Here is a 56,626-nt window from a genome sequence, read left to right as displayed (position 1 = left end):
ACCGACTCGGACAACGACGGCCTGCCGGATGGCATCGAGGACAAGAACCACAACGGCGTCGTGGACCCGGGTGAGACCGACCCGCGGAATCCCGACACCGATGGCGGCGGCGTGCCCGATGGTGTCGAGGACAAGAACCACAACGGCGTCGTGGACCCGGGCGAGACCAATCCGCTCGACCCCGCGGACGATCTGCCCGACACCGACGGCGACGGCATCCCCGACGTCCGCGAGGTGGAGCTGGGCCTCGACCCGAACGACAACGACACCGACAACGACGGCGTGCCCGATGGCCAGGACGGCATCACCGACACGGATGGTGACGGCCTCATCGACGCGCTCGATCCGGACAGCGACAACGACGGCATCAAGGACGGCACCGAGCTCGGAGTGACGCGGGCCAACGCTCCCGCGGGCACCAACCTCGACTCGCCCGACTTCGTGCCGGACGAGGACCCGAGCACCACCACCGACCCGAAGAAGGCCGACTCCGATGGCGACGGTCTGAATGACGGCGCCGAGGACAAGAACGCCAATGGCCGCATGGACTCGGGCGAGACCAATCCGAGCGACACGGACACCGACGACGGTGGCCTGTCCGACGGCGACGAGGTGAAGTTCAACACCAACCCGCTGGACGACACGGACGACTTCATCATCGCCGGCCGTGGCTGCAGCACCTCGGGCAGCGGCTCTCCGCTGGTGTGGCTGGCGGCGCTGGTGCTGCTCGCCATGCCCGCTCTGCGGCGCACCTCGCGCCGTGGCACGGCGCTGGCTGGTGGACTGCTGGGCCTCGTGGGCGTGCTGGCCGCTCCGGCGGCGGACGCCCAGGGTCCCACGCCGTCCCCGCTGTCCCAGTCCATCGACGTGCAGCGCTACAAGCCCGGCCCGGGCGCCACCGACATCCTCGGCGTCCACGGCGCCAGGGTGGACGGCCACCTGGGCTGGCACCTGGCGGCCTCGGTCAACTACGCGAGCAACCCGCTGGGCTTCCTGGATCCGCGTCAGGACGACTTCATCTACTCCATCGTCGCCAACCAGGTGACGGCGGACCTGATGGGCTCCATCTCGCTGTGGGACCGGTTCGAGCTGGGCGTGGCCCTGCCCATCACGTACCAGTCCTCGGAGAGCGGCGCCTCCGTCACGCCGGCCTTCCAGAACGGCGTGAGCGGCGCGGGCCTGGGTGACCTGCGGCTGGTGCCCAAGGCCCACCTGCTCAACGCCGGTGGGTTCGACCTGGGCGTGGTGGTGCCCGTCCTGCTGCCCAGCGCGGGCGGCAATGGCTTCCGCGGCGGCGCGGGTGTGAGCGCGCGTCCGCAGCTGGTGGGCGAGTGGGGCAACGGCGAGGGCTTGCGACTGGTGGCCAACCTCGGCGCCAACCTCCAGCCCGAGCAGCAGGTGCGCAACCTGCGCACGGGCACCGAGCTGATGTTCGCGGTGGGTGCCCAGGTGCCCCTGACGGAGAAGCTCGCGGTGCGCGCCAACCTGGCGGGGGCCTTCGGGTTGAACGACCAGGACATGGAGGGGCGTCCGCTGGAGCTCCTCGCGGCGGTGCAGTACCGCTTCAGCCCCGGGCTGGCGGCCCACGTGGGCGGTGGCCCGGGCCTCACCCGTGGCTACGGCACCCCCGGCTTCCGCCTCTTCGCCGGGTTGGATTGGACGCAGCCCGGTGAGCGCGCTCCGGCCCCGCCGCCCGCTCCGCCCGCCCCCGTCGACACGGACGCGGATGGCGTCACGGACGACAAGGATCAGTGCGCCCAGGGCCCCGAGGACATGGACGGCTTCCAGGACGACGATGGCTGCGCGGACCCGGACAACGACGGGGACGGCATCCCGGACACGAACGACAAGTGCCCCAACGAGCCCGAGACCATGAACGGCTTCCAGGACGAGGACGGCTGCCCGGACAAGGAGCCGGTGGACTCGGACAAGGACGGGCTGATGGACGACCAGGACAAGTGCCCGACCCAGCCCGAGGACAAGGACGGCTTCCAGGACGAGGACGGCTGCCCGGATCCGGACAACGACAAGGACGGCGTGCCGGACTGGGAGGACCAGTGCCCCATGCAGCCCGAGGTCATCAACGGGGTGAAGGACGAGGATGGCTGCCCCGACGAGGGCAAGTCCAAGGTGCGCCTGGAGGCCAAGCGCATCGTCATCCTGGACAAGGTGTACTTCGCCACCAACAAGGACGTCATCCTGCCCAAGTCGTTCGACCTGCTGAATCAGGTGGCGGCCATCCTGCGCGCCAACCCGCAGATCGAGCTGCTGCGCGTGGAGGGTCACACGGACAACCAGGGCAAGCCGGCCAAGAACCAGAACCTGTCGGAGCGCCGCGCGGCCAACGTGCGTGCCTTCCTCATCAAGGAGGGTGTGGCGGCGGAGCGCCTCGAGTCGGTGGGCTACGGCCAGACGAAGCCGGTGGACACGAACAAGACGGCGGCGGGCCGTGAGAACAACCGCCGCGTCGAGTTCAACATCCTGAAGGTCGCTGGCGAGGAAGCCGAGCAGCCGAAGTAACGGAGCACCCGGCCCCGGCCGGACACACGCGGCGCGAGCAGGCGAACGCCCTGCTCGCGCCGTTTCCGTTTCGAGTCCCCTCTCCCTCTGGGAGAGGGTTAGGGTGAGGGTCTTCACGAGGGTCTTCCCCGAGGAGCGCACCGTGCCCCCCACCCTTCGCCCGCTCGTCCTGCCCCTGCTCGTCCCCCTGTTGCTGGCGGCGGCGCCCCCCGCGGCCGCACCGGCCCCGCCCCGCCTGGAGGATGCCGTGCCCGATACCTTCACCGGCGTGGAGCGAGTGGTGGCGGTGGGGGACGTGCACGGGGACGTGGAGGCCCTGAAGGAAGTGCTGCGGCTGGCGAAGCTCATCGACAAGAAGGGCCGGTGGAGCGGCGGCAAGGCCCACCTGGTGCAGACGGGGGACATCCCCGACCGCGGCGAGCACACGCGGGAAGCCTTCGAGCTGCTGATGCGGCTGGAGGGCGAGGCGCGCGCGGCGGGAGGCCGGGTGCACGCGCTGCTGGGCAACCACGAGACGATGAACATGCTCGGGGATCTGCGCTACGTGGCCCCGGGCGAGATGGCGTCATTCGCGGACCAGAGCCCCGAACCGGATGCCTCCGGCTCGCCGCGAGGGCTCAACGGGCACCGCGCGGCGTACGGGCCGCAGGGGCGCTATGGCCGGTGGCTGCGCACGCATCCCGCGGTGGTGCGCATCAATGACACGCTCTTCGTGCATGGCGGAGTGGCCCCGGAGGTACCGGCGAAGACGCTGCCCGAGCTCAACCGTTGGGTACGGCAGGACCTGTTCCCAGGCAACCCTCCGGGAGGAGCCAGGGACCCGCAGGGGCCGTTGTGGTTCCGCGGCTACGCACTGGGGCAAGAGGAAGAAGCGGCTCCCGCGCTCGAGGCGGTGCTGCAACGCTTTGGCGCGAAGCGGATGGTGATGGGGCACACCACGGACCGCGATGGGAAGATCCGGACGCGGCTCGACGGGAAGGCGGTGTTCATCGACACCGGACTGAGCACCGGCTACGGCCGCCACCTCTCGGCGCTGGAGCTTCGAGGCGGCAAGGTGACCGCCCTCTATGCCGACGGCCGCGTGGAGCTGGTGGCGCCCGAGGCGGTCAAGGCGGGCAAGGTCAGCCCCTGACGCCTCGCAGGTCGCCGTGCACCGCGAGCCAGATGCAGGGCGGCTCGCGAGAGGTCCACTCCACGCTCGGGAGGCACCCTACAGAAGCCGCGCACTGATGGCGCTGTGCACGTCCGCGCCCGCCTCGGTGAGCACGAGCCTCGGGCCGTCGAGCCTCGCCAGGCCATGCTGCACCAGCCGGGCGATCTCCTTGCGGCGCGGCTCTGGATCCTGCCCGTAGCGCGTGCACACCGCCGCCCAGTCCACTCCGGAGCGCAGCCGCAGCCCCATGGCCAGTCGCTCCTCGAAGAGCTCCAGGGGGCTCAGCTCCTCGCGGCTGGACTCCGGAAGCGTCCCCTCCTCCGCGGCCCGCATGTACGCGTCCGAGCCGCGCAGGTTCACGTAGCGGTAGCCCGAGGGCCGCTCGCCGGGTGCGGACGTGAGCAGCATGCCCGTGGCGCCCACGCCCAGCGCGAGGTACTCGCCCCCCGTCCAGTAGAGCGCGTTGTGCCGCGAGCCGTACCCGGGCCGGGCGTGGTTGGAGATTTCATACCGCAGCAACCCGTGCTCGCCGTAGGCGTCGCGGATGGCCTTCGTCATCTCCACCACCTCCTCGTCCGGAGGCAGCACCACCTCGCCCTTGTCGAGTTGCCGGGACAGCGGCGTGGCCACCGCCAGCGACTCGCGGTCCACCGTCAGCGCGTAGGTGGACAGGTGCTCGGGCCCGAGCGCCGCCGCCCGGCGCGCATCCGACTCCGCCTGCGCCCGCGTCTGCCCGTGCACCCCATAGATGAAGTCCATGGACACCACGTCGAAGCCCGCGCGCCGTGCCATCTCGTACGCCGCCACCGCCTCCGGACCGGTGTGCTCGCGCCCCAGCGCCTTCAGCAGCGAATCCTCGAAGGACTGCACGCCCAGCGAGACGCGGTTGACGCCCGCCGCCCGGTAGCCCGCGAAGCGCTCGGCGTCCGCGACACTCGGGTTGGCCTCCAGGGAGATCTCCGCCCCCGGGGCCACCTTCAGCCGCGCCGCCACGCCCTCCAGCACGAGCGCTACCCAACGCGGGTGCCAGAGGGACGGCGTGCCGCCACCGAGGAAGATGGACTCCAGCGAGCGCTCGCGCAGCGAGGGCTCCGCCGCCAGCCGTGTGTCCAGTTCCGCCAGCACCGCGCGCGCATAGCGCTCCTCGGGCACCTGGCGCACCACGGCCACGGCGAAGTCGCAGTAGGGGCACTTGGAGAGACAGTACGGGAAGTGCACGTACAGCCCGAATCGCGCCGCTGCCGTCCCCGTGAGGGGGTCGATGGGGCCCGCGAAGTCCATTCCGCGCTACTTCGCCCCCCGGAGTTGCGCGAGCTGCGCCTCCAGCTTCGCCACCTTCATCTTGTAGCTGGCCGCCGACTCCAGCGCCGTCTCCGCCGCCATCAGCTTGCGCTTCATCGCCGCCACGTCTTCCTTGAGCTGGTCGCGCTCGGAGATCACCTCGTCCGCGGCCGGGCCTCCCTGGGCACGCGAGGACTCCAGCGCCCCCTCCAGCATCCGCACCCGCTGCCGCAGCCGCTCCGCCTGCTCCTCGGCCTCGCGGGCCTGGCTCTCGGCGTCCAGCTCCTCCACCTCGAGCTCCGCCTCCGCCGCGCGCACGTCCTGCTGCTCCTCCACCTGCATCCGCACCCGCTCCAACTCCGACTCCGACTCCACGTCCGCCAACGCGCGTGCCATGTCCTGGCGGTCCGCCTCCAGCGCCTTCAGCTCGCCCTCCAGCTCCGCGTTCCGCGCATCGGCCGCCGCCGCGCGCTCGGAGTCCTGTTGGGCCCGCGCCTGGACGCGTCCCAGCTCCGCCTCCACGTCGGCGAGCGCGCGCGCCATGTCCTTGCGGTCCTCCTCCACCGTCCCCAGCTCGGCCCGCAGCGCCGCCACCTGTGTCTCGGCCTGCTCCGCCGCCTCCGTCAGCGCCGCCGCGTCCGCCTCCATCCGGTCGCGCAGCTGCACCGCCTCCGTCTCGCTCAGCGCCAGCGACTCGCGCAGCGCCGTCAGCTCCGCCTCCGCCACCTCCAACCGGGGCGACAGCTCCGCCAGCTCCGTCCGCGCCGCGTCACGCTCGGACTCCAGCTCGCGGGTGCGCGCCTGCACCTCCTCCAGTGAGCTGTTCGACCACTCGGACTCCGAGAGCGCCGCCTCCAACTGCGCCACCCGCGCCTTCAGCCCCACCTTCTCCGCGACGACGAGCTCCTGCTCCCGCAGGACCGCCTGCAACTGCTCGTGGGTGTTCTCCAGCTCGACCAGGTTGGCCTGGTACTGCTCGCGCACCGCCTCCAGCGCCCCCTGCATCTCGGCGCGCTCCGCCGCCAGCTCCCCTACCCGGTCCTGCGCCAGCGACAGGGCTTCCTTCGCGCCGACGAGCTCCTCGGCCAGCGCCGCCCGCGAGTCCCGCTCGTGCTTCAGCTCCCCGGTGAGGCGCGACAACTCCGCCTCCACCTCGGCCAGCGCCCGGGAGAGGTCCCTGCGCTCCTCCTCCACCGTCTGCAGCTCGCCCTCCAGCTGCGCCACCCGCGCCTCGGCCACCGCCGTGCGCGCCGCCTCGCGCGACACCGCCGCGGAGGCCTGCTCCAGCTTCGCGGGCGCGTCCTTCAGCGCGGCGAGCTGCTCACGTGCCTCCTCTACCTGCGACCGCAGCGAGGCCTCGGACACCCGCAGCGTCTGCAGCTCCGACTCGCGCTCGGCGAACAACGTCCGCGCACGGGCCAGCGTCTCCGTCTTCTGCTTCAGCACCGAGCGGAAGTGCTCGACCTTCTCCTCCGGGGAGCCCCCGAGGGCAAGGCGCGGCTCGGGGGGCTCGGCGAAGGGGTCCGCCGCTCCCACCGGACGGGGGGGAATGGGCGGAGGCTCCGAGGGCCGGGCCGAGGACTGCACCGAGGGCAGCGACATGGCGGGCCGGAAGGCGGCCGGCGCCGCGGGCCCTCCCTTCCGGGGAGGCAACGGCGGCGGGGCCGCGGGACGCACGGATACCGACGACGCCGGCGCCACGGACGCCGCTTCCTCTCCCAGGCTCTCCCGCAGATCCGCGAGCGGATCCAGCTCCTCTGACGACGACCCCATGCGTGCCGAGGTTAACCCTCGGACCTCCTCTTCTCCACAGCACTCCACACGCCTCGTGCAACACGCCCTCCCGTCTGGTCTCCAGGCTCACAACAGGGTCGCGGCCCACCTGTCCAGGCGTTAGGGACTGGTCGGAAGGGTCTCCGGCTTGCCTTGCCTCCCCACACTGCCGGTGTCAGGTTCGAACGTTCCATGGCTCAGCGCTACACACTTTCCAACGGACTCACCGTCGTCTTCGAGGAGCAGCACGCCGCCCGGGTGGCCGCCTTCCAGGTGTGGGTGAAGGCCGGCAGCGCCGACGAGCGCCCCGACCAGGCCGGCCTGGCGCACCTGCACGAGCACATGCTCTTCAAGGGCACGGCCCGCCGCGGCCCCGGAGAGGTCGCCCGCGACGTGGAGGCCCATGGCGGGGAGATCAACGCCTGGACGTCCTTCGACCAGACGGTCTACCACATCGTCATCGCCAGCCAGTTCGCCCGCATGGGCCTGGACATCCTCGGTGACGCCATCCGCTCCTCCGCCTTCGACACGGACGAGCTGGCCCGGGAAATCGAGGTGGTGTGCGAGGAGATCAAACGCAGCCAGGACACCCCGGCCCGGCGCGCCTCGAGGGATCTCTTCTCCACCGCCTACCAGGAGCACCCCTACCGCTTCCCCGTCATCGGCACGGCGGAGAGCGTGCGCGGCTTCTCCCGGGACAAGGTGCTCGAGTTCTACCGGCGGCACTACACGCCGAAGAACCTGGTGCTGTCGGCCGCGGGGGACTTCACCGAGGCGGAGCTGCGCCAGTGGGTGGAGGAGCTCTTCGGCGGTGACTGGGGGCGGCCCTACGAGGGAGGCGTGGCCCGCGCACGCGAGCCCGAGGTGGCCCGCCGCCGCGTGCTGCTGCGGCCGGACGAGGTGAAGGAGGTCTACTTCAACCTCGCCTTCCCCATCCCCCAGGCGGACCACCCGGACGTGCCCGCGCTGGATGCGCTGGCGATGATCGCCGGCCAGGGCGAGGCCTCGCGGCTGGTGCTGGAGGTCAAGCGCAAGCGCAGCCTCGTCAACGACATCCACGCGTATGCCTACACCCCGAGAGACCCGGGCCTCTTCTCCGCCAGCTTCACGCTGCCGCCGGCGAAGCTGCCGCAGGCGCTCGAGGAGACGGTGCGGGTGCTGAGCGCGCTGCGCACGGGCCTGGTGCCCGCGGACGAGCTGGCCACGGTGAAGGCCCTCATCGAGGCCGAGGCCGTCTACCAGCGCGAGACGGTGCAGGGACTGGCGCGCAAGATGGGCCACTACCAGTCCTCCATGGGGGACCTGGGGGCGGAGGCGCGCTACTACGAGGCCATCGCGAAGCTCACCCCCGAGCACATCCGCGAGGTGGCCGAGCGCTACCTGCGCTTCGACCGGGCCGTCATCACCGGGCTGCTGCCCCCGGGCACGCCCTTCGGGGCGGAGCAGGCCGAGGAGATTCTCGACCGGGTGTCTCGCGAGACGCCCGCCGCACCGGCCGAGCGCCGCGCCCCCAAGGCCGCACCCGGAGGGCCCGCGCTGCAGGTGGGCCGCACCGCGCCCGCCTCGCCCGGAAGGATAGTGGAGGAGCGGCTGCCGTCCGGGGCGCGCGTCCTCGTGCGCGAGGAGCGGGCCGTGCCCCTCTTCGCCATGCGCGCCGCCTTCCCCGGCGGCCTGCGTTACGAGACGCAGGAGAACAACGGCCTCACCACGCTGCTGGGCCGCAGCCTCACCCGGGGCACGCCCTCGCACGACGCGGAGGAGATCTCCCACCTCATCGACAGCTTCGCCGGCTCGCTCTCGGGCCAGGGCGGGCGCAACTCGGTGGGCCTGCGCGGCGAGTTCCTCTCGCGCCACTTCCAGGCCGCCTTCCGGCTCTTCGCCGACTGCCTCCTGAACCCCAGCTTCCCCGAGGCCGAGGTGGCCCGCGAGCGCGCCCTGCTGTTGCAGGACATCCTCACGCGCGAGGACAAGCCCAGTGGCGTGGCGTTCGATCTCTTCAGCCGCACCCTCTTCCACACGCACCCGTACCGGCTGTCCTCGCTGGGCGAGCAGTCCTCGGTGGAGAAGCTGGGTCCGGACGCGCTGCGCGCCTACCACGCGGCGTACATGGATCCGTCGCAGCTCACCCTGACGGTGGTGGGTGACGTGAGGACGGACGAGGTGCTCGCCCTGGCGCACGAGGCCTTCGGTGCCTCCCGAGGCCGCGCCGCGCCTCCGCCCGAGGTGAAGCCCGAGCCGCCGCCCGAGTCCCCGCGCTCGGCCAAGAAGCAGCTGGCGCGCGCGCAGTCCCACCTGGTGCTGGGCTTCCAGGGGGTGCGGGTGAACGACCCGCGGCGGCACGCGCTGGAGGTGCTCTCCACACTGCTCAGTGGCCAGGGCGGGCGCCTCTTCGTGGAGCTGCGCGACAAGCGCTCCATGGCCTACAGCGTGAGCAGCTTCTCCATCGAGGGCGTGGATCCGGGCTACTTCGCCGTCTACATGGGCACCAGCCCCGAGAAGGTGGAGGCCGCGCTCGCCGGCATCCGCGAGGAGCTGGCCCGCGTGCGCGACGAGCCCATCCCCGAGGCCGAGCTCGCCCGCGCGAAGCAGCACCTCATCGGCACCCATGAGATTGGCCTGCAGCGCAACGGCGCACGCGCCGCGCTGCTCGCGCTGGATGCCTGCTACGGCCTGGGCCAGGAGAACTTCCTGCACTACGCCGAGCGCGTGGCGGCGGTGACGGCCGAGGACGTGCGCGCGGTGGCCCGCCAGCTCATCGACTTCGAGCGCGGCGTGCTGACCCACGTCGGCCCCTGAGCCGGGCCCCGCTTCCCCGCAAAACAAAATCCCCTCCCCCCGCGTACTGGGGAGAGGGGATGAAGTCACCGGAAGTCACCGGGCCCTCGAGGGGGCCCGGCCCACCGGAGGCTACGGCTGGGCGCAGGCCTCGGCGTTCTCGTGGCGGCACGCGTGCAGGTTGCGCGGCACCTCCATCCAGTAGATGTCCGGGGTGACGTTGGCCTTGTCGCGCAGCTTCTCCGTCTTGGGGGCGTCACCCGGGCTCGTCACCGCCACTTCGAAGCGGATGCCGCCCGTCTTCGACAGCGAGACGATGGGCACGCCCTCGCTCGGAGGAGCGGTCGTCGGGCGGCCCTTGCTGTCGATGAAGCCCAGGCCCGTGCGGAAGCCCTCGGCCATGTCCGGCAGACCGGTGATGGCATCCGCCTGCCACGAGTAGGACATGTCACCCGCTCCGGACAGCGAGCAGGCCGAGCCACTCTTGCCCGCGGCCGGAGAGAACGAGGGCCAGAAGACGACGCCCGCGAGCACCGTCGAGCCCGCCGCCGTGCGCTCCAGCATCGAGTTGTTGTAGCGCATGAACCAACCCGCATCCTCCGAGGTGGCGCGCTTGAGGCCCAACATCCTGGCCGTCGGGACGTAGCGCTGCCTGAAGCCCGAGTCGTCCGGCGCCATGTACTCGTAGGCGGAGTCCGGAATGGTCACGTCCACCAGCGAGCACTTGACGCCCGTGGGGCAGGTGTAGCCGCTGGTCCTGTCCGACACACGCATCGTGTCGAACGTGACCGCCCCGGCCTCGTCGGTGAACTTGCGCTTCCAGCCACCGTACGCGTGGAAGCCGAAGAAGCGGTTGTTGCCCACGGCCACCTTCTCCGCGTCGCTCAGCTTCAGGTCCGGGTGCTCGCTCGTGTTGAGGTTGAGGTGATCTCCCGTCCACTTCGTGCCAGACGACTTGGCGAACGACTCCGTCTTGAACGTCTTCTCGGCGCCCGTCCAGGGCGTCGGGTACGTGGTGGCGCCGAGCGCCGCGGCGGGGCAGCTGATGGAGAGATCCGTCAGCTCCATGCGCGAGTTGGAGCACGCGTCACCCAGGCCGCCGACCCAGGCCTCCTTGTTCTCCGTGAGCACACCCAGCTCGTACTTGAGCGTGCTGGTGCGCTTCTGGCCGTTGACCTCGGAGATCAGCGTGGCCGACACGTTGCACTTGAGCCGGATGCACGCCAGCAGATCGTCCGGACCGCAGTCCGAGCCCGCCGTGGTGCGCATGTGCTGCCGGTCACCGGTGCCCATGAAGCTGCGCAGCCAGCCCGTCTCCGGCTGCAGGACGTTGGAGGCCACGTTGAAGAAGGGCGCCTTCTCATGGGCGTTCCGCGGCCCGAAGGTAGACCCGTCCTCACGCTGCATTTCCAGCGAGCGCGCGCCGAACCAGTTGGTCACCACGCCCGTGCCGTCCACCGTGCCCGGGTTCTTGAAGCGGAACGTCCACACCTGGCCGCCCATGTCGCCAATGACCATGGTGTCGAAGAAACCGTCCAGGTCCCGCTCCACCGTCTCCGCCTTGCCGATGTCCACCAGCGCCGCGGAGGCCGCCATGGGCATCATCTGGTTGAGCACGTCGTTGTAGGGAGTGGACGCCTTGGTGCCCGGCTGGGCCTCCGCGGACCACAGCATCTTGCCCGTCCACGCGTCCACCATGTAGACGCCGCGGCCGCGCGACAGGTCCGAGCTGTAGCCGCCGTTGAGCACGGCCACCCAGCGCTCCTCCCACCCACGCTTGCCATCCTCGCCAGCGGTGGCCGCGAGGCGCACCGGTCCGATGGGAGGCGGCTTGGGAGCGAAGTTGGACCAGGACTGGCCCATGCTGGCCGACTGCGGCTCACACGCGTTGGGGAACATCCAGCGGAACGGCTTGTTGGCCACCGGATCCTCCAGGCTCTTGAGCATCTGGTACGGGTCCGTCATGTCCAGCGCCACGTAGCGCTGGCCACCGCCACGCTCGGTGATGATGGCGATGCTGCGGAACTCGCTGGCCTGCTTGATGCCGTCCTTGGCGGACGCATCCTCCGCGGTCGTATTGAGTCCGCCGTCCGCCCAGATGTCACGCACCATGGGCGTGCCATCCACGTAGTACTCGTGCTTGGCGCCCACCATCAGGCTCAGCTTGGGCAGCAGATCCGGCGGGATGAAGGCCCAGAGCTCCTCGCCCGTGCCCACGGTGTACGTGGTGCCGAAGCTCTTCTTGCCCGAGGCCACGTCGCTCTCGGTCGCCACGGAGTCACCCACGTGGATGGCGTGGAGCATGCCGCCGTTGGAGCCCACCAGCGCCACGCGGGCACGGTTGTACATGCTCTTCTGGTAGTCGCCGTAGGCCGCGTTGCGCGCGCCCTTGGTGCTCGCCGCCAGGGGAGTGGGCTGGTAGCAGGGCTTGGCGCCGCCACTCACCGCGCACCGCGGCTCGGAGGACACCGAGGCGGAGAAGTCCTCGTAGAGCGTGGACACGCACTGGCCATTGAGGCCCAGCGAGCAGAGGAACGGCTCACCCGGCGCCTCCACCGTCACCGGCGTGGAGTGGAAGATGTCCGCGAGCTTGCAGGACGTCTTGTCGCCCGGCTTGTTGTCCGCGCACGGCCGCTCCTCGTTCTTGTTGGAGTCACCGTCGTAGTCGAACACGTCCACGCCGCGCACGAAGCGGATGAGCGTCTCGGCACACGTCTTCTGCTGCGCGGAAGTACCATCCCACGGCCCCAGGCCCGCCTTGGCGTAGAGCGTGCTGCAGAAGGTGTCACCGCCCGCCATCACGTACTTCTGCAGCTCGGTGATGTTGTCCGGGTGGAACTCGATGGGCGGGTTGTCCGCCACGTCGAACTTCCCGTTGTTGTCCCGGTCGATCATCGTGAAGATGCAGCGGCCCACCGTGTGATCCGGCTTCGGCGTTCCGCCGGGCCGCCAGGTGGGATCGCACTTCTCGACGGCCGAGCGCTTGCCGATCGTCTCACCCAGGTTCCAGAAGGGCTTGGCCTTCACGCCGCCCTCGATCTTGCCATCGCCCACGGGGGTGGCCGTGGACAGCTTCACCCACTCGCCCTCGGTGTTCTCCTGGACGATGTTGGTGACGTTGAAGCTCTTCGGATCCGGCACACCGGGCGACAGGTAGGCGATGCCCTCGCTGTCCACGAAGAAGGTGTCGTCGCAGTCCTTGTCCTTGTTCAGGTCGTAGTCGTCCCCGGTCGTGGTCTTGGCGCGGGCGGCGTCGCAACCCTGGGCGAACTCGCTGAAGTAGAAGAAGCGGTAGAGGTGACCCTCGTACGGCCGGTTGCGGCGCGGGATGAAGCGCGGCACGAACACGGAGGACTGCGCACCGGAGGCCTGCACGCCGGAGATGTTGGCGGCGGCGAACGAGGTGGACAGCTGACGGATGTCGCCGAGGGCGTCCAGGATGGCGGTGCGCAGCTGCACGGCATCGTTGGCCTGGTAGAAGTTGCCCTTGCCGGCCCGCGCGATGCTCTGGAGCATGGCGCTGTTGTCGCCGTAACCGATGGTGTACGTGCGCACCGACTGCACGCCGGCCATGTCATCGCGCAGGTCCATGTTGGCCAGGAAGAACGACACGTCATCCATGAAGTTCTTGTTGCCCACTCCGTGGCCCACCGGCCAGTTGTAGTCGGTGTAGTCGCAGTCCGCCTTGGTGAAGTACACGTCCGGGGTGGGATCCGTGTTGTCCACCTTCACGAACTGGTCGCAGTAGTTGATGCCACCCACGTCCGGGTTGAGCTCGGGGTCCATCGGCTCGAACTTCACCGGCGTGCCCTCCAGCAGGCCCGTACGGGCGCCGTGCTTGACGCCCTTCTCGACGAGCAGCTGCATCATCTTCGTGATGGGCACCGAGTTGTCGTACTTGGGCGCGCCGTCCGTCAGCACGATGACGGAGCTGACCTGGCAGCCGAAGCACACGGAGCGGCGGCCACTGAGCTGATCCTCCCAGGGCTGGCCCGGCAGGTACTTGCCCGTGACGGGATCCGTATAGGGCGGCTTGACCCACTCCTTGGCATCCACGCCCCAGAAGGCGCCCGGCTTGCCGGTGTACGGGTCATCGGTGGTGCCGCCGTTGCAGCAGCCCGGCCAGCCGAAGTCGCCGGGGTTGAGGGGCTGCTTGAACCAGCTCTCCCACTTGTTGTCCGACTTCTGCGAGGAGAAGTAGCCACCGAGCGCGAACAGCGCCTCGCCGATGGAGCGCTCGTTGTTGCGGAAGACCACCTTGTTCACGGCATTGGTCAGCAGGGGCCGGTTGAGGCCCGTCGACGAGACCGAGTCCTTGATCTCCGGGAAGGAATCGTCGCAGCTCGGACGCAGCGGCTCGATGATGTTCGCGGGGTCGAACCAGCCGTGGTCATCGCCGAAGGTGGCCACGCCCATGCGCACGTTGGGGGCGATGCGGATGACGTCCTTGAGCACCTTGCGCGCCACCACGAACTTGGGCGGACGCACGTTGAGCACGCGGCCGCTGAGGATCCACTTGCGGAACGCCTCGGGACGCAGCGGCGGCTCGTCCAGCTCCTTGACGGGGCCGGCCTGGCCCGGATTCGTCGCCTGGGTCTTGGGGGTCACGATCGGACCACGCCACCAGCCCTTTTCCGTCAGACACTTCCGGCACTCCGTCATGAGGGGCGAGTCGACGGAGCCATAGGGGTAGTCCGTCAGATCCCAACCCACGCCGCCGTAGCAGACCGACAGGGCGTCCGCGGTGCTGTTCACGGGGCCATTGAAGTCATTGCCGTTGATGGTCCACGGGCCTTCCTTCACGTTCCAGGACAGGCGCCGACCACGCGAGTAGTAGAAGCGGTTCGGGTCGAAGAACGGCGACGGCATGGCGCCGTCGGAGTCGTAGACGATGGAGCCGTTCTTCTCCGGCTCGGGGCTGTTCTTGTCGAACCAGCTCATCGCGGCGACGAGCGCCGGATCCTCGCAGCCCGTGTCCATGGCGAGACCGGCCGAGCCCTCGCTGCCTTGGTCTCCCTTGGGGGTGATGGGAACCGGGGGTATCTTGTTCGCCGCGTACCAGCCCGGCGTGAAGGCCTCGGGCAGGTCCTGGGGGTAGTCCTGCATGGACTCGTTGTTCCCCAGCAGGAACATGGCGCTCGGAGGGCTGGAAGGCACCTCGAAGAAGTCCTTGTCGCCTCCCTGCGAGGGGTTGATCATCGCGTCACCGATGGCCAGCGCGCTCGTGCAGCACGCGGCCTTCGGAGGCACGTCCACCTCTCCGGAACGGCTCTCCCGGGCCAACAGTCCCACGGCCCCCGCAACCACCACGCCCGCGGCCATGCCTACCCCGCGGACCGATGGCTTCCGCAGGGCTCGTCGCATGGTGTCGAAGTCGATGCGCATCATGAAAGGCTCCTAGAGACCGAACCGCACAACGAATTCCACTTCGGTCCCACGACCGTTTTCGTCCACACAGTGGACCGTAATCTTATGCGGAACGCCACCCAAGGTGGTTTTTCCGACAGTATTGGACAGATCTCTCACCGACTTCCGGTCACCACCCGCCCTTCCCTCGACGGCCGTGATGCCCGCCACTGACACCGTCTGGCCGATGTGGCCGCTACGCGCACATCGGGAGTCCTCGGGGACGGCGCCGGGGGGGCAGTCGGTGGCACCCGCCGCGTTGAGGTCCACGTTGACGGGGGAGAGCTCCACGGGCGCGCCATCCAGGAGGCTGAAGCGCGAGAGCATGTACTGACGGCCCGCGTCGGCGCACGCGAGCAGCTCATCGCCGGAGCGCTCGTTGCGGGCCGCGCCCAGCTCACTGTGAGAGAAGGAAACGGCGGCCGCGGCCAGCAGGCTGATGACCGCCAGCAACACCACCACGAGCAACAACACGGAACCGCGTCTGCCGAGGCGTTTCTTCATGGCAAGTCCTCCTAGCCTCCAGCGCAATTGAAGTCATCCTTGGGAAGGGCGCCCTTGCAGGCGTCCGGAGTCGTAGCGTCCAGCGTATAGACGGGCACGGGCATCTCCGAGGAGCGCATGTTACGCACGTGCACCGACATCTCGGAGACGATGCGGCGGAAGCCGTAGTCCGTGGGCTTGGGGATGGGGTCCTCGGAGACGGGGACGAGCGTGCTGCCCGAGAGGACCAGCCTGCTGCCGAAGGAGGGAATCTGGTTCATCGCCTGGGGAGAGGCGGCCGAGTCGCGGGTGCTGCTGCGAGCCACCAGACCGACCACCACGGCGCGGATGTTGGCCGGGTTGTCGTTGTTGCGCTTGTCGTCGTTCAGGGGCGTCTCGTAATCGGGCGCCGGGTGGGCCGGGTCGTCGTACTTCGAGGGGATGAAGTAGGTGCCGTTGCCACGCAGGAAGGAGACGCGCAGCGCCTCGATGTCCTCGGCCACCGGCTCGCCGAACGAGTTCGGATCCGCCTCGGCCAGCCCGTGACGGCGGAACAGATAGGGCCGCGCCGGGGTGTCGGGCCTGCCATCCTCGTCGATGAGCTGGATGGAGTAGTCGTAGACGTCGATCTTGAAGACGGACACGCTCATGCCGCCAGCGCCGGAACCGAAGCAGCTCGCGGTGAACTCGTTGAGCCGGGGGAACTTGCTGGTGGCCGCCTCCAGCGCCAGCTCCGTGGTGCCCTTGGCGGCATCCGCGCTCAGCTGCGCGTAGCTCCAGGAGAGCGCGCCCGGGCACACCACCTGGATGATCTGCCCCCTGCGAAGGGTCTCGGGCAGACCCTTGGACAGGGAGATGGACGAGGCCGACAGCGTGGAGGCGAAGGCGTTGAAGGCCGGGTTGCGCATCCGGAAGACGAGCCGGTCCGAGCGGTTGACGGCGCCGAGCGAGTCACGCGACCAGTCGTCCGGGAAGTCGAAGGCGAGGGGAGGCTCGATGCCATAGCCGGCCATGCGCAGGTTGCGCACCACCATCATGTGCGTCTGGCGCAACGAGGCCTGCCCGCCCCGGATGCCCGCCTGCGTGTAGAAGGACTGGGTGTAGCCGAGGAAGGCCGCGGAGACCGCGAGCACCGTGAGGAACGTCACGGCCGAGCCCACCATGAGCTCGATGAGGGTGAATCCACGCTGGCGCCGCATCACACGCCTCCCATCTGGATGCGCATCGTCTGGGTCGTCACGACGCGCGGCTCTCCCGCATCCATGTAGAGCACCTTGACCCAGACCTGCATGCGCTGCACCCCTTCGCGCACGGGCTCCGTGCGGACGATGTAGAAGCGCTGGTAGACGGTCTCGCCGCGGCTCTCGACCTTGTCCTCGTCCCTGAAGGCGGGCCGCTGCAGGCCGCCAAACGCGACGCCCCCCAGGCGCAACATCAGCTCGCCGTGCATGCACGCGACATAGGCGTTGTAATCACCCGTGCCCGGCTTGAGCAGCTTGTGATCCTTGTCCAACGGATCATCCGCGCACAGGGCGGCGCTGGCGGCCAGCCGGGGATCATCGAAGTTCCACAGTTGGATCTGCTCGGCCAGGTCGTTGGCGACATCGGTGGCCTGCATGAGCCTGCGGGCCTGGCCGGTGGCACCACGCGCCTGCACGAGCGCACCGAGCAGACCCGCGAGCCCCACCAGGAACACCACCGCGGCGATGAGGGACTCGATCGTCGTGAAGCCGTGGCGTGGGCGGAAGGAAGCACGTCGCAGCATGGCAATCACCTCGCGGCCGAGAAGGTCCGCACGAGACCGGTGTTGGTGATGACGATGGCCTGCGCGCTCTGCAGGCCGCCGCCGCCCACCGGGAGGAAAGCAATGGAGGCCGCGCCATCCGTGGACGGATTGCCCTCGGCATCGGCGAACATCACCGAGCCATCCGGCTCGAAGAAGATGACCCCGCGGATCTGCTTGGTGGAGCCATCCCCGGAGCAGAAGGTGCAGGGCTTCTCGCTGGGGACGAAGCAGAAGGGCGGCGGGAAGATGTCGGTGCTCGCCGCGGGCTGGCCCTTGGCGAGGCCAATGCGGCTGGCCAGCAACGAGGTGCAGCCCTTGTGCGCCACACGGCCCACGGCCTCGATGAAGCCGCCCGTCAGCACGCGCACCGAGGGGTTGAAGTTGCCCGAGTCGAACAGCGGGAACTCGGAACCGGCGGGCGCGGGAGCACCGGGCGCCAGCTCCTTCAGCTCCTTCCAGTCGGACTTGGCCTTCATCGCGGCGGCCAGGTTGGACCAGGGATCCACCACCACCCAGTAACGGATGGGATTGCCCATCGTGGGTCCGTCCGCGTTGAGCAACACCGCCACGCGCTGGTTGCGGCCATACGCGTGCGAGCGGGCACTGGAGATGACCGCGGCGAACTCGAGCGCGCCACCTGTCAGACGCGTGCGCTGCGGCAACACCTCCAACGCGGCGTACGCGAGCGCGGCCAGTACGGCGACGATGCCCGTGACTGTCGCCATCTCGATGAGGGAGAAACCGGTATTGCGGCGGGTTCGCTTCATAGGGTGTCCATCATCTGGCGCCCCCGAGCCGAGCCCCACACCATCCAGAACACCGGGCGCACGAAAAAGGCTGGGCTTCGAGGGCTACTCCATGGTCCTTGGTGGAGCAGCTTACCGCAAATTCCGTCGAGGGATCATCGCATCCTCGGCTCCCCTACGGGACGAGCAACGGAGCGGACCCACCGACTCGGAAATTTCTTTCCCCGCTGCAGGCATCCCGGCATCTTCGGGAAAGCAACGCCAGACGCGAGAAGGGCCACATGACGGGGACGTATCAGACACTCACGGTGGATCTGCCGGAAACGGAGTCGGAGGCCGCCCAGGACCTGCTGCACGAGCTGGGCGCCATGGGACTGGAAGTGAGGGACCGGGAGGGTCCCACCATGCCGGGAGTGCGGGCCCCCGCGGCGGGCGAGGCCATCCTCGTGGCCTACTTCGACGACGCGGACACGGCCGAGCAGGCGCGCGCGGAGATGCACGAGGCCTACCCCTCGGCGCGGCTGCAGCTGGCCGAGGAGCAGCAGCAGGACTGGAGCAATGCGTGGAAGGCCCACATCAAGTCCGTGCAGGTGGGACGGCTGTGGGTAGGCCCCCCCTGGGAGGCGCAGAACGCCCCCGCCGACAAGGTGCGCCTCGTCATCGAGCCGAAGATGGCCTTCGGCACCGGCGACCACCCCACCACCTCGCTGTGTCTGGGTGCGGTGGACGACTACATGAGCACCCATCCTGGGGCGAGCGTGCTGGATGTGGGCACGGGTACGGGCGTGCTGGCGATTGCCGCGAAGAAGCTGGGCGCCGGACGGGTGGTGGGCACGGACAACGATCCGGTGTCGGTGGAGCTGGCGAGGGAGAACGCCGTGGACAACGGCACGCCGGACGTGGAGCTGTCGGGCAAGGAGCTGACGGCGGTGGAAGGCAGCTTCGACCTGGTGGTGGCCAACATCCTGGCCAACACGCTCATCGAGCTGGCGCCCCTCATCGCCCCGAAGGTGAAGGACAGGCTGCTGATGGCCGGCGTGCTCGCGCACCAGAAGACGGAGGTGGAGGCGGCGTACGTGAACCTCGGCCTGGTGCCGGAGCCGGGCGCCCAACAGGGCGAATGGGTCCGGCTGGACTTCCACCGCGCGAAGTAACACCGGCCCCCCCGGAGGGTTAGAGTCTCCCCATGCTGAAACCACAGACCCAGGCGCTGTTCGACGAGTACATCTCCGCCCACCAGCACCCCACCAACCGCCTCACCCACAAGGTCGCCATCCCCCTCATCGTCCTGCACATCGTCGCGATGCTGGACTGGGTGCGGCTGGCGTCCGTCCCCGCCCTGCCCGGTGGCTCGCTCACCCTCGCCTATGGGGTCTGGGTCCTCGCGTCCATCTGGTTCCTGCGCGCCGACTTCAAGCTGGGACTCATCGTCTCCATCGCCGCCGCCCTGTGCATCCCGCTCGGCCGCATGCTGCCTCGCGAGGCCATCGTCGGCATCGCCCTCTTCGGCTGGCTCGTCCAGCTCGCCGGCCACGCCGTCTGGGAGAAGAAGTCTCCGTCCTTCCTCACCAACCTCGTGCACGCCCTCGTCGGCCCCCTGTTCTTCGTCGCCCTCCTGACCGGGGACTACAAGATCGCTCCCCAGGCGCAGACGGCTCCCCAGACGGCGCAGTGAGTCTCGGGTAGGACCTCGCGGCTCGACCCGAGGTCCCCGGCACCCTCACCCCGACCCTCTCCCGAGGGGAGAGGGAGTGCTCGCTCAGTGGGACTCGGCGGTTCTCGGCATCCCGGGCGCGGGCTCCGTCTTCTCCGGCGGCGCCCGCCCCTCGAGGGCGTAGACCACCACCGCCTCCTTCCTCCCCTTCACCCGCTCCTCGGACATCCGCTCGCCCCGGAAACGGCCCTGCCCCGCCTTCCAGGTGCTCTCGCTCACCAGGATGTCCACCCCCAACGTCTTCGTCAGTCCCTCCACCCGCGAGGCCAGGTTCACCGCGTCCCCAATCACCGTGTACTCGTGCTGCTCCGCGCCTCCCAGCATCCCCGCCGCCACCACCCCCGTGTGCAGCCCGATGCCCACGCGCAGCACCGGCTCCCCCCGCTGCGCCCTCCACGCGTTGAGCTCCTCCAGCTTCTTCCTCATGTCGAGCGCCGCCTGCATCGCGTGCACCGCGTGATGGGCGTCCCCATCCGGCACTCCCCAGCACGCCAGCATCCCGTCCCCCAGGAACTTGTTCACGATGCCCCCGTGCCCCATCACGATCTGCCCCATGTGCCCGAAGTAGTCGTCCAGCAGCCCCAACACCGCCCTCGGTGGCAAAGTCTCGCTCAGCGTCGTGAAGTCCCGGATGTCGCTGAAGAGGATCGTCACCTCCCGCTGCACCGGCTCCAGCGTCCCGTCTCCCGTCTGCAGCACCCGCTCCACCACCTGCCTCGGCAGGAAGCGCGAGAGGTTGTCGCGCCTCCTCAGCCCCAGGAACATGCTGCTCACCGCCGTGTTCGCCCACCCGATGAGCATCCCCAGCGCGATGTAGCAGCCCACCACGAAGCTCACCCTCGAGATGGAGAACTCCCCCATCACCCAGCACACCAGCGCGAACGTCGCCGATGACGTCACCGTGGACAGCACCACGTGCAGCCAGCTGTAGCGCGCCACCGAGAACGCAAGCACCACCGCGCAGCTCGCCGCCAGCATCTGCGGGTTGAAGTCCCCCGAGCTGGAGGCTCCCCGCCAGGCCACGAAGCCGAAGAAGCCACAGTCCAACAGCGTGGTGAGCACCGGCATCCACCTCGCCCTGCCCAGGTTCGGCTTCTTCTGGAGATGGAGGATCAACGTGATGGAGAGCGCGAACACCAGATAGGACAGCGCCGCCACCAGCCTCTGCCTGTCCTTCGGCCCCAGCTCGCCCGACATCCGCGCGATGACGACCTGACTGAACGTCACCAGCACGAACAACGCGAGGCGCACCCGCGACACCACACGCTCGCCGCGCAGCGCGCTCTCCGCCAACACCCGCTCCTGGTTGGCCCGCGCGACCTCGAACCGGGCCACCGTGCTGTCGTCACTCGCCCGGCGCGCCATGGCGGCCTCCTTGCCCCTCATGAGAAGCGCAGCCGCCCCACCGCGCGCAAGCCGCCCGTCACCACGCCCCGGGTGTTGCGCTGCGGCGGCTCCACATGGTGTCCCAGCCCCTCCATCGGCACCGAGACGCGCCGCTCGTACCGCTCGAACACCTGCCGCAGCACCTCCAGCAGCGCCGGCGGCGAGCACCTCATGTCCCCGTCCTCCACCTTCAATGCGAGCCCCAGCCCCAACGCCGGCACCGCCGCGCTGTAGATGCCCTCCGCCCCCACCTTCGCCAGCACCACCCCACGCCCCGCCGCCATCAGCTCCGTGCACAACCGCCCCGTCCCCGCCACCAGCTCCGGATGCGCCCACATGGCCTCGCGCAGCCGCCTGGCCGCCTCCAGCTCCGCCACCCCGAAGCGCGCGTACGCCGTCGCCATGGCCCTCAGCGGCAGCCCGAAACACACCGCCGTGCACCCATCCACCGCCTGCAACAGCGAGCCCGCCGGCAGCCCCGTCCAGTGCGCCACCTCCTCGAGAATGCGCGCCTGCACCGGGTGCCCCGCGCGCTCGTACCCCTCCGTGCGCCAGCCATGGTGCTTCGCCAACGCCAGCATCCCCGCGTGCTTGCCCGAGCAGTTGCTCCACCCCGGCGTGATGACCGTCCCCGTGCGCACCGCCTCGTCCGCCACCGCCTGCGACAACGGGGGATGCGGCCCGCATGCCAGTTGCGACTCCTCACAGCCCGTGGCCCTCAACATGCCCGCGCACACCTCGCGGTGCACCGGCTCGCTCGAGTGCGAGGCACACGCGAGCGCCAGCTCCCTCGGGCCGAAGCCGAAGCGGTCCGCCGCCCCGTCCCGCACCAGCGGCAACGCCTGGAAGGCCTTCGCCGCCGAGCGCCACATGGAGACCCGCTCCGGGTCCCCCGCCGACGCCACCAGCGCTCCCCGCTCATCCACCACCGCCACGGACACCTGGTGCACGGACTCGACGTAGCCGGAGCGCGTCGATTCGATCAGAAGAGAGGACATGTCGCCCCGCGCATAGCAGGTGTGCCGCTTCTTTGCCTCGCTCCCAATGGCTCGCTCCCCCGCCTCCCCCTACCCCAGGGGCGTATCGATGGGTTGGCGGGTGCCACCGGCCGCCCGACATTGAGGGAAGGCATACCTCCTCAGGAGCCCACCATGGCAGGCAAGTTCAGCAAGACCACGACACCCGGTAGCGGCTACACGGACGCCGTCACCCAATCCCGCCCCCCCACGGATTCCTCCGGACGCGGCGTCCCCGATGAGCGGCGCGCCTTCTCGGAGCAGCGCGAGGGCCACTTCCCGGGCAACGCGGATGACGACACCGTCACGGGCCGCGAGGCCGGCTACGGTGCCGACCCCTCCAATACGCCTCCCGGTCTGTCCGCCGAGGGAGCGGGCGGCCCCGAGGACGCCGGTACGGAGAGCGACGAAGCACCCAGCGGCCGCGTGCAGGGTGGGTAGGGCGCCAACACATAGAGAAGTCATGCCAGGACAGGCCCTTTCGCGATTACTGGACCGCCTCCCCTTCGGGAGGAACGTCATCGACGGCGTCCCCGCCGCACCGCCCCAGCACCTGCCGCACCAGGAGCCCACCCAGGTCCACCAGGGCTTCGGGTCGCTACCGGTCGCCGACGGTCCGCGCCGGCTCGGGACGGGAACCACGCTGCTGGTGCACCACCCCCAGCCGCGCAGGCCCCGCGACCACGTGCTCCGCGTGATGACGTACAACATCCTCCTGGGCGGCGAGCGCCGTGCCCTGCTGGAGGCCTATTTCGCCTCGCTGGAGGAGCTCGGCCGGATGCCGGACGTCATCGCGCTCCAGGAGGCCAGCCAGCCCACCGCCGTGGAGCTCGCCCGCGACTACGGCTTCCACCTCGTCTACCAGGGACGCGACGTGGCCGGGCCCGTCATCAACGGCAAGGCCATCCTCAGCCGCTACCCCCTCCTCGAGGCCGCGCACTACACCTATGCCTTCCCCGAGGACGCCCGCGCCGCCGCCATCGCCCGCCAGGGCTTCGTCGGCGAGCTGGACGAGGACCGCGGCGCCCTCTTCGCGCTCATCGACGTGCTCGGCGTCCCCCTGGCCCTCTACAACGTGCACCACACGCTCGGAGACAGCGGCATCAACGCCGGCCAGCTCTGGCAGCTCCAGGCCACCCTCCATGCCCGCGATGGCGTGCCCTCCATCGCCCTGGGCGACTTCAACGCCAACATCAACGTCAAGCACCACTACTCGCTCCTGCCGAGCCCCATCCGCAAGCACGAGCCCACCGAGACGGTGAAGGACTACGAGTCGCGCTACGGCGACGTGCACCCCAGCGTGGGCGACTGGGGCGTGGGCAACATCGGCGACGTGCGCGTGCGCCGCGCCCTCCACGCGCTCGAGCACGAGCTGCCGGACCCGCTCCGCCGCGCCCGCGAGCTGCGCGTGCGCATGCCGGATGGCTCCCTCCTCAAGCCGGACGAGGCCCGCGAGATGCTCGTCGCCAGCGCCTTCCCGAAGAACTCGGAGCCGTGGATGCGCCTCCAGGACGTGGCCGACATGTCCACCCTCAACTCGCTGCCCGACGGCAAGGGCGTGGTCCCCGCCACCGGCAAGCGCTTCGACACCTTCTTCGCCTCCCGCCAGCTCGAGCCCCTGTTGCTCGAGGTGGACCACTCCACCGGCGCGTCCGACCACCTGCCCTCCGTCGCCGACTTCCAGCTGCGCGGCCTCCGCCACTGAGCCGGCCCTGGTAAGAAGGAGGGCCCCACCCTCCCGGAGGACAGCCCACCCGTGGTCCGACTCTTCGTCCCGCTCCCCGAGCCCGCTCCCCCCGAGGTGACGCTCTCGGGCGAGCGGCGCCACTACCTCGCCCACGTCCTGCGGCTCGCCGAGGGCTCCACGCTCGAGGTCTTCGACGGCGCGGGCCGCGCGTTCGAGGCGCGCGTGGCCTCGCTGGACGCGGAAGCGGTGCGCCTGGTGCTCGGCGAGGCGCGGCTCACTCCTCCCTCCCGCCCCCTGCACATCCTCCAGGGGCTCCCCAAGGGCGACAAGCTGGAGTGGGTGCTGCAGAAGGGCACCGAGCTGGGCGCCACCGCCTTCCACCCCGTGGCCACCGCCCGCAGCGTGGTGAAGCTCGAGCCCAGACGCGCCGAGGAGCGCACCACGCGCTGGACGAAGATCGTCGAGGAGGCCGCCCGCCAGTGCCGGCGCAATGACGTGCCCACCGTCCATGTCCCCTGCCCGCTCGTGGACGCGGCGCGCTCGCTCGCCCCCGGGACCACCCTGCTCGTGCTCGACGAGGAGGAGTCCGCCGTGCCGCTCGGCGAGGCCTTCCGCTCCTGCGCTCCCGGCGCTCCCGTGGCGCTCGTGGTGGGGCCCGAGGGCGGCCTGGCCCGCGAGGAGGTCTCCGCGCTCCGGGCCCTCGGCGCCCGCCCCGTCACGCTCGGCCGCCGCATCCTCCGCACCGAGACGGCCGCCCTCGCCGCGCTCGCCGTCATGGGCTTCCTGGACGGAGAGCTCGGTTAGCGCTCGGACAGGTGCCGGGAGGACAGGCCCCCGACGCCCGGCGTCTGCCCACTGCGTGACGCCGTCCCTATGTTTGCTCCGCAACGGCGCCCTCATCCCGAGGAGCCAGACAGGGAGCGGCACCCATGGCCATCTACGCCTACGCGCTCATCGGAATCATCGTGGGCATCCTCGCGCGGATCGCCCTGCCCCCCACACGCTCGGTGGGGTTCGTGGGCAGCGCGCTGCTCGGCGGAGTGGGCGGCATCATCGGCGCCCTCCTCAGTTCCGTCTTCGCCCCGGTGGGTGTCACCAGCCGCATCCATCCCCTGGGCGTCGTGGTGGCCATCGTCGTCGCGGCCCTGGTGTCCATCGGGGTCATCGTCGGCACCCGGAACCGGCGCTTCGCCTGAGCGGACCGCCACCGGTGTCCAGGCAGGGAACCCCGGCTTCCGGCGGTTTTCTTGCTCCCGGCTCCAGGAGGGCGTTTCATGGTGCTACAGCCTTCTTCATCCGGGAGGAACCGTTGTCCAAGTGCCTGAAGTGCGGAGCTTCGCTGCCGCCTGTAGGGGACTGCCCCACCTGCGCCGCCGCGTCCCAGCCCACGGCCCGGGTCGTCCCGAGTTTTCTGGACAAGGAGCTCCAGATCGACCGCCGCCGTCCAGATCGTGACGCGGCGGCGATGGCTCCTGGCCCCGCCGCCGCACCGCCCGGCATGACCGCCCGCGGCGCCACGACGCCCCCCGGCATGACTCCGGCGGCCGGTTCCCGGCAGCAGGCCCCGGCTCCGGCCGCGCCTCGCGCTCCGGGTCTGCCCGTCATGCCCCCGCGCTCGCAGGCCCCGGCCGCCCCGATGGCAGCGGCTCCCGCGCCCCGGCCCCAGGCTCCCGCCGCTCCGGTCGCCCCGGCGCCGCGGGCCGCCGCGCCTCGTGCTCCGGCTCCCGCGCAGCCAGCCATGGCCCGTCCTCCCGCGGCCCCGGCTCCCGCCCAGGCCGCCGCGCCCCGCCCGCCGTCGGCGCCCTCGCCGACCCCTTCCTTCAACCTGCCCGGCGTCGCGGCCCCGGCTCCCACCCCGCGCGCGAGCACCCCGGCCTTCGGCGTGCCTCGAGCGTCCGCTCCGGCGGGTCTGCCCGTGATGCCCCCGCTCCAGCAGGCCACCTCTGGCCTGCCGGAGATGCCCGTGGCGAAGACGGCCGCTCCGCTGGACCTCTCCATCGAGGAGGAGTCCTTCCCCGTCGACCTCGAGGAGTCCGAGCCGGCCGCCCCGCCGCTCGTAGCCGCCGCCCCGGCCCGGAGCCCGGCGCCTGCCGCCCCCAAGCCCGTGGTCACCGGGGCCCAGGAGACGGAGATCCACGCCCGCCCGGCCTCGCTCTGGCGCCGGCTGCTGGCCCTCGCCATCGACACCGGCGCCATCGCCGGGGTGGCCGCGCTCTACCTCATGCTCGCCTCCTCGGTGGCCGGCGTGCAGGCCCCCCAGACGAACCTCTCCGGGCTCGACGCCATCGTCGTGCAGATCCGCGCCCTCCAGTCCGTGCTGCTGCCCGGCACCGCCCTCCTCCTGGTGCTCTCGCTCGTCTACTGTGCGGTGTCCGCATTCCTCTGGAACGGACGCACGCTGGGCCGGCGGCTGCTCGGCCTGAGGCTGGTGGACACCCACGGCCTGGCCCCGGCGCCCGGCCGGGCCATCGTCCGGGCCATGCTGGCCAGCCTGTCCTTCGGACTCTTCCTGGCGGGCTTCTGGATGGCCCTCTTCGACCGCCGCGGCCAGACGCTCCACGACAAGCTCACCTCCACGTACGTCGTCCAGCCGAGCTAGTGCACCCCCGAGCCGATGCACGGATTCGTTGTGACTTCCGGCCGCGGCCGTAAGATGCCGCGTCCCCCATGCCTTCCCATCTTGCCAACACCCTGATCGCGCAAGGCCTCCTCCCCCAGGACAAGGCCGAGGAAGCCTTGCGTCATCAGACGGCGCAAGGTGGCTCCATCGACACCGCGCTGATGGAGCGCCGGCTCCTCCCCGAGCCCCAGGTGCTCCACGCGCTCGGCGAGGCCTCCGGGCTGCGCCCCGTCAACCTGGCCGACTTCGAGCCCAACGCGGACGTCGCCTCCTTCATCCCCCCGAAGATCGCCGACCGCCTGTGCGTGGTGCCCCTGTCGCTCGATGGCACCACCCTGCACGTGGCCTGCGGCTACCCGGTGCCCAGGAAGGAGTTGGAGGAGGTGGGCTTCCTCCTCGGCAGGCCGCTGGAGCTGTGGGTGGCCACCGAGGCTCGCGTCCGCGAGTGGATCTCCGTCATCTACCGGCAGCCCCTCTCCCCGCGCTACACCTCCCTGCTCGCCGCGCTCGACCCCGAGCGCATGGGCGCGGCGGCTCCCGCGGCGCCCCAGCCCCTTCAACCCGCGCAGCCCGCCGCCGTCGCGGCTCCCGCCCCGGCGCCGAAGCCCGCGCCCGCGCCCGCTCCACCCCCGAAGCCCCCGGACGACGCGGCCCTCACCTTGGAGATGGTGGAGCGGCTGGCGCGCTCCGTGGCCGCCGAGCCCTTCCCGGTCGCCCCTCCGCCAGTGCAGCCGCAGCCGCAACCACCGCAGCCGCAACAGCCGCGGCCCAACGGCGCGCCTCCCGCACCAGCTCCGGCCGCCGCCACCGCCCAGCCTCAGCGCCCGGCGGCCCCCGCCGCGCCTCCCGCCTCCGCCGCGCCCGGTCCCGCCTCGACGCCCCCGGCCGCCATCCGTGAGCCCCTGCGTCTGAACATGCCCGAGCCCGCGCGTCCCGCGGCACCGGCACCCCAGGCCCAGCCCGCTCCCGCAGCGCGTCCCGCCGCCGCGCCTCCGCAGGCCCAGCCCGCTCCCGCCGCGCGTCCCGCGGCTCCGGCTCCCCAGGCCCCGGCCCCGCAGCAGCCCGCGCCCGCCGCCGCGCGTCCCCCGGCACAGCCTCCGCCCCAGGCACAGCCCGCCGCCGCGCCTCCCGCGCCGCAGCCCGCCGCTCCAGTGGCGGCCCAACCTCGTCCTCAGCTCGAGCCGCGCGCTCCCGCGCCCGCCGCGCCACAGTCCCCTCGCGACGACGTGCCCGAATGGACGCTCGCGCAGGCCCGTGCCGCCCTCAAGGAGTCCACGCGCGACCGAGACCGCCTCATCGACACCGCCCTGCGCTTCGGCCGCCGCACCTTCGACTACGTGGCCGCCTTCGCCGTGCTGCGCGGCGCGGCCGTGGGCTGGGACGCGCGCGGGGATGGGCTGGCCAGCGAGCAGCTCTCCCTGGTGTCCATCCCGCTCGACGCCTCCAGCGTCTTCCGCACCGTGGCCATCACCCGCGGCAGCTACGCGGGCCCCATGCCGCCGGACAGCCTGACGAAGCACTACCTGGAGCTGTTCGGCCGCCAGCCGCCCCGCACCCTCTTCCTCTACCCCGTGGAGGTGCGCGGCCGGCTCGTGGCCGTCCTCTACGGGGACTGCGGCCAGAAGCCCATCAGCCAGCGCCGCCTGTCCGACTTCATCCTCTTCTGCCAGGACCTGCCCGCCGCCTTCCAGGAGCTCATCCTCTTCCGCAAGCAGCGCCTGGGCGAGCTGCGCGGCGCGCTGGACTTCGACGTGGACGTGGACGAGCCCGCCGCGGCCAGCACCCCCTCGGCCCCGAGCGCTCCGGCGCCCGCCATGGCCGCGGGCCTGGGGTGGAGCCCCTTCGTCAACCGCACCGCCAACGCGCTGGGCCGCGCCGCCTCCATGGCCCCGCTCGTCATGTCCCAGGAGGAGCGCCCGCCTCCGGACTTCGGCCCCCTGCTCAAGCGCCTCACCGGCCCGGACGCCAACCAGCGCGCGAACGCCATGGCCGAGCTGGCGCGCTCGCCCGAGGCCAGCGCCAAGGTGCTCGCCACGCACTTCCCCGGCCCCACCGCGTGGAGCCGCCTGCCCGTGGTGGAGCTGCCCGAGGCCGATGAGCTGGGCCCCATCCCCGGTGCCATGTCCCGGCTCGGCCGGCCCGCGGCCCAGGCCCTGGCGCCGCTGCTGGACTCGAGCGACGCGGACACGCGCTACTTCGCGCTCCTCACCGCCGGCAGCCTCCCGTACGTGGAGCTGGTGGACGGCGTGCTGCGCGGCCTCTTCGACTACGAGCCGGACATCTCCAGCGCCGCGCGCGTGGCCGCCGCCGCCCTCAAGCACCTGCCCCGCCTGGACGCCGCCCGCAAGGAGCTGCGCCAGGAGCTCACCAGCCGGGACGCGTTGCGGCGCTCGCTGGCGGCGCGAGCCCTGGGCACGCTGCACGATCGCGAGTCCATCGAAGGCCTCATCAACCTCACCGGCAGCGACGACGAGATGTGCGCCCAGGCCGCCGCCGAGGCGCTGCGCGAGGTGACGCGCGTCACGCTCGGCCTGGACAAGCGTGCGTGGACGGCGTGGTGGGCGGAGAACCGCGGCCGCCGCCGCGCCGACTGGCTCGTGTCCTCGCTGCGCCACCCGGAGCTGGACGTGCGCCTGGCCGCCATCGAGGAGCTCAGCCGGGGCCTCAACGACACGCTGGGCTACTACGCCGACGCGCCCGACGCCGAGCGCGAAGCGGCCGTGCGCCGGTGGGAAGCCGCGGTGGCGGATCCCTCCCGGGCGCGCCGGCTGGCCCTGCTGTAGGGCGACGGAGAGGACATGATGACGCAGGCGTGGATCAGCCTCGGGGCCTGCGCGGGGCTGCTGGCGGTGGCGGGACTGGCCCTGGTGCGCGTGGGGCGCAGCGTGCTGGCCCTGCCGCTGTCGGTGCTGTGCATCGTCCTGTCCACGTGGAACTTCTCGGACTTCGCCCTGGCGCGCTCGGGCGGGCCGGGCTGGCGCTTGATGGCCACGGCGGCGGCGCTGATGAGCGCTCCGTCCTCGCTGCACTTCATCCTCTCCTTCGTGGGCGAGCGGCGCCGGCTGGCGGCGGCGATGTTCTCCGCGTACGGCGTCTTCGGGGCGCTGGCGGCCACGGCGTTGGCGGGCCTGGGCTCGGCACACGTGGCCGAGGCGGTGAATTCACGGGGCTTCGTCCTGACGGTGCTGGCCTTCACCGCGCCGCTGCTGCTCGGGGGCTTCAGCCTGCTCACCCAGCACCTGCGCCGCGAGGTGCGCGCCACCGAGCGCACCCGGGCGGGCCTGATGATCACGGGGCTGGCGCTGCTGGTGATGCTGCTGGGCACGGACATGGTGGCGATGCTGGGCCAGGAGGTGCCGCGCCTGGGCAACCTGGGCACGCTGCTGGGCCTGCCGGCCATCGCGGTGGTGGCCCTGCGCCTGCGCCTCTTCGACCAGGAGCTGTCCAACGTCCACGCTGTCTACGCACTGCTGCTGGCGCTCATGGGCGTGCTGGCCTACCTCGCCATCTTCCAGCTCTTCGCCGCGCAGTACGGCGCGCTGGTGGTGGGGACGGCGGCCATCACCCTGTCCCTGCTGGCCATCATGCGCCGGGGCGTCATCGCCTTATCGGCCCAGCGCGAGCGGCTGGAGCACATGGCCACCCTGGGCCGCTTCTCCGCGCAGATGGCGCATGACCTGAAGAACCCCATCGCCGCGCTCAAGGGGGCCGCGCAGTACCTGAAGGTGGAGCACTCGCGGGGACAGCCCTGGGACGACAAGGGCGAGTTCCTGGATCTGCTGCTGGAGCAGGTGGAGCGGCTGGACCGGGTGGTGAGCACCTACCAACGCCTGGGCAGGGTGGAGCCGCTGAGGCAGCCCCTGGACCTGAACCAACTGGCGACGAGCGTGCTCTCCCTGCAGACCTTCACCGGGCGCCCCGAGGTGGAGATCCACCGCGAGCTGGCGGCGGAGCTGCCGCGCTGCTCGGGGGACTGGGACCTGCTGGCCAACGCGGTGGAGAACCTGGTGCGCAACGCCTTCGAGGCCATGCCGCGCGGGGGCACGCTGACGCTGCGGACGAGGCTCGACGGGACGGGCGTGGCGCTCAGCGTGGAGGACACGGGCGAGGGCATGAACGCACGCACGCGGGAGCGGGCCTTCGACGACTTCTACACCACCAAGGCGACGGGGAGCGGGCTGGGGCTGGCCTTCGTGCGGCGGGTGGTGGAGGCCCACGGCGGAGAGGTGACGCTGACGAGCCACGAGGGACGCGGCACCACCGTGACGCTGCGCCTGCCTGTCTCCGATGCGCCCGCTGGGGAGCCCGTGCCAGGAGAAGCGGAACCCTGGCCGGGTTGATGAAACACGGGCCACCGCCAGTGTGGGATCGCCACGGGTATACTGCCCGAATCATGACTCCAGTCTTTCTGGCGGCATTGCTGGCATCCCTGGCTGCTTCAGTACCGGCCCTCCAGGTGATGCCCAGGACCAGTGCTCTGACGGTCCTCGCGCCACGGAGCACATCGAGGCTCTCGCCATCGCCCGTCTTGCTCGCCTTCGCGGGAGGCCGTGGCAAAGCCAAGGCCGAAGCGCGGAGTAAATCCCAAAAAGAGTCCGATAAATCCAAGACCGAAGAGCGTAAACCCAAAGGAGGTGCCAACCCGGCAGTACAGCGCGCTGCGAATCGCGGCAGCACCTTGCACTCCGACAAACCCGGCCACCTTCCGGAGCAGTTACGTCAGAAATACCCAGAGACAGAATTCAAGTTCAACAAGCCTGGACAGAAAGGACAGGATGTCTCTGTCCAGGGTGGAAAGCACCCCTCCAAGTACTCGGATTCGAAGTGGAAGGAAGATGCCGATCACGGCGATTTCAAGCCTGATACATCGACAGGCAAGAAAACCTTCGAGTCCGACCAGAAGAAGAAGTGGAAGGAGGAGACCCAGATGCTCCCCTATGATCCAAAGACGGGCAATTTGAAATGAGCCCTCGAGAGATTGAACTGGGAGGAGTCACGCTGACCGTGCCGCCAAACTGGCACGACATCACCGGGGACCTGGAGGAGCCGGACGCGCCCTACACCCTCGCGGATCCGGACGAGGGTATCGGAGCACTGCAATTCTCGTTTGCCAACCACGAGCAAGGCCCCCCCCCCCTTCCATCCGAATCGGACCTGCTGGCCCTGACACGTGAGTTCGGCCAGGAGCAAGCACTCGGTACTCCATCAGCGGAAACAACCTTCTCAGAAGGCTCACTGCGGGGAGCGGGGGGGAGCTTCCACAGCGGAGAGGAGTTCATCCGGGTCTGGTATGTCTCGGATGGGCAGAACATCTCCCAGGTGACGTATGTCTGCGAGTGGGGTCGGCAGGAGGTCGAGCTGCCCATCTGCGAGGACATCGTCCGCTCCATGCGCTTCTGACGCAGGAGGCGTCCTCCTTCCCCGCCGCCTCGCCCCACACCTCCCACTGGCAACAGCAGGGTTCGCTGCCCATGTCGAATCCCGGTAAGAAAGAGCCGACGCTCGAGCCTACCCTCTCGCCAGAACGCGTCGACACGCCCCTCCTGGAGCCCACGTTGCCGGGAGAAGGCACGGCGCGGGCCGCGGAGCTCCCGGTACCCGTTGCCGCTCGGCCCGGCGAGGAGTTCCCGGTCCCCCACTGGGACCGTTACGAGTTCCTCTCACCGCTGGGCAGCGGAGGCATGGGCGAGGTGTTCAAGGCACGGGACCGGCGCCTGGGCCGCGTCGTCGCGCTCAAGTTCATCCGAGGGGCGGACCCCGACAAGGTGATGCGCTTCCTCCAGGAGGCCCGCGCGCAGGCACGCATCGATCATCCGAACGTGTGCAAGGTGTACGAGGTCGGCGACGTAGCCGGGAAGGCCTATATCGCCATGCAGCTCATCGGGGGCGAGCGGCTGGACAAGGCGGCCCAGGGCATGTCCCTGCCCGAGAAGGTGCAGGTGATGAAGGAGGTCGCCGAGGCCATCCACGAAGCACACCGGCTCGGCGTCATCCACCGGGACCTCAAGCCCTCCAACATCATGGTCGAGCGCGGCGAGGACGGGCGCTGCTTCCCGGTGGTGATGGACTTCGGCCTCGCGTACGACATCGGTCAGGGGCACGGCCTCACCCAGACGGGGGCGCTCATGGGCACGCCCTCGTACATGGCACCGGAGCAGGCCCGCGGCGACGTGCGCGGCATCGACCGCCGCTCGGATGTCTACAGCCTGGGCGCGACGCTCTATGAGCTGCTCACCGGCGTGGTCCCGTTCACCGGCGACTCCCTCATGGGCACGCTGCAGAAGGTGCTCCACGAGGAGCCGCCCGCCCCGCGCACACACGTGCCCCAGCTCCCGGGCGACCTGGAGACCATCACCCTCAAGAGCCTGAACAAGGAGCCCGAGCAGCGCTACGCCTCCGCCCGCGCCCTCGCCGAGGACCTCGGACGCTACATCGACGGCGAGCCCATCCTCGGACAGCGCCCGAGCCTCGCGTACCGGCTGCGGCTGCGGGCACGGAAGCACCGGACCCTGGTGGCCGTCTCGGCGGTGTCCCTGGCGAGCATCCTCGTCCTCGCCGCCTTCGGTGCGCGCTCGTGGCTGGAGGCCCGCACCACCCGGCAACGCTCCGAGGAACGCGCCCGGCTGGCCGGACAGCTCGGGCAACAGGTGAAGGAGATCGAATGGTTCCTGCGCGCCGCCTACACCCTGCCCCTGCACGACACCAGCCGGGAGCAGCAGCTCGTCCGCGAGCGGATGACGCGGCTCGCCTCGCAGCCCCATGAGCTGGGGAGCCAGGGTGAGGGGCTCGTGCACTACGCGCTGGGGCGCGGCTACCTGGCCATGCACGAGTTGGAGCGGGCCCACGAGGAGCTGACGCGCGCGCGGGAGAAGGGCGTCGACTCGCCCGAGCTGCACTACGCGCGAGGCCGCGTGCTCGGCGAGCTGTACCACCAGGCACTGGAGGACGCGCGCAACAGCGGCGGCAAGGAGTGGGTGGCCCAACGGCAGCGTGCCCTGGAGAAGCAGTACCTGGAGCCGGCGCTCCAGTCGCTCGAGCGCAGCAGGGACCTGGACCTGGAATCGCCCCGCTACCTGGAGGGACTCATCGCCTTCTACCGGCGGGACTACGACGCGGCGGCACGGCTCGCGGCCCAGGCCGCGGCGGAGACGCCCTGGGTGTACGAGGCCCGGAAGCTCGCCGGTGACGTGGCCTACACCCGCGCCATGGAGCACCTGGAGAAGGGCGAGTACGACCCGGCACGCACCGGGCTCGAGCAGTCGAGCCACCTGTATGAGCAGGCCATCGAGTCCGGCCGGAGCGACGCGCGCAACTACGAGGCGCTCGCGGAGGTGTGGTTGCAGCAGTCGGTGATCGACTCGCGGCGGGGACGCTCGCGCAAGGCCTCGCTGGAGCGCGCGCTGGAGACGGGAGACAAGGGCCTCCACGCCTCACCGCTGCGCGCCTCGGGGTACACGAAGAAGGCCCAGGTGCTGATGCAGTGGTACCGGCTGATGAACTTCGAGAAGGGCGGACTGGACCCGGAGCCCATCCTCACCGAGTGGACCGCCACCGCCGCACGCGCCGTGAAGCTGAACCCTCGAGACGTGTACGCCTACGACATGCTGGGCTACAGCCACTTCATGCGCGCGCTCCGGCTGGCGCGGGAGGGCGCGGCGCCGGATGCCTCGTGGGACGCGGCCATCTCCTGGCTGGGCAAGGCACTGGAGCTCCAACCCGAGTACCCGTGGGGGCACAACGACCTCGCGCAGGTCTACCGCTGGAAGGGCAACCACGAGCGGGAGCACGGCGAGGATCCCCGCGAGTCCTACGCCCGCGCCGAGCACCACTTGAACCAGGCGGCGCGCAGCGACCCGTCGTACCTCCTGGCGCACACGAACCTGATCGAACTGTACGGCGCGAGGGCGGTATACGAGTTCTCGCGCGGGCGCAGCCCCCAGGAGGACGTGGACAAGGCGCTCCAGGCGGGCGAGCGGGCCCTCGCGCTCGATGGCAACTACTTCCTGGCGCTGAACCAGGTGGCCCTCACGGAGCTGACGCTCGCGCGCTACCTCGTCGCCAGCGGCGGAGACCCGCGTCCGGTACTGGAGCGGGCATTCCAATACCTGGAGCGCTCCGCGGCCATCAACGCCACCTACGGGCGCACCCCGCTCTACCGCGCCATGGGCCACCTGGTGGAGGTGGAGCACGCGATGCGCGAGGGCCAGGAGCCCACGGCCTCGCTCGAGGCGGGACGGCGGGCCCTGGCCGAGGCCTACCGCCATGACTCCGGTTGGGTCGAGTGCCGGCTGGTGGGCTCGAGGCTCGCCCTGGCGGAGGCGGAGTGGGCGAAGCGGCGGGGACAGCCGGAGTTGCCGCTGCTCCAGCAGGCGCTCGCGGAGGCCCGGCGCGCCGTGGAGATGTATCCCTATTACGAGACCCACCAGCAACTGGCGCGCGTCCACTGGCGGCTGGCGGAGGCCTTGCCCGCGAGCAAGGCGTCCGGCTCCATCTCCGAGGGGCTGGCGCAGGTGGAGCTGGCACTCCGGCTCGACCCGAACCTGGCGCACGCCCATGCCCTGCATGGAGGATTGCTGCTGGCCCGGGCCCGGACGATGCGCGAGGCGGAGCGCCCCGGCACCGTCCAGCGGGCCCGGGCCGCGCTCACCCGGGCCCTCGAGCTCAACCCGCTGCTGCGGCGGGAGTACGAAGCGCCGCTGCGCGAGGCGGAGTCAGGGCAGCGTTGACGGGTCCTCCACGGGGCCGGTGAAGACCTTCCCCTGAAGGGTGTAGTCCTCGGGCGAGCACGGCCCCACGCCGTAGGTCTTCAGGTTGTTCTCATTCTGCCCGAGCCAGGGCTCGGCCGTCGGACGGCGGCGGTTCTTCGTGTTGAGGCACACCGCGCCGAGCGGGCTCCAGAGGGCCTCGACGTCCTCGAACGAATCCTGTGGCCTGGCGAAGCCGTACTGGTCCCGCCTGAAGATCTTCGTGTTGCGCTTCGTGTAGCTGCGCCAGTCCCCCTTGCCGACGAAATAGGCGGCCCGCTTCGCCTGCAGGCAGGACTGGTAGACGTAGTCGCGAGTCTCGTCCCGCAGGCCCGTGGCGGGATCCCAGGGCGTGTAACCCCAGGCCAGGCAGGTGACGATGGAGCCCTGCTCGCAGCCCATGGTGACCACGGTGGCGTCGTCCTTGACGTAGCCGGTCGCGCCACTGACGCGCTGCCCCGGGAGGAAGGAGACGACGGTCTCGTCATCCCCCGCGCAGTGCCGGAGCCAGGTGTTGTTGCCCGGACGGACTTCCCGGTAGTTGAGCCTGTAGCGGTACACCCCATCCTGCGCGGTCTTCTCCTTCTGCTCGGTGACGAACCGCATGTCGTAGGAGATGAGCTGGGTCGCGTCTCCATGTCCCATCGGCATGGACTTGAGGCTGAGGATCACCTTGCTCACGTCGGCGCCCGTCAAGGTGTGCTCCACGCCGTTCTGCCGGTACTTGAGGGTGAGCTGGGTCCGGTCTCCCTCGACCGCGAGCATGTACACAGGAGAGGAATCAGACGCGAGCCTGGCCTCGACCGGAAACTCGACGACGCCAAACACACCGTTCAGATAGCGGACGGAGAGCATGAGCCCCTTCGGCCTGTGGACGAAGGCCTCCGGGCAGAAGTACTTCGTGTCGCCGACCATGAAGCAGTAGTTGCCGCCCTCGGCGGTGTAGAGGCCCTTGGCGTTGCCATTGCCACCCGGGTCACAATTCCCCGTGGGGCACTCGTCGGTCACGGTGATTCCCGCGATCAGCGCCTTGTCGATGCCGCAGAGGGGCCCACCAGGGCAGGTCGAGACCGGGCCCGTGGTGGGCTCCGCCGGCCGGATCACCTGCTGGCACGCGCCGCATCCGCTGGCCACCGTCACCAGGGCCATACAGATGAGCCATGCAGACCACCGCCCGCTGCCCTCGCGGGTACCCACTCGCTGTGTCTTCGTCGTCTCCATATCCATGATGACCTCCCCCTCGTGCGGCGGCACGGGCGGGCTCCCCCCTGCCGCGAACCCACCCGCGCCACCGCGAACACTGGTTGGCAGGCGGCTTAGCCAAAGGCATGCCAGCACGTCAAAACACAGAGGCCGAACAATCCCGGGCACATACCGCGCACGTCGAGCCGGGAGACGCTCGACGGCAGACGGAGTGGCACAACACCAGGCACAGGTGCTGACACAACGAGCCGTGCCAGACACACCGGCTTATAATGCGCGCGCATGGAACAGGACGGGTCGACCCTCAAGCCGAGCGGAATTTTGAATGGCAAGAATGCCGCCGTGGAGCGAGTCCCGGGCCTGATGCGGCTGTTCGCCGCGGGGACGGCGATGGCGGTGGCCCTGCCTCTCAAGAATGGAGAACTGGAGCTGGGACGGGGCTCGCCGGCGCTGGGCGAGGCGCAGGATCCGCGGATGTCGCGCCGCCATGCGCGGATCCACTTCGACGGGCGGCGCTTCTGGGTCACCGATCTGGGAAGCCAGAATGGCACCTTCGTGGATGGGGAGCCCGTGCCCGCCAACACGCCCCGCGAGGTGCAGCGGGTCATCCGCATGGGGGACTCGCTCTTCGTGCCTGGCGCGGATGTGCATCCCCTGGAGCAGCGTGGCGTGGTGACGCGCGAGGGCTTCATCCGGGGCCCGGCCCTGCAGGGGCTGCTCGACGAGGTCTCCCGCGCGGCCCGGCTCGGGTTCCCGCTGCACATCCACGGCGAGAGCGGCACGGGCAAGGAGGGCGTGGCGCGCGCGTTCCATGAGAACGGTCCACGCGGCACGGGCCCCTTCGTGGCCGTCAACTGCGCGGCGATTCCCCAGAGCATCGCCGAGCGGCTGCTCTTCGGCGCCAAGCGCGGCGCCTACTCGGGGGCCGATGCCGATGCGCCGGGCTATCTCCAGACGGCGGACGGCGGGACGATCTTCCTCGACGAGGTGGTGGAGCTGGACCTGGCGGTGCAGGCGAAGCTGCTGCGGGCGCTGGAAACCAAGGAGGTCCTCTCGCTCGGAGCGGCGAAACCCAAGCAGGTGGACATCCACATCTGCTCCGCGAGCAACCGGGACCTGCGCGCCCTCGTGGCGGCGGGAAGACTGCGGGAGGATCTGTACTTCCGCATCGGCCGGCCGGAGGTGACGCTGCCGCCCCTGCGCCAACGCCCCGAGGAGATCGCCCTGCTGCTCCACCGCGAGGTGCGGCAGGTGGCGCCCCAACTGACGCTGCACCTGTCCTTCGTGGAGGCATGTCTGATGCGGCCCTGGCCGGGCAACATCCGGGAGCTGCTCGTCGAGGCCCGTAGCGCCATCCAGGCGGCGCTCATGCAGGAGTCCCCGCGTGTGGAGGCCCGCCACCTGAGCCCGAGTGCCGGCACCGCGTTCGGCGCCGCGGCGTCGGTCCCTGCCCCACCCTCTCCACCACCAGAGCACCGGGAGCCCCCGAAGGAAGCGCCGTCGCGGGCGAAGCCGCTCGACACGGACGAGCGGACGCGCATCGAGGAAGCACTGCGACAGAGCGGCGGCAATGTGGCCGCCACGGCCCGGGCGCTCGGCATGCACCGCACGCAGCTCCGGCGATTGCTCGAGCGCCACGCCCTCTCCGCTCCCGCCGACAACGAGCAGGAGTAGGCATCGCCAAAGACAATCATCTCCTATGCACGGTGGATGGCGACTTCCTATTCCGATGTGCGAGCCGCCGTCCAGGGGATGCAGAACAAGTCATCTGCTCGAATCTTCGCCAACTACGGCAGATGATCCCGCGGCTGTTCATGTAGTCCGGGCAGACGCTGGGAACGAAGCCGGGTTCGCTCTCCCTGCATTGGCGCTCCCGGTGGTCCACAGGTGAGCGCGGGTTGTCACACGAGCAGAAGGCACCGTGCCCGGACGTCCTCTCGGGGTAACGTCCTCTCCGCAGTCAGTCAAACAGGGGAGAAGACATGGCGACGATTCTGGTGACGGGTGCCACGGGCACCATCGGTTCGCAGGTGGTGTCCGCGCTCAAGGGCCGCAGCGACGTGACGGTGCGCGTGGCCGTCCGCAGCGCGGCCAAGGCCGAGTCCCTCGAGGGCGGCAACGTGACGCCCATCGATTTCGAGTACACGAAGCCGGAGCTCATCCAGAAGGCCGTGGAGGGCGTGGAGAAGCTCTTCCTCGTCACGCCCTTCACGCCGGATCAGGTGGACCTGGGCGCGCGGCTCGTCGACCTGGCCAAGGCCGCGGGGGTGAAGCACATCGTCAAGCTGTCGGCCATGGGCGCGGACGTCGAGCCCGGCATCCAACTGGGCCGGTGGCACCGCACCCTGGAGCGTTACATCTCGGGCTCTGGCCTGACGTACACCTTCCTGCGGCCCAACAACTTCATGGAGAACTTCATCAACTTCTATCCCCCGGGCAAGGACGGGAACATCTACCTGCCCTGGGGCCAGGGCGCGTGCAGCTTCATCGCGGGCTCGGACGTCGCGGCGGTGGCCGCCGCCACGCTGACCTCGAGCGGCCACGAGAACAAGGCCTACAACCTCACCGGCCCCGAGGCCATCACCATCGGCCAGGCCGCCGCCACCATCGCCGAGGTGTCCGGCAAGAAGGCGAACTACGTGGACGTGCCGGAGGCCGCCGCGAACAAGGCCATGCTCGACATGGGCATGCCGGCGGGGCTGGTGGATGCGATGATGGAGCTGCACGCCATCGACAAGGCGGGCTACGCCGGCGAGGTGACGGACGCGGTGCGGAAGGTCACCGGCCGTGCGCCAATGACCTTCGCCTCGTTCGCCCGGCAGCACGCCGCGGCATGGAAGTGAAGCACCCCCGCTAGAACAGGACGACCATGGCGCCCTCTGGGATCTTCTCGTAGAGGGCGGTGATGTCCGGTGTGTGCATCACCACGCATCCCCAGGACAGCCGGCCGCCCGTCTCCTCCCGCGTCCACGGCCCCACCCAACCGTGGAAGCCAATGCCGCTGCCCAGGCGCGTGGAACTCTCGGTGGGTTTGCGCTCGGCCCACGCGCGGGCGATGCGGTCGCGCACCTGGCGGGTGATGAGTCCTTCGGCGAGGCCCCGATCCGCGTCCCACGTGTTGGGATAGTTCAGGCGGATCCAATGGCCGCCGTAGTACTCGGCGTAGGGTCCCGTGAAGGTGCCCCGGTGCTTCTGCACCACGTGGTACATGCCCATGGGCGTGCGGTTGTCCCCGCGGACCTGCTTGCGGCCCTCGGCCTGGCCAAAGCCCACCTCCACCCGAGCCAGCTCCCGCCCCCGCGTGTACAGCCGCATGGCTTGGTCCGTGTGTGAGACGAGCAGCAGCACGGGCTCCTGGGCGGGTTGGGGCAAGCGCGCCCGCGCCTGGAGGAAGCTCCGGGCCTCGGTGTTCGACAAGCGCTTGCCCCCATGCAGCGTCACCGACAGCCGGCCCTTCGGGGCCACCCGCCCCAATCCCTGTCCACGCTTGACCGTGTCACCCGGACGCGGCTTCCGCTCCGCCAGCGGGGCGTACTCCGCGCGGATGCGCAGCAACTCGTGGTTCTCGTAGAAGAGATGCTCCAGCGTGAGCGATTGGGCCTTGGCATCCACCGCCACCACACGCCCGTGGGCCAGGGCGCGGACCTCGCTGCCCGCGGGTGCGCGGGAGGGAGCCGGCAACGGATCGAATCCATCCGCGGGCGGCGTCGAGGGGTGGAGCCAGGCCTCGAAGGCATCCGCGGTTGGAGTGGCCTGGGCCCCCGGCGACAGGAGGAGGCCCAGGGTCCACATCACGGCGAGGAAGGGACGCGGGGACGAGGACATGGATTCAGTCCGCGGTATACACGCGGGGCTGTTGACCTCCCCCCAGGTAGACGGCGTCGATCGGCCCGGACGCCGGGATCCCGGTCGCCATCCTCGTCCAGCCGCCATTCATGACAGCGGTCTGGTACAGGTTCCCGGCTTCGGCGGTGAACACCTGCGGCCACCCACCGCCCATGTTCAGTGCCGACAAAGTCGCGCCGGGCGCAATCGCGATACCCGTCGACATCGTCACCCACTCCGTGCTCGAGGCCCAGATCTGATGGAGCTGCCCGTTCAGCACGGTCATCACCTGAGGTGCGCTGCCCCCCATGTACACCGCCTCGAACGCATCGCCGACCGGCTGTCCGGTTGACCCGATGTGCCAGGCGCCGCCGCCGGTCCACACCTGATACAGCGTTCCACCCTGATTGATCATCGCCTGGATCGAGTTGTCCGCCATCAACACGGCGGAGACCTTGCCCGTCGTGCTGATGCCAGTCCAACCCTTGTGCCATCCATTCGAATCACCCCAGACGTGCATGAGCCGGCCATCCTCCACCGCGAGGATTTGCGGCGACGCCTGCCCGACATTCACGGCGGACATGCTCGTGGCGTTCAATGCGAGCCCGGAGTTGAGAGTGACCCACCGTCCACCGTTCACGAACGTGTGCCAGAGGTAGCCGCCGGAACTGCTGAGGATGTCACCCCATCCCGTCCCCATGTTCACGGTCGTGAAGACATTCGATGAGATCTGCTGCCCCGTGCTCATCTTCTGCCACGCGCCACCGTGTACCGCCGTCTCGTGGATCGTCCTGGTCGTGTTGGACTGGAGCCCGGGAAAATCCATGGGGATCGAGTAACCCCTCGTCACCGTCTGGCCGCACGAGTAACCCTGGTTCGCGATGTTCGCCCCGCTCCGCTTGAGCTCGAAGTGCAGGTGCGCTCCGAATGAGTTTCCGGTGTTGCCGATGAGGCCGATCGTCTGGCCCTTCGCCACGGTCTGGTTCAAGGCGACGGCCGGAGCCTGCTGCATGTGCGCGTAGAGCGTCGTGTAGCCGGACGCGTGTGTGATGATCACATAGTTTCCATAGCCTGACGTGCCGAAGTTGACGACGCGCGTGGTGACGACCCCGTCGTACGCGGCCACGATGGGCGCACCCGACGGGCCCGCGATGTCGATTCCAGCGTGCGTTGGCCTGGGGTCGGAGGGGCAGCCGCCGACCAGATACGTGACCTTCCCCGAGGCCGGCTGGATCATCGCCGCGTAGTCGGCCCGGGCCGGCGACGCGCCAATGAACGTCGTCGCGATGAGCCCGAGCACTGCCAGGGTCTCCATGAAGCGCCTGCGTACCGCGAAGTGCATACGAACTCCCGTTTCATCCAATTCAAGGAATTCGTGCACACTAGCCGAACCAGGCAAGGAGTGCATCCAGCTCAGCGAGCCTTCAGCTCCCCATACCTGGGCTGACAACTTCCCCTGCGACTGAGCCGGTGGGGGGACTCAGAAGTGAAATACCTTCCGGATGGGAGCGGGGCCGAACGAGCGCGTCTCCACACGCTCGTGGGAGTTGGAGCCGTTGACCGGACAGCGACCAGCAGAGCAGGAGACGTAGCATCCCCTATACATAGTGTTTGCCTTCACCCTCCGTGCATCCCATCCTCTCGCGCGGAGTGACATCCCGTCACACCAAAGGAGACAGACAGCATGAGGAAGAACAGCGCGAGGCTCGTGGGAGCGGCCGCCACGGCGCTCCTCGGAATGACCGCGTGGGCGGGGCTCAAGTACACCAGAACGGTGAGCGTCACCCTCGGCAGCAACGGAAGTGGTAGCGCGTCGGGCTCGCTGGCGGACGCGAGAAACAGCCCGGACAGCGTGCAATACATCGGCTGCGAGACCTACGTCTATGGTGGCAGCCCCGAGGTCCTCTGTTGGGCTCAGGCCTCGAACGGCGTCTTCGGCTCGTGCTACTCGAGCAACCCAGCCATTGTGGCCGCGCTGCAGAGCATCAAGGGCGACTCGGAACTCGGCTTCAATTGGAACTCAAGCTCCGAATGCACCTTCGTCAGCGTGGCCAACCATTCGTACCTCGCGCCCAAGAACCCCTGATTCCCGCCCTCGGGAGGCGCGCGGACGCCATGCCTCCCGGGTCGTGGAGCCCATTCCATGTCCACCCCACTGAAGCGGCTGCTGGCCGCGTCGCTCATCCTTGGACCCGCCACCGGCTTCTTCGTGGGGCGGCTGACGGCCCCCGACACCGGCGACCGTCCCCTTCTGCTCGAGCTCGCCCGGCAACGCGCTCTGCTCGAGGAGCACCTCGCACGGGCCGAGGCCCCGCCTCCCGAGGTGCGCTGCGCTGTCGTATCCCCTTCTGGCGGCACCGTGGACGCCCAGTGGCCGCGGGCCGAGTTGGTCCAGGTCCTGCGCGACGAGCTGGCACGGGCACACCACACGGAAGCCCCCGACACGGCGCCCCGCCCTCCCCCTCCTTCCGAGCCACCCGCCAGGAGCCTCGCCGCGCACCAGGAAGGCCACCAGATGGTCGACCGCGCCATCAGCGCCCGGCGCTGGACGACGGAGGACGCCGCCGCGCTGCGCTGGGTGCTCGCCGACATGACGGCCCCCCAGCGCGCCGAGGTCATCCGCCGCCTTCTCGCCACCCTCAACAGCAACACGCTCGACGTCCAGACCCAGGGCCCTCCGTTCTGAGAGCCCCGCCGTCCACGGAGAGACGGCCTCGCCGCGCTACCAGAACTTCAGCTTCTTGACCGTCTTCTTCGTGCTCTTGTAGGCGCTATTGGCGGTGTTCTCGATGGTCTTGCCCGCCTTGTTCCCGCCCTTGCTCAGGTCGTTGGCGAGCGCCTTCGCCTCCTTCTCGCTCTTCTTGTAGACATCCCTGAAGACCTTGGAGGTGTCGCCGACCCCGTCCATGACGCCATCGGCGACGGCGTTGGCCCACTTCGTCGAGTCCTTGAAGACGTCGTTGAGCGCGTCCGCGCACTTCTTCTCGATGATCTTGGGCAGACGCGAGAACGTGTCACCCGTCACCTCGACCTTGAACCTGCCGAGGTCCACGCGCTGGCCGGCGAACTGGAAGTCGGCCTCCAGCTCGAGCTCGGCGCCGCTGCCGTCGCCGCCGCGGCCGGTGTTGCTCGCCCACTTCGCCCTCCCGGTGCTCTCGTAGAGGACGAAGTTGCTGTCGGCCTGCAGCTTCATGATCCCGAGGTTCGGGGTGTTGCTGCCGGTGGCCCAGATGGGGCCCTGGGGCGCGTAGATGACGAGGTTGCCGTCGTTCTGGAACAGCAGCGTGTTGCCGCCCCTACCGCCGCTGTTCGAGGCCCAGATCCGGCCCCAGTTGGCGCCGTCGATGCGATAGAGCACCAGATTGCCATCGGCCTCGAAGACGAGCCTGGCCACCTCGTTCTCGAGCACCGTGGAACCCGGCGCCCAGCGCGTGTCCGGCGCGGCGCTCACGTCGTGGGCCTTGCCGGTGATGTCGAGGTCCACGTCCACCTCGATGTCGGTGTTGATCTTCGCCTTGCCCAGCGGGCCGAGGTCCACGGTGCCGACGCCAACCATCACCTTGCCGCTGACGCCGAGTCCGGATTTGCCGAAGCGCGCATCCAGGTCGAACTTCACGCCCGGCATGAGGTTGCCCACGAGCTCGAAGTCGATCCCCTGCGTCGTCACGTTCGCGTAGAGGCCCCGCTCGACGCCAAGCAGCGTCAGGCTGCCGTTGATGTAGAAGTGCGGCGGCTGGAACTGCACGTCCTGCTGGTCGGGCTGGGAGTACGTCGCGGCGGAGATCCTCGGACCGCCGCCGCCCTGCAACGCGGCGATGGAGAAGAGCTTGTCATCGAGGAGCGAGATCTTGTCCATCTGCGCGTCGATGGAGATGCCCCGGCCCGGCACGACGTCGATGGTGGCCTCGGCGTCGAAGCCGCAGAACGAGAGGGCGGCGTTCAGGTAGAAAGCCTGCCGGAACTTGATCGTCCCGATGCTGGTCTCCTGCGGCGCGAAGTAGAACTGCGGCGAGACGCGCACCCGGATGTCGTTGCCCTGCTTGTCCAGCTCGTAGTGCCGCATCTTCGTCAGATCGGTGAGGTGCCACGAGGAGCCCTTGGACCTCGGCACCACCGCGAGCTGCTGTGACGACGACGGGATGGCCACCTTCGCCGCCTTGTCGAACGCGCTGGAGATCTTGTCGCACTCCAGCCCGTCGAGCTCATCGGTGAGGTCGCCCGGGAGGGTGAACTCGCGGGTGCCCTTGATGGCGACGCTCTCGAGCACCGCGTCCACCGGCGACTTCATTCCGCCGAGGAACACGCCCGCCACGTCCTTGAAGGTGAGGCCGCTGATGGAGCCCGCCACCAGGCTGTTGGCCGGGTTGGTCGAGTCGAAGAACACCGCTACCGAGGAAGAGAAGCTCTTCGTGTCGATGGTCGCGGCGACGCCGAGGCTGGGGATGCCGCCCCAGTTCACGCCGACCTGCAAGGCCACGTTGCTCAGCTTGAAGGGCCCACAGTCCACCGCGGTGGCGCCCTTCATCGTCGCGGACATGAACGCGCCGCCGGAGACGAAGGCGGTGGTGACATCGAAGGTCTGCTGCTGCTTCTGGATCTTCGCGGTCAGCGAGCCATTGAGGAAGAAGCTCGGCTTGCCGTTGCTGAGCATCACGCCGAGCTTGTAATTGAACGGCAGGCCGTTGAGCTTCGACTGTTGCGAGAGGAAGAGCTGCGAGTCCTTGGCCGGGTTGGCGCCCACGGCCACCGTCACCCGCTGCGTGCCACCGAGCCCCAGCAGATTCATCACCAGGTTGTGCTGCTTGTCATTGGGGTCCAGCTGCCACTCGGCGAAGGCCATGAAGCCCTTGCTGACCCCGGTGGCGCCGGTGGGCAGTGACAGCTTTCCGGTGGAGAGCGCCGGCGTCTTGAACTGCGCCAGGTCCGGGAACTGGAACTTCGGGTTGTCGATGGACGAGACGATCAGCATCAGCTTTTGCAGCTTGACGACGTCCTCGATGGACTCGAGCGCGGAGAGGCCGGGGAGGCTGGAGAGCCTGGCCGCGCCGAGATCCATCCCCGCGGCGAAGCCCCACTTGCCAGCGGACCTGCTCGCCTCGAAGGCGAAGAGGCCCACCTTGTCCAGCGCGGCGGCGAGTTGGAGCACGTAGTCCTCGCCACGCTTCTGCACGAGCGCGGAGGCGGAGGAGAACGTCAGGTCGAAGTCCGCTGGCATCTCGCCCACGAGGTCGCAGATCTCGTTGATGAGGCCTCGCAGCTGGATGTCCTTGAAGTCCCCACGCAGGGCGAAGTTGGCGGGGATCTCATAATTCATCGCCAGGCGGAGGTTCTTGCCGAGCGACGCCGTGCCGGCGAAGGAGCCCGAGACCGAACCGGTCTTCGGAATCTTGAAGTCGAAGGACACGTCCCCGATGGTGATGCCGTTGCGGCCCACCGGAAGGGTCCACGGCTTGGGCTTGCCGGCCAGCTGCGTGGTCATCGAATAGGACTTGCCCGGCGAGATGCTGAGCCCCAGGTGGGTGACGGTGAGGTCGCTCGGGGCGGGCACGCCCGGCACGTGGCGCTTCATCAGCGACGCGAGCGGGAGGGTCTGGTTGTCCATCCGCGCGTAGAGGGTGAACTCGCCGAGGATGCTCTCGCCGATGACGGAGATGGGGACGCCCTCGATCGTCACGGTGCCCATGACGGAGACCGCGGTGGCGGTGTTCTTGCCGCCGAACGGCTCGAGGATGCGGAAGCGGCAGGCGAGGTTCTCGACCACCAGCGTGTCGTCCCAGATCTTCCAGCGGAGCTTGGGCATGCCCACCATCAGCACGATCGAATCCACGGTGGGGGTGGTACCTCCGGTGGAGAGCGCCAGCCCGAGCTCCATCAGCTCCAGCTTCTCCAGCGCGTTCACCGCGTCCTTCAGGTCCGCGGGCAGCGCGGAGACGAGGTTGTCGGTGCCGGCGATGTCCACCAACTGGCTCAGCTTGCCCAGCGTCACGCCGTTGCATCTGGCGGAGAGGAACGCGCGGGGCAGGCCCCACTCGAGGTTCGCGGCCAGGTCCAGCGTGATGCCGGCGCTCGCGACGGAGAGCCGGCCGGTGTAACCGTACCCGGGCTGGAACGAGGCGTTCGCGTCCTGCCAGTCGGTGGACGGCGGGGTGTAGATGCGCAGCGCCGCGTCCTCGAAGGCGAGCTTGCCGATCTTGAAGTCCAGCGAGAGCGCCGCCTTCAGGTGGATGCCCGGCGCCTCCGGCCGATCCCACACGAGCTCCCGCGGAGCGAGGCCCCGCGTCTTGTCCGTGAGCTTGGGAATCCGCACCGGCCCGTGGAGCACGAGCGGCTCGGCGCCGTTGATCGCGTACTCGAGAACTCCGGCCATGCCCTGAGGCCGCATCTTGCCGAGTACGTTCACGCCGGGCTCGAGCGGGACGCCGGAGTCCGGATCCTTCCGCGCGTGGGTGGAGACCGCGTAATACGTGTCGAAGAGGTCCAGCGAATCCACGTACGGCTTCTGCTGGGCCGAGACGTCCACCGGGGCATCATTGGTGGGGTACCCGGTCGCGTAGTTCCACATCGCGGGCAGCTTGGGGAAGCTGCGCGAGAACGTCCAGGCGGCGGGCCCCGGCATGCTGTCCCGCAGCTGGTAGCGGAGCAGCGCCTGCACGTTGCCCTCGCCATCCAGGGAGAAGCGGGCGGTGACGGGCAGGTCGGCGACGCCGAGGAAGGTCGACCGGCCGGTGATGACGACGGTGTTGTCCACACCATCACCCGGCCCCGGGGCGGCGTCCGAAATCACGAGGGGCTGGCCCAGATACGAGTCGTCCAGGAGCGCGTCCACGGTCGAGCCCAGGGCAGCGTGCGAGACGGTGAGCGTTCCACTGCTGGGGACGAGCGCGGCGCGCAGGTTCTCGAATTTCATCGGAATTCACCTGAGGCTCGATGGGACAGAGCCTTGAAACGAAGAGGGAAAGGGGTGCCCGGGAGGGCAAGAGGCAGCGGGAGCCGCGCCGGATGAGCCGCGCGGCGCGGCTCAGTGGGCCGTGCCGCTACTGGGCGTTCTGCGCGGGAGGGCCGGGATACAACAGCCTCAGGGTCGTGACGTCACCCAGGCTCGGGGTCCAGAGACCCGCCTCGACCTCCTGCCGGGTGGGGTAGTTCAACGGGCTGGGCCGCCCCATCTTCTGCTTCCACCGGGCGTAATTGAGCGATGGCTGGACCGCCCTGAAGAGGGGATCCGGGTTGGCATCCATGTACGCCTGGAGCTGTTTATCGTCGCAGTTCCACTCGTACCCCGTGGTCTCCGGGTAATGCATGATGGACCAGATGTCGTAGTCGCCAACGGCCTGGTAGCTGTCCCGCTTCTTCTTCAGCCCGTCGGCGAGAAACGAAAACGCCGCGGTCACGCACAGCCTCGGGTTATTGCCAGTGAAGGGGTTGTCCTTGGTCAGGCCCTCGACACGGTCGTTCTCGTGAAGCAGTCCCATGATGTGTCCGAGTTCATGGGGGATGCTCTTGATGTGATCATCCGCCTGCCTCTTCCACTGGATGTAGAAGGACCTGGTGCCGTCGTAGCCATTCAGGCCCGAGCCGCTGCCGTCGTTGTTCCTGGTCAGGTCGATGACCTTGTAGACCGGAGCATCCTTGCTCCAGATGAACTGGATGTGGGTGATGCCGTCGGCGTTGACGAACCGCATCCACCGCTCCATGCACTCTTCGATGGTGTCGACGAGCTTCAGCCGGTCGAGCGCCAGCTGTTGCTGTCCGCCTTCGGGCGTCGACGTGTCGGGGAGCTTGTAGTCGTAATAGATCTTGCCGCCCGGCCACTTCTTGCCGTCGTCCTTGAGCCGATGTCCCATGGTTCGGGTCCTCTCTCGCCGTGTACGCAGTGCGTAGAGAGAGACCCGTGGGATTTATTTTCGGGCAACGCCCCCCAAGATAGGGATGCCCCTGACGCAAAGGGAGCCCCACGGGCCGACACCCGCCAGCGTGGAGGGGCGGGGGCCTTGGGAGCGAGCGGGGACGTGCCCCACAGGTGGGCCCCACCCTGGCGACCTCGAATCCCGTCACAACGCAGTGGCTCTCCCGTCTAACCCGAATACCGACAGGAGATCTTGCCATGCATCAACTGACGAACGACGAACAGAATGCCCTGTACACCCGCTCGGCAACGAACACGGGGACGATCGTCACCGTCGCCGGGGCGAATGTGCGGGCCCACCCTTGGGTCGTGTTCGGCGCACCCATGTTCCAGGACACGAGTCCTGCCTGTTGGAACTGGACGCTGATGGCCGGTGACTCCACGGCGGGTACGGACGACCCCTCGCACGGGTACGACTCCGTGCGGGGAGCGCCACGGCCAATCGCCGGCTGCTGGGCGGCAGGTCAGGCGGCATCGACCGCCATCATCAACGACGCAAACCTCAGGCCGCCCGCTGGCTATACGTGGAACGAGCACGGGGTGCACGTCCCGAACACGAGCGATGTGGCGACATACCGTACCTGGTTCAACCAGGTGGTGCAGGCTGTATCCGTGAGGGAAGCCACCTATCACGGGTACACGGTGCTCAACTCGACGTGGGTCGCCTTGAACACCTTCGTCCCCGTGCGCACCAACTACTACGTCTGCATGTTTCCGGAGTTCGGGCTTCAATACGACCAGAGCTACGCGTTGGCCAACCATCGTCTGTACAAGCCGCCCATGTATGACCATTGGTGGCTGCAGGTGCCCGCAGGAGCCGGCCATTATGTGAGCCTGGACACCGTGACCAACAACTCCTTGCGCATCTTCCGCGATTCGCACATCTGGGCCAACCAGGCTCATCAGGTGTTGGTGATGAACGTGAATGGGATTCTCGACTCGCATCAAGCGAAACTCGAGGTGATGGGCCTGCTGACCTGAGCGCGGTGGTGAAGCTCACAGAAGGCGTGGTGCCCCGAGCCGGAGACGTCCCAGGCGCCCTGCTGTCAGGCGGCGGGTTCGATTCCCGCCGCCGCTACGAAGTCCCCGCCAGGGTGAGTGGAAGCTCCAGCGTGGCGACTGCGCCCTGGCCGGGCCCCTTGCTCTCCAGGGTGAGCTGGCCCTTGAGCATCTGCGCCGCCAGCGCGCTCGCGTGGAGCCCGAAGCCGTGGCCATCCTTGCGCGTCGTGAAGCCGTGCATGAACAGCTTCCCCATCAGCTCCGGTGCGATCCCCACCCCATCATCCACCACCCGGATGCGCGCCACATTGCCCGCGGCCTCCAGCTTCACCCAGAGGTTGCGCTTACCCTCGGGTACTCCATCCAGCGCTTGTCTCGCATTGCTGAGCAGGTTGATGAGGATCTGCAACACCTTGTGCTTGTCCACGCACACCCGGGGCACCTGCGACACCTGCCGATGGACGGCGACACCGTGGCGCTGCAATGACGCCATCTGGATGCGGAGCGCGTCGTCGATGAGCCCGGACAACTCGCACTCCTCCATCATCAGCGAGTTTCGCGCATACGTCTGCTGCACCTGGACGATGGCGCGGATGTGCTCCATGTGCCGGTCCATCGCATCCAGATCCTCCATCAAGCGCATCTGATCGCTCATCATGTCCTTGCCCAGCGCCGTCAGGTAGTCCGGAAGCTTGCCGCCGCGCGGGTCCTTCGTCAGGAAGTCCGCCAGCGCGCCCCGGTGTTCCACCAGCAGCGCCGCGGCCTGATTCAACCGGCCCACGCGCAGGGAACCCACGATTTTACGCATCATCTCCAGGTTGACCACGGCACTGGTGAGCACATTGCCCACGTTGTGCAGCACGTTGGAGGCCACCTCCGCCATGCCCACCTCGCGCGCGGTGTCCACCAGACGCGCCTGGGCTTGCCTGAGCTCGTAGGTGCGCTCCTCTACCCGCCGTTCCAGCTCGTCATTGGCCTGACGCAGCTCCGTCCGGGCGCGCTGCACGTCCGCGTACAGCCGTGCGTTCTCGATGGAGATGGCCGCCTGCGAGGCGAGGTGTCCCAGCACCGCCAGGCGCGCCGGGCTGAAGGCGTTGGTGGTCAGGTCGTTCTCCAGGTACAGGGCCCCGGCGAACCGCTCCCGCCGCATCAGGGGCAGGCACAACACCGAGCGCGCTCCACTGTGCGCCAGGTAGGCATCGGAGGCGAAGGGGTGGGGATGGGAGGCATCCCCGATGAGCACGTGTTCCCGCGTGCGCCGGACATAGGAGAGGAGCGTCCAGGGCAGCGCGTGGTGGCCCGCCTCGTCCGAGGCCTCCATGGCGCCCTCCGGCGAGAGCTGGAAGAGGGCCGCCACCGAGAGCCTGTCCCCCTCGGGGAGCAGCAGCGCGCCTCGCTGGGCGCCCGCGTTCTCCAGCGCCGCCTGCATCAGCGCCGTCACCAGCCGCTCCAGCACGATCTCCCCAGAAACCGCCTGCTGCGCCTTGAGCACCGTGAGCACGTCGATGCGGGTGGAGTCCGTGCTGCTGGTGGTCAGTGGATCCTGGGAAAGCTCCACGGAGACGAGCTCCGGCCACTGGGACTCCAGGTGCTGGACCTTGGCCCGCGCGCCCCACCGCAGGTAGGCCGCCCGGGCTTCGCGCGCGAAGGCGTGGGCGACGATGGGCGCCTGGCGTGTGCGCCAGAATTTCGCCGCCAGCTCACTGGCCAGCCCCACGTACTGCGTGGCTCCGTTCTCCCGGGCCACACGGATGGAGTCCTCGTAGGCTCGCGTCGCGTCCTCCGAGTGCCCGAGGAGGCGGGCCCGCTCCGCGAAGACGAGCCGCTCGAGGGCGCGGAAGTTCTCGGGGCACAGCTCCGCCCACTGAGCGAGCTGCCCGTGGTGCTGCTCGATGGCCTCGAGGAACTCCCGCTGCCGCTCGGGCGGGGCCCCCTCGAAACACGCGGCCAGCGTCAGGGCCCGGAAGAAGTGACCTTCGCGGGAGTTGAGGGTGCCCAGGTTGGCCCACAACAACCCGGCCGCCTTCTCCGCCGCGTCATGGGCTTCCGCATAGGCGCCGCACATGAAGCGGGACTGCATCTTGTAGACCCAGTAATGGCACCGCGTGCCACCCAGCCGCTCGGGCGTCATCCGCGCCTCGAAGTCCCGTTCGTCGAACCCCTCCCCGCTCAGGGTCTGGAACGACAGGGAGTGGCCCCGCATCTGTTGCACGTAGCGCTGGGTCACGAGATGCCACTCCAGCGGATCCAGGAAGCCCGCCTTGCGCAGGTACTCGCCGCGCACGAGCGACTCCTGGTGGACCTCGTCCAGGGGGTGCCCCATGGCGAGGCGGTTGATGACGAGATAGACGCTGCAATAGGTGGCGGGCGCGACCGCCCCCACTTGAAGCGAATGGTGCAGGCCGCTGAGGAGGAGCTCCTGCGCCCGGGCGAGCGGCTGGACCCAGTAATGGCTGAACTGCATGCCGAGCAGCACATCTCCCCGGTAGGCGGCCAGGTGGTAGCGCTCGACGAAGCCGAGGGCGAGCCGTGCGAAGGCCATTCCCTCCCGGTGGCGCTTGAAGAACGAGCCGGTGATGACGGCGAACCAGACGATTCCGAGCACGGCGGAGTCCACGAAGCCGTGGCGCAGGGTGAGGGAGACCACCCGGCTCAGGATGACGATGAGCAGGTGGGGGTCGGAGGAGTAGGCGCCCGGGAAGAGCTTGAAGAGGGCGAGAACGGTCAGCTTCACGTCCGGGTCGTTCATGGGAGGCAGCTCGATGAGGCTCTCGATGGGGCGCTGCCCCAACAGGGCCCACACCTCTTCATTGGCGGCGACGGCCTCCTCCCACGTGGTCCGCCGCGACACCGGCGAGCCCAGCAGCTCCAGGCACTCCCGGATGCTGTTCATGCCCTGCAGGTACTCACCCGTGGCGAAGTGGATGTCCTGGGTCAGGAGGTAGATGGCCACGGTGTCCGCGCGGGAGCGTGCCCGGGGGCGGAACTCCGCGACCTGGCGCCGCGCCTCGGAGGGGGAGCCGCTCATGAGCTCCGTGCGCGCCTGGGCCAGCCGCACCTCGAAGGCCAGGGCGTGGTCCGTCTCCCAGGGCTCCCCGGGAATGAGCGAGAAGGCCATGGCGAAGTAGCCGAGGGCGGGGATCAGCGCGAGCGCGGCCTGGGCCTTGCTGCCCGCCTCGGCGTTGAGCCGCGCGAGCTGGTGGCGCTCCGCGGGGTCCTCCATCAGCGCCACCCCGGTGTTGAGCTGGCTCACCACCTCGAAGAGGGACTCGCGCACCTGCTCCGGGGACAGGCGCTGGAGCAGCATCCGGCCGATGCGCAGGTGCACCTCCTGGCGCTGCGCCTCGGTGCTGAGCGAGTGGGCCGCCTGCTGGATGCGGTCATGCAGGAAGCGGTACGTCTCCGCCCCCACGCGCCCCAGCATGCCCTCGCGCAACGCGGGCTCGAGGCCCTGCTCCACCTCCTCCACCGAGGAGAGTCCCGAGAGGGTGCCCAACAGCTGGAGCGAGAAGGCGGTCCCCGCGCACGCCGCCAGCCGCAGCAGCTGCTGGGTGCCTGGAGGGAACTGGCGCAGCCTCCCCACCATGAAGTCGACGATGTTCTCCGAGTAGCCCCGGGCCCGGACGCCCTCGGCATCCCACCGCCAGCCTCCCTGGGGAAGGCGCACGAGCAGGCCCTCCTGGTGGAGCGTCACCAGCAGTTGCAGCAGGAAGAAGGGATTGCCCCCCGTCTTCTCGTGCACCAGCACCGCCAGGGGAGCCACCACCTCCGGGCTGGCTCCCGGGAGCGTCGCGCCCACCAGCTCCTCCACCTGCGCCAGGAGCAGCGGCTCCAGCCGGATGTCCGTGATGCGCGCTCCCGCCTCGCGCACCTTCTCCAACACCGCCATCAGCGGGTGGGTGGGGCTCACCTCGTTGTCCCGGTAGGCGCCGAGCCACAACACCGGAGGACTCTCCGGATGGGACATCAACTGCTCGAGCAGCTTCAGGCTGGAGGGGTCCGCCCACTGCAAATCATCCAGGAACACCACCATGGGGTGCTCCTGCGTGGCGAACACCGACAGGAACTGGCGGACCACCCGGAAGAAGCGGTGCTGCGCCTCGCTGGCGGGCAGGGCCTGGAGCCCGGGCTGACGGCCCACCAGCGTTTCCAGCTGGGGCACCATGTCCACGAGCAGCTGACCCTGGCCATCCCAGGCCTGATTCACCTGCTCGCGCCACCGGGAGAACTCCTCCTCGCTCCCCGCGAGCAGTTGCTGCACCAGGCCGCGGAGGATCACCGTCAGGGTGACATAGGGGATGTCCCGCTGGAACTGGTCGAACTTGCCGCGCAGGAAGAACCCACGCCGCTGGACCACGGGCTTGTGCAGCTCGTTGACGACGGAGGACTTGCCGATCCCCGAGTACCCGCTGACGAGCAGCAACTCCGGCCGGCCCGTGCGCGCCACGCGCTCGAAGCCCTCGAGCAGGGCGCTCACCTGCGCCTCTCGCCCGTACAGCCGTTGCGGCAGTTGGAAGCGCTGGGGCCTGTCCTCTGTCCCCAGCGGGAAGACCTCCTGCTCGCTCCGGCTCCACGCCTCGCGGCAGCGCTCCAGGTCCGCCTTCAAGCCCTCGGCGCTCTGGTAGCGCTCCTCGGCCACCTTGGCCAGCAGCTTCATCACGAGGGCGGACAAGGCCCGTGGTACCTGGGGATTCAGCTCGTGGGGCGGCCTGGGCTTCTGCGCCATGTGGGCGTGAAACCACTCGAGCGCGTCCTGGGCCTGGAAGGGCCTGCGCCCCGTCAGCAGCTCGTAGCAGGTGACGCCCAGCGAATAGAAGTCCGTGCGGTAGTCCACCGTGCGGTTCATCCGTCCCGTCTGCTCGGGCGACATGTATGCCAGCGTGCCCTCGATGAGGTGCGTTGGCGCCGCCTCCAGGTGCTCCACCTGCTGCAGCGTGGCCACACCGAAGTCGATGAGCCGCGCCTCTCCCGACGGCTCCACGATGATGTTGGAGGGCTTGATGTCCTTGTGGATGACGTCGCGGCGATGGAGCTCGGCCAGGGTGGAGGCAAGCGAGAGGGCCAGACTCAAGAACCGGGAGACCGCCATCGGCTCCCCCGTGGCCTCGGACAAGGCCTCCCCGTGCACCCGCTCCAACAGGAGCAGGGGCCGCCCGTGCAGGCGCTCACAGGCATAGGGCCTGGCCACCCCGCGCACGTCCCGCAGCCGCTGGAGGATGGCGAACTCCCGCCGGTACCGCTCGTTCTCGCTGGAGCTGGGGACGGGAGCCATCGGCGTCTTGATGATGAGGGGCACCCCATCGGCTTCGCGCACGGCTTGGAACAGCACGCTCGACCCCGTCGCTCTGAGCGTGCCCTGAATTCGGTAACCCGGGATGTCCAACATGAAGAAATGTCCCCATGGGCCAGAGCCACTCATCGCGGCTGCGTGACGCCAACCCCCAATGGTATGCGGTTCCATGCGGGGCACGGTGGGTGGAATGACTCCTAACCTGTAGGGGCTTCTCGGACGCTTGCTGGTCGGGGTACCGGGAACGCCGCCTGGCTCGTGGACGGCCCGCCGTTGCCGCGGCTCGCCGGAGGGCATGGAATCCGGTGATGATGGGGGGAAGTCCATGAGGAGAGCCATGAACGACATCTCCACCCACTTCAATCCGATGGCCCCCGACCAGCTCCACGACCCGTATCCGCTCTATGCGCGGATGCGGCGGGAGCGGCCCGTCTTCTACAGTCCCATGTTCGACCTGTGGGTCGTCACCCGGTACGCGGACATCTCCGAGGTGGAGAAGGACACCGCGCGCTTCTCCTCGGTGGGAGCGCTCGATGCCAGGGCCGAGCCACACCCCGAGGTGCGCGCCGTTCTCGCGCAGGCGTATCCTCGCTTCCTCTCCCTCGTCCAGAGCGATCCCCCGGACCACGCCCGCGTCCGTGCCGTGTTCGGCAGGGCCTTGAGCGCCCAGCGCATCGCGGCGATGGAGCCCACCCTCCGGGAGACGGCGGACGCGCTCATCGACGGCTTCATCCGCGATGGCAAGGCGGACCTCATCCAACGGTTCGCCTACGCGCTGCCGGGCTTCATCATCTGCGACCTGCTCGGTGTGCCGCGCTCCGACATGGAGCAGCTCAAGCGCTGGTCCGATGACAAGACGCTGCTGATGTCGGCGACCGCGCCCATCGAGCAGCAGGTCCAGAGCGCGCACGGCTTCATCGCGATGGAGCGCTACTTCCGGGAGCAACTCCACGAGCGGCGGCGCCACCCGCGCGAGGATCTGCTGACGCTGCTCGTGCCTCAGTCGATGGGCGGCACCGCGCCGCTGAGCGAGCAGGAGGCGGTGTGCAACGCCATGGACCTGTTCGCCGCCGGCCATGAGACGACGACGGGACTCATCGGCAACGGCCTGTGGCTGCTGCTCAATGCCCCGGAGCAATGGAAGGCCGTGCGGGAGGACCCCAGCCTCCTGCCCAACGCCCTCGAGGAGGTGCTGCGCATGGAGTCACCCATCCGCGGCTTCTTCCGGACGGTGATGGCCGATACCGCGCTGAGTGGGGTCACCCTCCCGAAGGGCTCGCGGGCGTTCATCCTGTACGCGTCCGGCAACCGCGACGAGACACAGTTCACCGAGCCGGACCGCTTCGACATCCACCGCGCCGACGCGAAGAAGCACCTGGCGTTCGGCAAGGGCATCCACTTCTGCGTCGGCGCCCAGCTGGCGAAGCTGGAAGGGCGGATCGCCTTCGAGCAGTTGCTGCGGCGGTTGCCCGGCCTGCGGCTGCGGACGGACGAAGCCCCGGTCTTCCGGCCCTACTTCATGCTGCGCGGCTTCGAGCACCTCCCCATCGCCTGGGACGTCTAATAGGCATCCGGCGATGATGGCTTCCCGCGCCTCGCCAGCGCCCACGAGCAGTCGCAAGGTGATGCGCAGGTTGTTCCGCGTCAGGCTCGCCTTCACGGCATGCAGGTGCAGCCGGGCGAGGTGCTGGGCAGCGCTCAGAAGGGACGGCGTTCAAGCATGTGTCCGGACATGATGTACTCTGGAGGAGACTCAGTGTAACCGCCCCGATCCCTGGCGCTCCTCCGGATGGCTGCTGGCTTCTCTCCGTCCCCTTGCCGTTGAGCACTTCGACGACGGAATGCACTCTCTCCTAGCGAGTGCGGAACACCCTCGTTGTGCCCTATGATTCATTCGGATTGGGTAGGGCTTCACGTCAGGACCGGCCATGAACGAACCACGTACCGTTGCGCTCAGTGCGTTAGGAGCAGCGACCTCCCTGGGAAGCATCGTCCAGGCGGCGGCGGCGGCACGAGCCGGCCTGGTGAGGCCTGGCGAACTCCCGGAGTGCTGGCACCTCGATGAGGAACTCAATGAACCGGTTCCAATCATCGGCCATCCCGCCTCCTGGCTGACAGACGGTTTTGAAGGGTTGGGGCGGTTCGCTCAACTGGGGCAGACGGCGTTGAGTGATCTGCTCGCATCGTGCCCACGAATCCAACTGCAGCGGGCCGGTCTCTTTCTCTCCCTACCGAAGGACTTCGGGCAGGAGGAGGACGGGGATGACAACGAAATGCAAGCCGTTGGAGACGAGGAGGACGAAGAAAACATGG

The 56,626-nt window shown here is 69.3% G+C and carries 36 protein-coding genes and 1 pseudogene; 22 read left to right on the top strand and 15 right to left on the bottom strand.

Annotated features, from left to right (window positions below):
- The coding region (locus Q664_RS26505) for an OmpA family protein (protein ID WP_043401602.1) at positions 1-2,520 on the top strand (2,520 nt) is incomplete at its 5' end.
- Between the two features lie 103 nt (positions 2,521-2,623).
- Complete coding sequence (locus Q664_RS26500) at positions 2,624-3,652, top strand: metallophosphoesterase (protein WP_235216883.1); 1,029 nt, start codon at positions 2,624-2,626, stop codon at positions 3,650-3,652.
- Positions 3,653-3,730: 78 nt separating this feature from the next.
- Here Q664_RS26500 and hemW read toward each other — a convergent pair whose 3' ends face one another.
- On the bottom strand, positions 3,731-4,954 hold the full coding sequence (gene hemW, locus Q664_RS26495; protein ID WP_043401599.1) for a radical SAM family heme chaperone HemW: 1,224 nt from the start codon (positions 4,952-4,954) through the stop codon (positions 3,731-3,733).
- A 6-nt stretch (positions 4,955-4,960) separates the two neighbouring features.
- Positions 4,961-6,727: a coiled-coil domain-containing protein gene (locus tag Q664_RS52680; RefSeq protein WP_052518698.1), complete on the bottom strand. Its 1,767-nt coding sequence runs from the start codon at positions 6,725-6,727 to the stop codon at positions 4,961-4,963.
- A 192-nt stretch (positions 6,728-6,919) separates the two neighbouring features.
- Between Q664_RS52680 and Q664_RS26480 the strand changes: the two genes are divergently transcribed.
- Entirely contained in the window at positions 6,920-9,523 is a 2,604-nt protein-coding gene (locus tag Q664_RS26480) for a M16 family metallopeptidase (RefSeq protein ID WP_043401596.1), read from the top strand.
- Between the two features lie 111 nt (positions 9,524-9,634).
- On the opposite strand, the gene Q664_RS26475 is transcribed toward Q664_RS26480, so the two are convergent.
- Genes Q664_RS26475 through Q664_RS26455 form a run of 5 tightly spaced genes read right to left on the bottom strand, consistent with a single transcriptional unit; the run spans position 9,635 to position 17,944 of the window.
- Positions 9,635-14,890: a pilus assembly protein gene (locus Q664_RS26475; protein ID WP_043401594.1), complete on the bottom strand. Its 5,256-nt coding sequence runs from the start codon at positions 14,888-14,890 to the stop codon at positions 9,635-9,637.
- Positions 14,891-14,899: 9 nt separating this feature from the next.
- On the bottom strand, positions 14,900-15,412 hold the full coding sequence (locus Q664_RS26470; RefSeq protein WP_043401591.1) for a hypothetical protein: 513 nt from the start codon (positions 15,410-15,412) through the stop codon (positions 14,900-14,902).
- Between the two features lie 11 nt (positions 15,413-15,423).
- The gene (locus tag Q664_RS26465) at positions 15,424-16,590 is read right to left on the bottom strand and encodes a prepilin-type N-terminal cleavage/methylation domain-containing protein (RefSeq protein ID WP_043401588.1); all 1,167 of its coding nucleotides are present in this window, start codon (positions 16,588-16,590) and stop codon (positions 15,424-15,426) included.
- Positions 16,590-17,156: a type IV pilus modification PilV family protein gene (locus Q664_RS26460; protein WP_043401584.1), complete on the bottom strand. Its 567-nt coding sequence runs from the start codon at positions 17,154-17,156 to the stop codon at positions 16,590-16,592. Before Q664_RS26460 ends, Q664_RS26465 begins: the two co-directional genes overlap by 1 nt.
- Before the next feature lie 5 nt (positions 17,157-17,161).
- Complete coding sequence (locus tag Q664_RS26455; protein ID WP_043401581.1) at positions 17,162-17,944, bottom strand: pilus assembly FimT family protein; 783 nt, start codon at positions 17,942-17,944, stop codon at positions 17,162-17,164.
- Between the two features lie 260 nt (positions 17,945-18,204).
- Here Q664_RS26455 and prmA point away from each other — a divergent pair, with 260 nt between their 5' ends.
- Together prmA and Q664_RS26445 are read left to right on the top strand one after the other, a co-directional pair.
- The gene (gene prmA / locus Q664_RS26450; protein WP_043401580.1) at positions 18,205-19,077 is read left to right on the top strand and encodes a 50S ribosomal protein L11 methyltransferase; all 873 of its coding nucleotides are present in this window, start codon (positions 18,205-18,207) and stop codon (positions 19,075-19,077) included.
- Between the two features lie 32 nt (positions 19,078-19,109).
- Positions 19,110-19,598, top strand: a complete 489-nt coding sequence (locus Q664_RS26445) for an Mpo1 family 2-hydroxy fatty acid dioxygenase (RefSeq protein ID WP_043401577.1) — start codon at positions 19,110-19,112, stop codon at positions 19,596-19,598.
- 84 nt (positions 19,599-19,682) lie between these two features.
- On the opposite strand, the gene Q664_RS26440 is transcribed toward Q664_RS26445, so the two are convergent.
- Together Q664_RS26440 and Q664_RS26435 are read right to left on the bottom strand one after the other, a co-directional pair.
- A complete protein-coding gene (locus tag Q664_RS26440; RefSeq protein WP_052518697.1) occupies positions 19,683-21,002 on the bottom strand; it encodes an adenylate/guanylate cyclase domain-containing protein in 1,320 nt (439 codons plus the stop codon).
- Positions 21,003-21,019: 17 nt separating this feature from the next.
- Positions 21,020-22,021, bottom strand: a complete 1,002-nt coding sequence (locus tag Q664_RS26435) for an asparaginase (protein ID WP_043401575.1) — start codon at positions 22,019-22,021, stop codon at positions 21,020-21,022.
- Between the two features lie 153 nt (positions 22,022-22,174).
- On the opposite strand from Q664_RS26435, the gene Q664_RS26430 reads away from it, so the two are divergent.
- The 10 genes from Q664_RS26430 (at position 22,175) to Q664_RS26390 (ending at position 35,072) form a co-directional block, all read left to right on the top strand.
- Positions 22,175-22,480 (top strand): hypothetical protein, encoded by a 306-nt coding sequence (locus tag Q664_RS26430; protein ID WP_043401572.1) that lies wholly within the window; start codon positions 22,175-22,177, stop codon positions 22,478-22,480.
- Between the two features lie 22 nt (positions 22,481-22,502).
- Positions 22,503-23,744, top strand: coding sequence for an endonuclease/exonuclease/phosphatase family protein (locus Q664_RS26425; protein WP_043401569.1), 1,242 nt, complete (start codon positions 22,503-22,505; stop codon positions 23,742-23,744).
- 51 nt (positions 23,745-23,795) lie between these two features.
- Positions 23,796-24,530, top strand: a complete 735-nt coding sequence (locus Q664_RS26420) for a 16S rRNA (uracil(1498)-N(3))-methyltransferase (RefSeq protein ID WP_043401566.1) — start codon at positions 23,796-23,798, stop codon at positions 24,528-24,530.
- A 125-nt stretch (positions 24,531-24,655) separates the two neighbouring features.
- Positions 24,656-24,922, top strand: coding sequence for a hypothetical protein (locus tag Q664_RS26415; protein ID WP_043401564.1), 267 nt, complete (start codon positions 24,656-24,658; stop codon positions 24,920-24,922).
- A gap of 113 nt (positions 24,923-25,035) precedes the next feature.
- Positions 25,036-26,325: an RDD family protein gene (locus Q664_RS26410; protein ID WP_235216882.1), complete on the top strand. Its 1,290-nt coding sequence runs from the start codon at positions 25,036-25,038 to the stop codon at positions 26,323-26,325.
- A gap of 68 nt (positions 26,326-26,393) precedes the next feature.
- A complete protein-coding gene (locus Q664_RS26405; RefSeq protein WP_043401562.1) occupies positions 26,394-29,129 on the top strand; it encodes a GspE/PulE/PilB domain-containing protein in 2,736 nt (911 codons plus the stop codon).
- Between the two features lie 15 nt (positions 29,130-29,144).
- On the top strand, positions 29,145-30,686 hold the full coding sequence (locus Q664_RS26400; RefSeq protein WP_043401560.1) for a sensor histidine kinase: 1,542 nt from the start codon (positions 29,145-29,147) through the stop codon (positions 30,684-30,686).
- 53 nt (positions 30,687-30,739) lie between these two features.
- On the top strand, positions 30,740-31,312 hold the full coding sequence (locus Q664_RS58040) for a hypothetical protein (protein ID WP_152622354.1): 573 nt from the start codon (positions 30,740-30,742) through the stop codon (positions 31,310-31,312).
- The gene (locus Q664_RS26395; RefSeq protein WP_043401557.1) at positions 31,309-31,746 is read left to right on the top strand and encodes a hypothetical protein; all 438 of its coding nucleotides are present in this window, start codon (positions 31,309-31,311) and stop codon (positions 31,744-31,746) included. The genes Q664_RS58040 and Q664_RS26395 overlap by 4 nt, the downstream gene beginning before the upstream one ends.
- A 71-nt stretch (positions 31,747-31,817) precedes the next feature.
- Positions 31,818-35,072 (top strand): serine/threonine-protein kinase, encoded by a 3,255-nt coding sequence (locus Q664_RS26390; RefSeq protein ID WP_043401554.1) that lies wholly within the window; start codon positions 31,818-31,820, stop codon positions 35,070-35,072.
- Here Q664_RS26390 and Q664_RS26385 read toward each other — a convergent pair.
- The gene (locus Q664_RS26385) at positions 35,058-36,317 is read right to left on the bottom strand and encodes an ADYC domain-containing protein (protein ID WP_152622353.1); all 1,260 of its coding nucleotides are present in this window, start codon (positions 36,315-36,317) and stop codon (positions 35,058-35,060) included. The genes Q664_RS26390 and Q664_RS26385 overlap by 15 nt on opposite strands.
- Positions 36,318-36,575: 258 nt before the next feature.
- On the opposite strand from Q664_RS26385, the gene Q664_RS26380 reads away from it, so the two are divergent.
- Both Q664_RS26380 and Q664_RS26375 read left to right on the top strand, forming a co-directional pair.
- Complete coding sequence (locus Q664_RS26380; protein WP_043401548.1) at positions 36,576-37,967, top strand: sigma-54-dependent Fis family transcriptional regulator; 1,392 nt, start codon at positions 36,576-36,578, stop codon at positions 37,965-37,967.
- Between the two features lie 308 nt (positions 37,968-38,275).
- Positions 38,276-39,136, top strand: coding sequence for an SDR family oxidoreductase (locus Q664_RS26375; RefSeq protein WP_043401545.1), 861 nt, complete (start codon positions 38,276-38,278; stop codon positions 39,134-39,136).
- Between the two features lie 10 nt (positions 39,137-39,146).
- Here the strand turns inward: Q664_RS26375 and Q664_RS26370 are convergent, their stop codons facing one another.
- Together Q664_RS26370 and Q664_RS52675 are read right to left on the bottom strand one after the other, a co-directional pair.
- Positions 39,147-40,118, bottom strand: a complete 972-nt coding sequence (locus Q664_RS26370; RefSeq protein WP_043401543.1) for a L,D-transpeptidase family protein — start codon at positions 40,116-40,118, stop codon at positions 39,147-39,149.
- Between the two features lie 4 nt (positions 40,119-40,122).
- The gene (locus Q664_RS52675; protein ID WP_052518695.1) at positions 40,123-41,460 is read right to left on the bottom strand and encodes a M23 family metallopeptidase; all 1,338 of its coding nucleotides are present in this window, start codon (positions 41,458-41,460) and stop codon (positions 40,123-40,125) included.
- 342 nt (positions 41,461-41,802) lie between these two features.
- On the opposite strand from Q664_RS52675, the gene Q664_RS26360 reads away from it, so the two are divergent.
- Both Q664_RS26360 and Q664_RS26355 read left to right on the top strand, forming a co-directional pair.
- Entirely contained in the window at positions 41,803-42,204 is a 402-nt protein-coding gene (locus tag Q664_RS26360) for a hypothetical protein (RefSeq protein ID WP_043401540.1), read from the top strand.
- Positions 42,205-42,261: 57 nt separating this feature from the next.
- Entirely contained in the window at positions 42,262-42,804 is a 543-nt protein-coding gene (locus Q664_RS26355; RefSeq protein WP_043401537.1) for a hypothetical protein, read from the top strand.
- A gap of 36 nt (positions 42,805-42,840) precedes the next feature.
- Here the strand turns inward: Q664_RS26355 and Q664_RS52670 are convergent, their stop codons facing one another.
- Positions 42,841-47,025 carry a hypothetical protein gene (locus Q664_RS52670; RefSeq protein WP_052518694.1) on the bottom strand — a complete coding sequence of 1,395 codons (4,185 nt, stop codon included), beginning with the start codon at positions 47,023-47,025 and terminating at the stop codon, positions 42,841-42,843.
- A gap of 127 nt (positions 47,026-47,152) precedes the next feature.
- Entirely contained in the window at positions 47,153-47,962 is an 810-nt protein-coding gene (locus Q664_RS26345) for a M12 family metallopeptidase (protein WP_043401534.1), read from the bottom strand.
- 260 nt (positions 47,963-48,222) lie between these two features.
- On the opposite strand from Q664_RS26345, the gene Q664_RS26340 reads away from it, so the two are divergent.
- Positions 48,223-49,005 (top strand): hypothetical protein, encoded by a 783-nt coding sequence (locus tag Q664_RS26340; protein WP_043401532.1) that lies wholly within the window; start codon positions 48,223-48,225, stop codon positions 49,003-49,005.
- A 94-nt stretch (positions 49,006-49,099) separates the two neighbouring features.
- Here Q664_RS26340 and Q664_RS26335 read toward each other — a convergent pair whose 3' ends face one another.
- Entirely contained in the window at positions 49,100-54,409 is a 5,310-nt protein-coding gene (locus Q664_RS26335) for a trifunctional serine/threonine-protein kinase/ATP-binding protein/sensor histidine kinase (protein ID WP_043401529.1), read from the bottom strand.
- A 241-nt stretch (positions 54,410-54,650) separates the two neighbouring features.
- Between Q664_RS26335 and Q664_RS26330 the strand changes: the two genes are divergently transcribed.
- Positions 54,651-55,877: a cytochrome P450 gene (locus Q664_RS26330; RefSeq protein WP_052518693.1), complete on the top strand. Its 1,227-nt coding sequence runs from the start codon at positions 54,651-54,653 to the stop codon at positions 55,875-55,877.
- Between the two features lie 364 nt (positions 55,878-56,241).
- Positions 56,242-56,626 (top strand): annotated as a pseudogene (locus Q664_RS58035) (hypothetical protein); the annotation flags it as partial.

Source organism: Archangium violaceum Cb vi76, from assembly GCF_000733295.1.
Lineage (GTDB): Bacteria > Myxococcota > Myxococcia > Myxococcales > Myxococcaceae > Archangium > Archangium violaceum.
Note: the sequence above shows the minus strand (reverse complement) of the source record. Positions and strands in the feature narration are given on the sequence as shown.

What these genes read in the sequence shown, in the direction of transcription:
- hemW (WP_043401599.1), bottom strand. Translation starts at nt 4,954, where the DNA reads ATGGACTTCGCGGGCCCCATCGACCCCCTCACGGGGACGGCAGCGGCG.
- Q664_RS52680 (WP_052518698.1), bottom strand. Translation starts at nt 6,727, where the DNA reads ATGGGGTCGTCGTCAGAGGAGCTGGATCCGCTCGCGGATCTGCGGGAG.
- Q664_RS26480 (WP_043401596.1), top strand. Translation starts at nt 6,920, where the DNA reads ATGGCTCAGCGCTACACACTTTCCAACGGACTCACCGTCGTCTTCGAG.
- Q664_RS26475 (WP_043401594.1), bottom strand. Translation starts at nt 14,890, where the DNA reads ATGATGCGCATCGACTTCGACACCATGCGACGAGCCCTGCGGAAGCCA.
- Q664_RS26470 (WP_043401591.1), bottom strand. Translation starts at nt 15,412, where the DNA reads ATGAAGAAACGCCTCGGCAGACGCGGTTCCGTGTTGTTGCTCGTGGTG.
- Q664_RS26465 (WP_043401588.1), bottom strand. Translation starts at nt 16,590, where the DNA reads ATGCGGCGCCAGCGTGGATTCACCCTCATCGAGCTCATGGTGGGCTCG.
- Q664_RS26460 (WP_043401584.1), bottom strand. Translation starts at nt 17,156, where the DNA reads ATGCTGCGACGTGCTTCCTTCCGCCCACGCCACGGCTTCACGACGATC.
- Q664_RS26455 (WP_043401581.1), bottom strand. Translation starts at nt 17,944, where the DNA reads ATGAAGCGAACCCGCCGCAATACCGGTTTCTCCCTCATCGAGATGGCG.
- prmA (WP_043401580.1), top strand. Translation starts at nt 18,205, where the DNA reads ATGACGGGGACGTATCAGACACTCACGGTGGATCTGCCGGAAACGGAG.
- Q664_RS26445 (WP_043401577.1), top strand. Translation starts at nt 19,110, where the DNA reads ATGCTGAAACCACAGACCCAGGCGCTGTTCGACGAGTACATCTCCGCC.
- Q664_RS26440 (WP_052518697.1), bottom strand. Translation starts at nt 21,002, where the DNA reads ATGGCGCGCCGGGCGAGTGACGACAGCACGGTGGCCCGGTTCGAGGTC.
- Q664_RS26435 (WP_043401575.1), bottom strand. Translation starts at nt 22,021, where the DNA reads ATGTCCTCTCTTCTGATCGAATCGACGCGCTCCGGCTACGTCGAGTCC.
- Q664_RS26430 (WP_043401572.1), top strand. Translation starts at nt 22,175, where the DNA reads ATGGCAGGCAAGTTCAGCAAGACCACGACACCCGGTAGCGGCTACACG.
- Q664_RS26425 (WP_043401569.1), top strand. Translation starts at nt 22,503, where the DNA reads ATGCCAGGACAGGCCCTTTCGCGATTACTGGACCGCCTCCCCTTCGGG.
- Q664_RS26415 (WP_043401564.1), top strand. Translation starts at nt 24,656, where the DNA reads ATGGCCATCTACGCCTACGCGCTCATCGGAATCATCGTGGGCATCCTC.
- Q664_RS26405 (WP_043401562.1), top strand. Translation starts at nt 26,394, where the DNA reads ATGCCTTCCCATCTTGCCAACACCCTGATCGCGCAAGGCCTCCTCCCC.
- Q664_RS26400 (WP_043401560.1), top strand. Translation starts at nt 29,145, where the DNA reads ATGATGACGCAGGCGTGGATCAGCCTCGGGGCCTGCGCGGGGCTGCTG.
- Q664_RS58040 (WP_152622354.1), top strand. Translation starts at nt 30,740, where the DNA reads ATGACTCCAGTCTTTCTGGCGGCATTGCTGGCATCCCTGGCTGCTTCA.
- Q664_RS26395 (WP_043401557.1), top strand. Translation starts at nt 31,309, where the DNA reads ATGAGCCCTCGAGAGATTGAACTGGGAGGAGTCACGCTGACCGTGCCG.
- Q664_RS26390 (WP_043401554.1), top strand. Translation starts at nt 31,818, where the DNA reads ATGTCGAATCCCGGTAAGAAAGAGCCGACGCTCGAGCCTACCCTCTCG.
- Q664_RS26385 (WP_152622353.1), bottom strand. Translation starts at nt 36,317, where the DNA reads ATGGATATGGAGACGACGAAGACACAGCGAGTGGGTACCCGCGAGGGC.
- Q664_RS26380 (WP_043401548.1), top strand. Translation starts at nt 36,576, where the DNA reads ATGGAACAGGACGGGTCGACCCTCAAGCCGAGCGGAATTTTGAATGGC.
- Q664_RS26375 (WP_043401545.1), top strand. Translation starts at nt 38,276, where the DNA reads ATGGCGACGATTCTGGTGACGGGTGCCACGGGCACCATCGGTTCGCAG.
- Q664_RS26370 (WP_043401543.1), bottom strand. Translation starts at nt 40,118, where the DNA reads ATGTCCTCGTCCCCGCGTCCCTTCCTCGCCGTGATGTGGACCCTGGGC.
- Q664_RS52675 (WP_052518695.1), bottom strand. Translation starts at nt 41,460, where the DNA reads ATGCACTTCGCGGTACGCAGGCGCTTCATGGAGACCCTGGCAGTGCTC.
- Q664_RS26360 (WP_043401540.1), top strand. Translation starts at nt 41,803, where the DNA reads ATGAGGAAGAACAGCGCGAGGCTCGTGGGAGCGGCCGCCACGGCGCTC.
- Q664_RS26355 (WP_043401537.1), top strand. Translation starts at nt 42,262, where the DNA reads ATGTCCACCCCACTGAAGCGGCTGCTGGCCGCGTCGCTCATCCTTGGA.
- Q664_RS52670 (WP_052518694.1), bottom strand. Translation starts at nt 47,025, where the DNA reads ATGAAATTCGAGAACCTGCGCGCCGCGCTCGTCCCCAGCAGTGGAACG.
- Q664_RS26345 (WP_043401534.1), bottom strand. Translation starts at nt 47,962, where the DNA reads ATGGGACATCGGCTCAAGGACGACGGCAAGAAGTGGCCGGGCGGCAAG.
- Q664_RS26340 (WP_043401532.1), top strand. Translation starts at nt 48,223, where the DNA reads ATGCATCAACTGACGAACGACGAACAGAATGCCCTGTACACCCGCTCG.
- Q664_RS26335 (WP_043401529.1), bottom strand. Translation starts at nt 54,409, where the DNA reads ATGTTGGACATCCCGGGTTACCGAATTCAGGGCACGCTCAGAGCGACG.
- Q664_RS26330 (WP_052518693.1), top strand. Translation starts at nt 54,651, where the DNA reads ATGAACGACATCTCCACCCACTTCAATCCGATGGCCCCCGACCAGCTC.